Below are 57,671 nucleotides of genomic sequence, written 5' to 3'. Positions count from 1 at the left end.
GTTTTGTACTGGTGGTATTCGCTGTGAAAAGTCTACGGCTTATATGAAGCAGCAGGGCTTTGATGAGGTCTATCATCTTCAAGGCGGCATCTTAAAATACCTCGAAGAAATGCCCAAAGAGAAAACTCTTTGGGAGGGCGAGTGTTTTGTTTTTGATAACCGCGTAGCCGTAGATCACGACCTCAATAAAGGCAGCTACGATCAATGCCACGGCTGCCGCCATCCCATTACAGAAGAAGACAAACAGTCACCTAAGTACTTAAAAGGTGTCACTTGCCCCTTGTGTTTTGATCATCAAACCGAAGAAAAGCGCGCTCGTTTTGCTGAGCGCCAAAAGCAAATTGAACTGGCGAAATTGCGCAACGAAGCTCATATCGGGGCGCTACCGCCTGAACGACAAAAAAATAACCCGAAAACCTAATACCTGCACTTACTGTCACGGCGTTAGCTAGCTGGGTTTTGTGGGGAATCTCGCAGGCCAAGATGCGGTGACACGCCGCGCTTTGGTTTGTTGGTCGCTATTGTTTGTGTGACGCACACACAAAGTGTGGTTTCTGGTAGAATCGCGCCCCTTTTTATAGGCAACCATCTACTGTGTTTTACGGTGTGTGATTGCTTGAATATTTGATTTAAGGGGTATCCTCATGAGCTCAGTTGAGCCAGATCGCATTCGACCGGAATTTGACCGCATACGCATGGTGCTGGTAAATACTTCGCACCCGGGCAACATAGGAGCCGCTGCGCGTGCGATTAAAAATATGGGATTGTCACGCCTTGTGCTTGTGGCTCCTAAAGACTTTCCTGCCGATCAAGCGCAATGGCGTGCCGCTGGCGCCCTTGATGTGCTCGAAAATGCCATTGTGGTCGATACTCTAGACGAAGCTATTGCTGATTGCCAACTAGTCGTTGGTACCAGTGCGCGTGGCCGTCGCATCCCTTGGCCATTAGTGAGTCCGCGCGAATGTGGTGATAAGGTATATGCCGAAGCTAAACACGCCGAGCACGAAGTGGCGATAGTCTTTGGTCGCGAAGACCGTGGCTTAACGAACGAAGAACTACACAAATGCCAATACCACGTACACATTCCCGCGAACCCCGCTTACAGCTCTCTGAATATCGCTGCTGCGCTACAGGTTATTGTGTACGAAATACGCATGAGCGCCTTGGCCTTTGAGGCGGGTCAGCCCATCACTTTTGAAGAGTGGGACATGCCACCGGCGAGCCAAAAAGAGATTGAGCATTACTTTGAGCATCTGCAAACGCTACTGGAGCAACAAGGCTTTTTGGAGGAGGGCAATCCTCGTCAAACTTTGACTCGCTTACGTCGACTCTATGGCCGTGTGCGCCCTGATCAAATGGAGCTCAATATTTTGCGCGGCATGTTAACGGCCAATAAAAATGCCATGTTTCATGCCGATAAACGGTACAGCGCACTCAAAGCTGAGCTCGATGCGCTGAAGGCGAGTAAAGCACCGTAACCCATCAAATACCCGAGTCAATGACTCGGGTATTTGATGGGTAATAGTTGACTGTTTTACTCAGGTATTCGATAATTCGCTTCATTACACAAAAGGCGATGACTCATGCGTTTAACCACTAAAGGCCGTTATGCAGTAACGGCAATGTTGGATTTGGCTCTATACAGCACCAAAGGCCCTGTGAGTTTGGCGGATATTTCTGATCGGCAAGAGATTTCTCTGTCGTACCTTGAACAGCTGTTTTCTAAACTACGCCAAAACGATTTGGTGAAAAGCGTACGCGGCCCTGGCGGCGGCTATTACTTAAAGCACCCCAAAACTGATATTTACGTTGCGCAAATTATTGATGCGGTTAATGAGTCGGTAGATGCGACGCACTGTGCGGGCAAGGGTAACTGCAAAAATGGTGAGGTCTGTTTAACGCATCATCTCTGGGAGTCGCTTAGCCAGCAAATACACCAATTTTTAAGTCAAATTAGCTTGGCTGATTTAATGACTAAAAAAACTAGTGTCAAGCAATGTATTGATGATGAACCGGCCAAGCAAGACTTGGAAGAGATGATTAACGTAGCGGGCTTGTAGCTATTGGCCCCTTATCCCTTTACAAATGAGCTGAGTACCTCGTTGATACAATGCTTTGTTCATTAAATATGCTGTTAATTAAGCACTTTGTTAATTAAGCACTTTGTTAATTAAGTGTTTTGTTGATAAGTACAAATACCTTGCGCTTTTATTGTTAAAGCGTAAAACCACACTGGCTGTAAATAAAGATGGTTTAAAATGTCTGCTGAAAAGCCCAAGACTCCAATATATTTAGATTACGCGGCAACCACCCCTGTTGATGCTGATGTTGCCAAAGCCATGGCTGCCTGTTTAACGCGAGACGGTAACTTTGCTAATCCAGCTTCGCGGTCGCATTTTTTTGGGTGGCAGGCTGAGGCGGCTGTTGAAAAAGCCCGAGGTCAATTGGCCAATTTATTGAATGCTGATCCACGCAGCTTGGTGTGGACAAGTGGTGCGACAGAATCCAATAACTTAGCACTTAAGGGCTTAGCTTTTGCGTACCAGCACAAAGGCAAGCACATTATTACCAGTAGCATTGAGCATAAAGCGGTATTAGACCCTTGCGGGTATTTACAAAACAATGGTTTTGATGTGACTTATTTAGCCCCGCAAAAAGATGGTTGCATTACGCTAGAGCAAGTTAAAGCGGCATTGCGTGAAGATACCATTATAGTGGCGTTAATGCAGGTGAATAATGAAACTGGTGCGATAAACCCTATCGCATCTATTGCTCAGCTGTGCCGCAGCCATGACGTGCTTTTGCATGTTGATGCTGCGCAAAGTGTTGGCAAAATACCCGTGGATGTTGCCGCGCTTGGTGTGCATACACTTGCCTTATCAGCGCATAAATTTTATGGCCCTAAAGGTATGGGTGCACTGTATGTGCAGCGCACCCCAGAGGTGCAGCTTAGTGCGCAAATACACGGTGGCGGACATCAGCGCGGCATGCGCAGTGGCACATTGGCCACACACCAAATTGTAGGTTTAGGTGCAGCAGCAGCGAAGGCGCAACAGCAATTAAAACAAGATCAAGCCCATACCAAAAGCTTGCGCCAAGCCTTTATGCAGGGCTTGAGTGCACTTGAGGGTATTCGCCGAAATGGCGATGAAGACAATAGCTTGGACGCCATCGTTAATATTAGTTTTGAAGGCGTAGAGGGAGAAACGCTACTAACCGCATTGCGTGATTTAGCGGTTTCTACAGGCTCTGCATGTACATCTGCTAGTGTAGAGCCTTCGTATGTTTTAAGCGCTTTAGGCATTACGCCAGCACTGGCACATGCTTCTTTACGTTTTAGTTTTGGTCGTTATACCACCTTGGCAGAGGTGGCCTACGCCGCAGAAAAAATTGTAGCCACAGTTACCACACTGCGCGCTCAACGCTAATTTTTAAGGTACACCGTTATGTCACAAGAAAATGCGCAGTCAGTACTGAATGCCGAGCCGCTCAGCGATGCCGATCAACAAATTGATGATGCAATCAATAAAGAGTATTCGGCCGGTTTTGTCTCTAATATCGAATCAGACACACTTGAGGCTGGGCTTAGCGAAGATGTCATCCGCTTTATATCGGGTAAAAAGAATGAGCCAGAGTGGATGCTTGAGTGGCGCTTAAAGGCGTATCACCAATGGTTAGAAATGGAAGAGCCCGAGTGGGCGCATGTCGACTACCCTAAAATTGATTTTAATGAAATCTCTTATTACTCTGCCCCTAAAAGCATGGCCGATGGCCCTAAAAGTTTAGATGAGGTCGACCCCGATCTTATTGCTACTTATAATAAATTGGGTATCCCGTTGCACGAGCAGCAAATGTTAGCCGGTGTTGCGGTTGACGCTGTTTTTGACTCTGTGTCGGTGGCCACTACTTTTCGAGAGAATTTAAAAGAAGCAGGCGTCATCTTCTGCCCTATTTCTGAAGCAGTCCATGAATACCCTGATCTTGTTAAGAAATATTTAGCATCAGTTGTTCCGGTAAAAGATAACTATTATGCCGCTTTAAATTGTGCCGTATTCAGTGATGGCTCTTTTGTATATATTCCAAAAGGCGTCAAATGCCCTATGGAGCTATCCACGTATTTTCGCATTAATGAAGCCAAAACGGGCCAGTTTGAGCGTACTTTAATTATTGCCGAAGAGGGCAGTGAAGTTAGCTATTTAGAAGGTTGCACAGCCCCAATGCGCGATGAAAATCAATTGCATGCCGCTGTGGTTGAACTTGTATGTCTTGATGGTGCCAAGATCAAATACTCAACGGTACAAAATTGGTACCCAGGTGATGCAGAAGGCAAAGGCGGCATTTATAATTTTGTCACCAAGCGTGGTATTGCGCATACCAATTCACGTATTTCATGGACGCAAGTAGAAACAGGCTCTGCGGTAACGTGGAAGTATCCAAGCTGTGTGTTAAAAGGGGATAACAGTGTTGGTGAATTTTATTCAGTGGCCTTAACCAATAATTATCAGCAAGCCGATACTGGTACTAAGATGATTCATATTGGTAAAAACACACGCTCGACCATTATCAGTAAAGGCATCTCGGCCGGTAAAAGCTCTAACGCTTATCGTGGGTTAGTCAGGTTTAACGCAGGTGCCGATGGCGCTCGTAACTTTACTCAATGCGACTCTTTATTAATTGGCAGTGAATGTGCGGCGCATACCTTTCCTTATATCGAAAGCAAAAATCCTAAAGCCATTATCGAGCATGAAGCGACGACTTCTAAAGTCAGCGAAGATCAGCTGTACTTATGTCAGCAGCGCGGTATAGACGCCGAGAAAGCTGTATCAATGATTGTTAATGGCTTTTGTAAAGATGTGTTTAAAGAGCTCCCCATGGAGTTTGCCGTAGAGGCGGGCAAGCTATTAGAGGTGAGTTTGGAAGGATCAGTGGGTTAAAAACCTCAACACATCATTCAGTTTTTTAATTTTAGAGGCTCTCCAATAGAGCCAAGCTAAGCGCCCAAACGCGAGAAACCATTATGTTAACTATTGAAAATTTACAAGCTAACGTCAGCGATAAGAATATTCTTAAAGGCTTAAACCTAGAGATTAAACCTGGCGAAGTTCACGCGATAATGGGGCCAAATGGCGCCGGTAAAAGCACTTTAGGTCATGTACTTGCTGGCCGCGATGGCTATGAAGTGAGCGGCGGTAGTGTCACACTTGAAGGTAAGGATTTGTTAGCACTGGAGTGCGAAGAGCGCGCGCGCGAGGGGATTTTTTTGGCTTTTCAGTACCCGGTAGAAATCCCTGGGGTGAGCAATATGGAATTTTTAAAAGCCAGTGTTGATGCTGTGCGTAAGCACCGTGAGTTACCTGCGTGGGATGCCGTTAGCTTTATGAAAAAAGCACGCGAGGCGTGTACAGCGGTTAATCTTGATCAGCAATTTTTAAAGCGCGGGGTGAACGAAGGTTTTTCTGGCGGTGAAAAAAAGCGCAATGAAATCATGCAAATGATGTTACTTGAGCCCAAATTAGCCATTTTAGATGAAACCGATTCAGGCCTAGATATCGACGCTTTGCAGGTTGTTGCTAACGGTGTCAACGCTCTGCGCAGCCCCGATCGTTCATTTATCGTAGTCACTCACTATCAGCGCTTATTAGATTTTATTGTGCCAGATTATGTACATGTATTAGCCGATGGTAAAATTGTAAAGTCAGGTGATAAAAATTTGGCCTTAGAGCTAGAAGAAAAAGGCTATGGCTGGTTAGAAGGTGAGAGCGCGTAATGACTAGCACTCCTTTACATGCCGCGATTGCTGCTGGTAGTACGCTAAACAGTCGTACAGCAACTAGCCATGCAACAACTAAAATTGCTGATATGCAAAATGCCGCCGCCCATGCATGGGCGCAAACTCCTTGGCCAACTCGTACAACTGAGGCGTGGAAGTACACGCCATTAAAAGCCTTAGAAAAGGGTGAACACTTTACACCTGCGGCCAAAAATACTCTTACCAGCGATGCACTTAAGCCGTTCGAGATCAATCGTTTAGAGGCGTTGACACTCGTTTTTATTGATGGTCATTTTTGTGCTGAGCAATCTGATGATTTAACGCAATTACCTACCGGTATGACGATTGAGCATTTAAGCGATGCGAGCGATCTAGGGCAATTCAATAAAGCCGCCGGCGAGCATGCAACTTTATTTGGTGAGCTTAATACTGCAAGCATCGATGCGGCGCTGGTTATTAGTGTGGCAAAAAATGCGCAAGTCATTCAACCTGTGCGGGTATTAAATATTGCGAGTGCTAATAAGCCTTGTTTGGCTAATGCACGTATTTTATGGCAGCAGGCGCCGCACAGTAAGGCTACCTTGGTCGAGCATTTTGTGAGTACGCAAGGTAGTCACACTTTTACAAATAGCATTACTGAGCTTTTTGTTGGCGAAAATGCCGAGTGTGAACACTATCGCTTACACCTAGAGGATGAAGCCAATTTGCATATTGGCGGTGTATATAGCCATGTGCATAAGCATGCTCGCTTAAATAGTTTCTATTTAGCGATGGGCGCTAATTTGCAGCGTGTTGATGTAGTCACTCAGTTTGAAGGTGAAGGTGCTGAAGCAGTCAACAACGGCGTATATTTGCCACGCAATAAACAGCTTGTTGATTTTCATACTTGTATTGAGCACAAGGTGCCACACTGTAACAGCCATGAAACCTTTCGCGGCATTATTGGTGATAGTGCACGCGCGGTATTTAATGGCCGTATACATATTCATAAAGACGCCCAAAAAACACTGGCCGAATTAAGCAATAAAAACTTATTAACCAGTAATAAGGCCGAAGTGAACACCAAGCCCGAGCTTGAAATCTACGCTGACGATGTGCGTTGTGCGCATGGCGCTACGATTGCTGAACTCGATGCCTTGGCTATGCATTATTTGCGTACCCGTGGTATTGGCCAAGCCGAAGCGCAAGTGATGTTGAGTTTTGGTTTTATTAATGAGCTGATTGAACAGTTGAATAATGCGGCCATTGTCGAATATTTACGCCCGGTCATTGCACAGCGTTTTGCTAACAAGTCTGAGCTTTTAGACAGCTTAACAAATAACGCGTTGATTTGACTTTTGAAGTCGTTAATTAGGTGAAAAATATGAGTCATGATGGTTTGAACATTGAGGCAATAAGAGCGCAATTTCCGTTGTTGCACCAAGAGGTTAACGGTGCGCCTTTAGTGTACTTGGATAGTGCTGCCACTACCCAAAAGCCGCAATGTGTGATTGATGCTGTGACTGAGTATTACACCGGTTATAACTCTAATGTACATCGTGGCGCACACAGCCTTGCCGATAAGGCGACTATCGCCTTTGAAGGGGCGCGTCAAAAAGTATCGGCATTTATCAATAGCCCAAAGCCCGAGCAAGTATTGTGGACACGCGGTACAACCGAGGCTATTAACTTGGTGGCTCATTCGTGGGGTAATCATAATATTGCAGCAGGCGATATTATTTTGGTGTCAGAGTTAGAGCATCACGCCAACATTGTGCCGTGGCAAATATTGGCCGAGCAAAAAGGCGCTAAAGTTGTACCTATTCCATTAACTGAGCAAGGCGATATTGATCAAAACGCATTTACAGCGTTACTCACCAGCGATGTTAAATTGTTGGCGCTGAGTCATGTTTCTAATGCATTAGGCAGTGTTAATCCCGTTAAGCAAATGGTGGCTGCAGCGAAAGCTAAGGGTATTACCACGTTACTTGACGGTGCCCAAGCAGTGGCACATTTTAAGGTTGATGTGCAGGCGTTAGGTTGTGACTTTTATGTATTTAGTGGTCATAAATTATTTGCTCCCACAGGCGTTGGTGTGCTGTGGGGGAAAGAGGCGTTACTCAATAGTATGCCACCTTACCAAGGTGGCGGTGAAATGATTGACACCGTTAGCTTTGAAGGCACGACATTTAATGGCTTGCCCTTTAAGTTTGAAGCAGGCACACCGCATATAGAGGGTGTTATTGGCTTAGGTGCGGCGATTGACTTTTTGAATTCACTCGATAACGAGGCTGTTGCGCAGCACGAAGCTGACTTAATGGATTACATTATTAAAAAAGCAGCAAATTTTGATGGCTTAAAGCGTATAGGTGAAGCTAAGTATCAAGTCGGCGCCTTTAGCTTTTTATTAGAAGGCACGCACCCGAGTGATGTAGGTATGTTATTGGATCAGCAAGGCATTGCGGTACGTACCGGGCATCATTGTGCGCAGCCGTTAATGAGTCGCTTTAATATTCCGGGCACCGTGCGAGCGAGCCTTTCTATTTATAATACACGCGATGATATTGATCGCTTATTTGCGGGCTTAGAAAAAGCAAAGCTTTTTTTACTATAACCCGTTGGGAGGTTTAACCATGACAGTGCAAAGTTTTACAGTCAGTGATGTATTAACCGTAACCGATACCGCCGCTGAGCATTTTGCTAAGGTGCTGGTTAAATCAGGTAAGCACGCTATTCGCGTCACTTTAAAAGAAGCTGGTTGTACAGGCTTCAAGTATGTGATGGACGAGGTGGATGAGCCCGCTCAAGGCGATATTGAGAAGCCTTTATTGAATGGTGTATTGGTGTATATCGATTCAGATCATGTGGGAGCATTACAAGGTACCGTTATTGACTTTACCACTCAGGGCGTTAATAAAAACCTTGTTATTAATAACCCTAATGTTAAAGATGCTTGTGGTTGCGGTGAAAGCTTTAGCGTTTAATGTGTAGTTATTAGCGATTTTTAATCTTTATTGCACGGCTTTTAATCGTTATATCTAGTAAAAGCCGTGCAATACTTTTGGTAATATTATGTCAGAACAAAGAATGGCCACTACCGTGCGTGATTGCCCAGGGCGTTTGGTGCCTGTTGGTGATGCGGTTACAATTCCTGCACACAATTTTGTGACAATCACGCAGGCGTTAGGAGGCAATTATACGGTGGTATATCAAGGTAATATGATTCGCGTTGATGGTACCGATGCCGATGCCTTAGGTCTTGAAAAATATGAGCTGACATTTGATGATACCGGTAATGGAGAAATCAGCAGTGAGCAAGTATGGCAAGCGCTCGAAACTGTATACGATCCTGAAATTCCGGTTAACTTAAAAAGTTTAGGCTTGATTTATGCTGTTGATATTGCGCAAGATAGCGGCAAAGTCAATATTAAAATGACACTTACAGCACCAGGTTGCGGCATGGGGCCCGTTTTAGTCGGCGATGTGAAATATCGTGTCGCTTTGGTGCCTAATGTTAAAGCGGTAAATGTAGAGCTAGTATTTTATCCGCCTTGGAATCGCGATATGATGAGCGAAGAAGCGCAATTAGAGACAGGATTATTTTTTTAATGACTAGCCAACTCACTGCCGCTAAGCAGTCACCTTTTGGTGTTACGATTACAGCCGAAGATATTTTAGAGACACTTTCTTTTTTTGATAGCTGGGAAGAGCGATATAAATATATCATTGATTTGGGAAAAGAGTTACCTGCTATGGATGCAGGCCTCAAGACTGAAAGGCAATTAATTCGCGGTTGTCAAAGCCAAGTATGGATTCAAGAGTATGGCGAGGCTGGTAAGCTATATTTTTTGGCCGACAGTGATGCTTTTATTGTTAAAGGTTTACTAGCTGTGGTATTGGCTGCGTATTGTAATAAAAGTCCAAGTGCAATTTTGGCGTTTGATGTAGAGAGTTATTTCGATAGTTTAGGGCTAATTAAGCATTTGAGCCCAACACGCGGCAGTGGTATGAAGGCCATGGTTGCCCGCATTCAGGAAGTGGCACGTCAAGCTGGCTAAAGCCTCCGCAATACAAGTAGTTGTGAATCATAAAAAGCGCAACGGCATTTGATTATGCTGTAGCGCTTTTTTTATGGCTTAAAGTGAAATTGAGTGAAAATCGCTATAAAGCTTACTGTTATAAGCAGCTAGCAGTCGATGTGTTTCACCGCATAAATTCAATAGGAATAAGAGTATTTAAAGATGACCCCAGAAATAGCCGAGAAAAAAAAGTACTTATTACACTGGATGTATGACTTTATTCTTGATGATGAAGAGCCTGCTTACCGTAAAAAAGATGTTGATGAATGCGATCAACTTTTAACAGATTTTATTCATTGTGTTGATACGGATGAGAATAAGAAAGATTTTACATGGGTTGCAAGTCAAGTTGAAGCACTAGTTAAAAATCTTAATGAACTTAATGAAAAGTTAGAGTATCAATTAATAGAAACCGACCAGCGCGAAGACTTATGTGCGCTGGTGGCCTTGGTGATGCAGCATGCAGGGCATGATTACGAGGGCGATATTACTGAAATATGGCGCAAGTGGTAGTGTCAATTGATGCATTGAGTCACTGTTTTAGGGGCGCGATATAAACGCTCTCGAGCGCTGCTCCTGTACTGCCTGACCCTTGCTTTCCTTGCAGGGTCTGACACTTGGGTATCCAAAAATCATTCATCATATTTTAGCTACGTGTTGCTCGTAGCATCCAAGCCGTTTTTTCGTGAATGCGCATGCGGTCTGAAACCAGTGCTGCGGTGGACTCGTCATTAGCCTCTTGTGCTATTTTGAGTACGGTACGTGCTGTACGTACAACTTGCTCATGCCCTTGGGTGAGAATATCAACCATGTCAACAGCTTTTGGAATTTCATCGACTTCTTTAATGGCACTTAATTCGGAAAAAGCTTTGTAGGTGCCTGGTGCAATGATACCGAGTGTCCTAATGCGCTCGGCAATATCATCAACGGCGACTGCTAGTTCGGTATAGTGCTCTTCAAACATTAAGTGTAATTCACGAAATTGTGGCCCAGTGACATTCCAGTGAAAATTATGGGTTTGAAGGTACAGGGTGTAAGAGTCTGCTAATAAACGTTTAAGTCCATCGGCGATCGCTGTGCGATTGTCTTCATTAATACCAATATTAATTGTAGTCATTTTACTCTCCTGTTTGGGATGTATTGTGTTGCTGCGTTACAGCCGTAATTAAACAGATTGTTAATCTGTTTAACCAATTATAAAAGACTATTGGGTTGATAGTGATTAATTCAAGTGTTTACTGCCGTATAAATAATTTATAATTTTATTATTGAAGTAGTATTTTCAATATATTATTTAATTTACAAAAAAAATGTAATTTTTACAATTTTAATAGACATCAATATATTTTGAAAATATCAAAATTAATAATAGTTTTAACTTTTTATGGATGTTAAATAATATATTTTTAGTATTTATTTATTGACATTATTTTTTGTAATAATTACAAAAAATAATGTCAATATTACAAATTTTGTGTTGGTGAAATGACTGCCTATAATATGGGGCTGCCTATAATGTATAGCCGCATTAAATTAAGCTGCTTGATTGATGATAGATGGAGATGTTGTTGGGGAGAATTCGGTGCTATGCACTATTGAGTACTGGTGCTTACTCTTGTTATAAATGTCATAAATGCCAGTGTTGACGCTAGCTTTAATCAATTATTGCGAGTGCTATTCGTTATGCAATGTTGTCACTGCATCTTGGCTAATATCATCAATTGGGAATGTTATGCAAAAATCAGAGCCTTCACCAAGTATGCTGTCAACTGCAATGGTACCGCCATGCTGTTCAACAAGTGATTTTACAATAGATAACCCTAGCCCATGACTATCGACAACTTTAATTGTTTTATGATTAATGGTGTTGAAGGGATCGAATAATTTCTGTAGGTCATGCTTAGCAATGCCAATACCGCTATCACAAAAATGGATGCTGATAATTTTTTTGTTATTATTTTGAGTCTCTACAGTTGCGCTAATATTAATTGTGCCTTCATCAGTGTACTTGATAGCATTACTTATTAGATTATCAAAAATTTGCGTTAGTTTGTCAGAATTTGCTGTTAGCCAAACATTATTGATGGTGAAATTTTTATGTATTGTTAGGTTGTGCTCTTGTGCTTTAGGCAGGAAGTTATTGATGCTATCGTTAAGTGATTGTAAGATGTTAACGCGTTTTTTTTCGAAATGTGTCGATTCTGATTCTAATTTGCTTAAAGAAAGTACTTCTTCAACTAAATGTTGTAGAAGTTGGCAATTTTTCTCGATGGTGTCAAAGCATGTCTCTATGCGCTCTGCGTGTTTACCATCTTTAATAAGATTTTTAGCGATTTTGTTATAACTGACAATTGTGGATATTGGGCTTTTAATATCATGAATTAAACTAGCCAGTGATTGTCCCTTTAATAATTGTGTACGCTGATTATTTTTGGAAAGCTGATGGCGATTAAGGGCGAAACGAATAGAGTGTTCCAATTGCCGTGTGCTGAGTGAATTTTTATCCCAAAAATCATATATGCCATATTTTAATAATTGATTTTCCTTTCTTTTTGTTGGTAGGCTAGTCGCCACGATTACAGGTACGTCTCTATTAGACTGCTCTAGGGCTTTTAAAATATCCTCTGCAGTGTGCCCTATGAGGTGATAGTCTAATATGATTAAGTCGATAATGTTATTGCTTTGAGTAAAATATTTTTTAGCGTCATCTAGATTCTTAATGCTAGATACTATGTATTCAGCATCGATACCACGACTGAGGATATATGATAAAGTACTAATATCTGTATCGGAATCGTCAATGATTAATACATGATGATTTTCACGTAAGTGAATAACACTGCTGGTATTCTTCATTGTAACTCCTAGATAATCGCTGATAGATACGGTTTGTATTTATAGTGATAAAAAAATAAGATAAATAATTTTAGTATCTGAATTTATATGCATTAAATATAGTGTTAATTTTATATTTTTTTGAATATAGTCTAGCCCGTTAATGTGTTTTGACTTATTGTGCCATTACTGTATTTTTATGCACTTATTGCTGTGCTTGTGACTACGATTTTGATAGCTTTATGTTACCTAAATAAATTGATACAACCCTTTTGCTTTAGTAAACTAATAGGTTAATTTATTTTACGCAAGTAAAAAATAAAACTTACGGCTATTTGATCTAGTAGTTACTTTTATTTGCGTTTTAAGCTATTAAAATTTCTGCTAACTATTCACCCGAGATACCGAAATTGGGCGCTAATTAATCATATCACTCAAGTCATCCATAGACGCTTAAATTCCCAGAAAAACCCTATTAGAACCCTTATTAGGTGATTTTTTAGTTTGGCTGAATAGCTACGATGTCTTTTTATCTATGATTATGTTGTGATAATCTTCTTTATGTCTTTTTAGGTTTCTCCTATGACAAGTTGTTTACGCTGTTTTGTAAACGGCTATAAGGAAGTTTTATTTTAAAGCAGCTGCCCCCTAATATAGAAGGTTCAACGCTAATGCTCCCGTGAAGATGCTTAATAACTCTGTGCACCAAACTCAACCCTAGGCCGCTACCTTGCGCCTCTAGAGTGTTTTCTAGTCGTTTAAACGGCAAGAAAATATCTTTTGCTTTACTTTTTGGAATACCAATACCGTTATCATCAATATGAATAAAAGCAGAGTTTTTATATTCATCTATTTTATATGAAAACGAAATTTTAGGCGGATTAGTCGAATATTTAATAGAATTTTCGATCATATTTTTAAAGGTCAGCTCTAGTTGCGCTGGGTTGCCCTTAATAATCGGTAGTTGACACTGCACTAGTTCAATTTTGTCTTTGTATTCGATCATTATTTTTTTTATTAAATCAGCGAGATTAACAAAGGGTTCTTCTATGAAGTGGTTTTCTGCATTCATATATTCATAGAGATCATGTGTTAAGCGCTGTACATCGCTCGCACTTGTTTCAATATAGCCAAGCCATTGAGTTTCTTGGGGTGTTAATGTGTAATGATTATTGAGGCTATCGGTTAAAAAGTGCGTGCACTGCTTTATTCTGCGTAATGCGCTATTAAAATCATGAGAGAGGCTGTGGCAAAAAGCTTCGTAGTCAGTTGTTTTATCAACAAGTGCTTGTTCCATGGCTTTGCGCTCAATAGCAAAGCTGCATTGTTTTGATAGATATTCTGTATCAAGCTTATCTTTAGCGATATAATCTTGAATGCCTGCTTTAATAAGATCTATGGCAATCGCATCATTATTTATAGAGGTTAATACAATAATCGGTGCACTAAAGGTGGTTTTACTGAGTGTATCGATAGTGTTTTGCAGTGGGGAATCCGGTAGCTTTAGGTCGCACAGGCAAAGCTCAAAAACATGATTTTCTAGCTTATCTAGACCATCGATAAAGCTGGTGGTGGTAGTGACTGTAATACCTTTAGGGTAAGCTTCATTCAAAATATCGATGATGATTTCGGTGTGGTCAATGTTATCTTCAATGAGGAGTATATTCATAGCGATTAAGGCTCTTTTAAATACGGTTTTAAATCATCAAAGGTTAAAGGTTTGCTGATAAAGCCATTGGCGCCAGCAAAATGTGCGGTATTAATATCTGAGCGAATACTCGATGTTGTGATGATGAGTATAGTGGTATTTTGGTAGGCGGGTATTTGACGAATACGTTTTAATGTATCCAAGCCGTTTAGTTTTGGCATTTTAATGTCGAGTAAAATAATATCGCTATGATTGGGGTGTGTAGGAAGCCCGTCAATAAGCGATAAGCCATTGCTGTAATGACTGAGTTTGTAATCGATATGGCTATCATCTAACATATCGTCTATAAGCTCGGCATGGTCGGGGTTGTCTTCAGCAAGATAAAATTGTCTGGACATAGGTTTACCCCTGCTGGTTGAGTTTGAGCTCACTGATTCTAAGTTCACGTTCTTGCAGCCATTCTTCCAAGACTAAAATCTGCTTATTTAGAGATATATTCTCTTGATTTAATGCAATATTAGCATTTTTACTTTCGCGTAATTCACTGACTAAATTATTATGATGTGTTTTAATTAATTCTTTGTTTTTATTTTTTTGATTGCGGTATTTTAAAAGTACAAAAAATAATAAAAAGTCAATTATTAGGCTGATAGATAGGAGTCCAAAGCTTTCTTTACGCAAGTTTTGGTAAGGCCGAAATAGGGGTTGGGTTGTTTCTAATTGCCAGGTGCGTCCGAGTATATTGAGTTGTGTGCTTTGTTTATCAAGTGCTGTAGATGTATGCCAAGGTGAATAGTTAAATAATGCATTGTCTGATGCCATTTGAGTTGATGGCGAGTGAGTGATATCTGTCAGTTTTACACCTATTGACTCTATCATATGATTGATAATTGGCGTCATAAAATCGTTTATTCTAAAAGGGGCGTATACCCAGCCTTTAATGTGTTCTATATTTTTTTCTGATGAAAATACTTCGTTATGATACTGTCGTATGCTTATATTTTTTTGATATAGTGGTATGTATATTAAAAACCCTTTTTGTAAATCATTATTCGTTTCTTGTACAAGAGTAATACTGCCGCTAGCTGAGGCCTTGCCTGTCTTAATGGCGCGCTTCATTGCCTTTTGTCTCACGGGATTGGACCACATGTCGTAACCAAAAGCTCTTTGGTTACGCCAGTCGAATGGCTCTATATAAATAATACTGCTATATTGCTCTCGCTGACCTTTTGGATAAATATGGTAATTTTTAAAACCTTGGGCTCGAATGAATTTTTCATGCTGGGCCACTTCATCGGGTTGTAATGCGATAGCATAACCAAGCGCTTGAATACCCGGCCAATGTCGCTCAATAGACAGTGTTTGATTGAATGTTTGCCATTCATCTCGACTAACATGCTCACTGCTATTAAAAAGGGCCACACCAGCCCATAATACCTGCTCATAAATTTTAATCTTTTTTGTTATCTCAGTCGCTAGTTCTTGAGTTTGTAGTGCAAAAGCAGATTGGTATTGAGCTCTAGAAATAGCGATGCTAATGAAGTATGCATATATTGTTAAGCTGATGGATAGTATAAAAATAAAGTAAATCATACTATTGAATAACGTAGGCTTAATCCCTCGCATAGACATTATTGCTCTCCAAAATCGACCTGAGATGATGTGAGTGAAGTGCTTTTTGCTCGAGGAATAGATAGCGTAAAAGTCGCTCCATTATTAATTTTTGATTCTAGTGTAATACTGCCCTGATGTTTTTGTATAACAGATTTAACAATTGCTAACCCCACGCCATTACCGCTGATAGTTGTATCCCCGCGTTCAAAAATATCAAAAATACGATCTTGATATTCAGGCGCAATACCTAAGCCATTGTCTTTAATGCTAATGTAGATGTTATTATTGTCTTGTATAGCGGTAATATCTATTTCGGGGCTTTGTTTATCGGAGTACTTAGCCGCATTAATAATGATATTTTGTATGCATTGCATAATTAAGGCTCTATTAGCGAGCAGCTGTATATCTGGTGGGTTGACATGTGTTCTTATGAGGCAATGATTTAGTGATTCTTCGAGTGTTTCTAAGACGTCTCTAATCATTAAATCAATAGAAAAGTGGTTTGTTGCAAGAGGGCGGTTTACAATACGAGATATTTCCAGTAAATCAGTAATTAGCTCTTCCATAATATTTGCATTGGCAATAACACGATCAAGCTTACGCAATATTTTGGGGTTATCACTATTTTGCAGCATTTTTTTTATTGATTGGCTAAAAGCAGAAATGGTGACCAATGGCGCTTTAAGGTCGTGGGATACTGTATAAACAAATTGCTCCATTTCTTTATTTTTTTGAGAGAGTGATTTATTAAATATCTTGAGTTTATTTTGCGCCTCTATCCTTTCGCTAATATCGGTAACGGCACTAATAATAAAATGTTTACCTTCTATTTCTACTGGGGCTAGTCCTACTTCTACATAAATAGTGGTATTGTCTTTTCGTCTCGCTGTTAGTGCTTTGCTTGCTCCTATACGTTTTATTTTGGAGCTATGCAGGCAGTTATCGTGGAGGTTTTTATGATAGAATGTACTCGCTTCAGTAATTAAATCCTCTATTTTTAAACTAAGTAGTTCATATTTCTCATAAAAAAACGTTTTTTCGGCGTAATCATTGGCTTGTATAATATGACCGTTAATATCGCTCATTATAATTGTGTTAGGTGTCGCCTCGATCAAAAGTCTTAGTTGTTCGATCTCTTGTATTTTGCTTGATACATCTCTAATAATGACAGAGTAACCTTCTATTTCTTTTTGATAAAAAAGTCCCGTAATAGAAATATCTAAGTACTGTAATTGATTTTTTTTAGTGCTTATCCATTTTACTGTTTTAGTCGTATGTGGTTTATGAATTGTAATGTCAGTAATGGCATTTTTAATACTATTGCTATCTGATTCATCAAAAAGAATATGAAGAGGCTTGTCTAGCATGGTGGATTCTGGCTTTGAAAATAGCGCTTCGGCTTTAGGGTTCCAGCTGGAAATATTACTATCAGCGTTTAATCCAATGAGGCAATCATCAGAGTATTTGGCAACCAATGCTAGGCGCTGATCATTCACACGAGAAAAGTTTGATCGCTTTCTCTCGTCAGTTAAATCTTCAAGTATACTGCTCATTATTTTGTTTCTTTGAAGTATATTTATTTGTTTTTTTTCTAGTTTTTCATTTGTGCTTGTTATCTCTTTTAATAGTTTTTTATTCCTATTCTTACAAAATATTAAAAGGCTTAATGACCATAATAATATAAAAGCTATGAGTGATATTGTTATGAGTGATAATCGTTTATCATTATTTCTTGTGTCTTTTTTTATGCTTTCTAGAGTCGAATTTATTTTTTCAGTGATATTTATACGGGCTGATATTTTCCATTCTTTAATGGAATTTCCGTCGTCTTGATAGGTTGGCTTTAAGTGATTGAATTTCAAGTAATCGCTTTCTTGACTCCAGTTTTTGTATATACTTTGAAAGTAGTTTGAATCTGAAAATTCAGCTAGAGCATTATTTTTCGTGAAGTTGAAGTTGTCTAGATAGTCTCGCCATTCAATGAGTTTAAGATGCAGAAAGTAGCTTTCTTGTATATTCTTTTTATTGATGTAATAGCTATGGCTTAATGTGATAAGAATGATAGCTGTTAAAAGCGTAAGCAAGCTAGTTGTTGCCAATATTATTTTCATATCGAATACTTTTTTATAATTTTATTTTTAATTAATAGCTATTAATTTTTATCGATATCTATTGGTATTTTTCAGGTAATCCTTTGTCTTTTAATAAGCTATTTATTTCTTTTTTTAATTCGATTATTCGCAATTCCCTAGATTCTGCCGCGTTAAATACTTGCTCAACCTGATGATCTTTTTCTTTGTATTCGGAGTGAAGGGCTTTGAGTTTTTCGTTGGACTCATCAATAGTGATTAAATGCAGGAAATAATGGGTTTTAGCAGCAATGACAACAGCTGTTATGACTGAGATGATTGCTGTTAATCCTTTAATGTATGATTGAAGTTCATAGGCAGGATTCCAGATGATGTAAATATTAAAAAGATGGGTTAGGCCACATAGCACAATGAATGCTGCAAATAATATAGCAATACCAATACTGGGGGCGTGTGAGTGGCGCCAAGCAATAATAGCAATGCTTGTTGGGATTGATATGTATGCAAGTGCAGTTAAGGCGTCGGCCATAACATGAGTCCATAAAATATCGGGACGCCATAAGTAACAATGACCATGAGGCATAAAGCCATTTTGGTTGCCCAATAAAATCTTTAATGATTCGATCATAAGATAGCCTAGATATTATGGGTATGTTTTAGTGTTTTTAATTCTGTAATGTCGTAATTAACGCCTATTATAATGCTAGCGTTTTTTTTGGGATGTTCGTATTCAGCAAAAACTTTGATATAGCGAACGTCTCCATGGTTATTAATAATACGAAATTCAGTATCAAGTGTTTTATGTGTATTAATTGTTTGCTCTAATTTCTTGGTGATTATTTTTAGGTCATCGGGATGAATAGTATTTTTCCAGCATGTGAGTGTTCCTAAAAAGTCATTTTTGCAAAGACCATAAAGTGTATGCATTTGATCATCCCATTTTAGCTCACCATTATTGGTATTAAGCTGCCAAATACCTATTTTAGAAACTCTTGTAGCTAACTCAAGGCGATGTTTACTGTTAATCAAAGCCTGTTGTATGCGGTGAAGCTGTGTAATATCGGAGCGAATAGAAATATATTCAATAATACGATTGCTCTTATCTTTTAGCGCTGTAATCGTTGTATCTACCCAATAGAAGTGACCTGCTTTATGTTTATTGCATATTTCGCCTTTCCAAATACCTTTTTTTGCAACATCGTTAAAGAGTGATTGCCAGAATATTTGAGTATGCTGTCCTGAGCTTACTACACGATGATTTTTGCCTATTAGCTCGTCAATGCAATAGCCGCTAATTTTTGAAAATGCAGCGTTCGCATGTGTAATAACGCCGTTTGCATCTGTCATAGAGACAATAGCATGCTGATCGATAATATAATTTCTGGCTTTTAATTGCTCTAATGCTTTTTGGGTTTGCTCTGTGCTTTTGGTTAGTTCTTGAGTGCGCGCTATGACGAGATTTTCTAGCGTGCTGTGACTTTTTTTTAGAGAAAATAGTATTTTATTGTGAGACTTTATCCATACACTTGTTATTGTAATAACGAATAAGCACAATGTGCTAATGACAAAAATTATGAGATTTCTCAGCCAGTAATAGCTTTTAAGTGCTGTGGATTTTTCTTCTTCGGCAATTATGCCAATACCTAGGTCATCACTCCATTTAGCCACAGCGTAAACTGCTTTATTTAAATGATTAATATAGCTAACAGTACTGTAAAGCGTTATTTTTTGGTTGTTCTCGAGCATGGCATTGGCAATAGGAGTGAGCGACTCGCTTGCGTTATTTTGAGTGAGTGATGGTTTTTTATGAAATGGTGATACTTTTAGTGACAAGATGGCTTGCTCGTCTTTTTTGATGATGCCTAGAGAATAATAGTCGTCAATATTTTGGGGGTTACTGAGTAAATAGCCGTGACGATTTATGGAAAAAACACTGATCGCTGCACTATTAATATCGTGTAATTGTGAATATTGCTTGCCTGGTGCGATACGCTCACTTAATAATGCAATAGTATCGCCCTTGCTATTAATGATTGGTGCGACAAAAAATGCGCTGGGAGGCACTTTTTGATCTTTAATATTACGTTGCTGAGCCAGAGGAATATCAGATGGAATTGGAGCAATAAATTGCGGTGTTCCTTGTACTGCTCGATCAAATTGCTGCGTAAGATGCTTAAAAATAAGATTTTTGCTGCCAATGTTACTGTCTCGCATAGAAGCAATACTGGTGCCATCAAGTGCGATAATAAAAAAGCCAAAATTACCCAATAGCAGTTTTTGCTGATTGATAAAGTCTCTGAGTGCTTGTAGTGTTGGGTTGTGTAAGTTATGACCGTGATTGTAATGTGCTATTTGAATTTGGGCCAAATGCTGAAATTGAGGATGATTGGCAAGGCGTTGTAAGTTAGCTGTTTTTTGGTTTTTCCAAAACGTTAAGCTTTGCAGTGTTTTGTCGACAGTGAGTGTTAGTATGTGTTCAATATTATTGTGTTGAACTTTTTTTACTTTGCCAATAGTGGCGGCGCCAAGAATTAAAGCTAAAGACACCAATGCCGAGGCAAAAATGAGAGCGGCGGTACTGATTTCATGTTGGTTCGAGTGCGCAGCGTGATGGTTCATAGCGTTATTTTTTATCAAAGACATGTGTAGCTTAGTTGATGAGTCACTATTGAGCTAGCTGAGCAATTACGCTTGGCGCAACATGGATATGCGGGCGGTGAGAGGCAAGGCGCAATGACATTGTTTTGAATAGAGACAAAAAAGCCCGCATAGAGCGGGCTTTTTTTGAGTGGGCTTGAGGGTGAATGCACTACATTATTCGCCTTGGCTTATATAGCGCTCCGCCAGTATACTTAAAGAGTGGTATGTACTGATGGACTATTTAAGCGTTGCAAATACTTGACGAGCAATCTCTAAGGTTTCTTCAATATCAGCATCGGTGTGGGCGGTACTCATAAAGGCGGCTTCGTAAGAGGCTGGAGCTAAGTTTACGCCGCCTTCGAGCATGCCGTGGAAGAATTTATTAAAACGGTCATTATCACAGGCCATCACTTGCGCATAGTTAGAGACCTTTTTCTCACTAGTAAAAAAACCGCCCCACATGCTACCGATATAATTAACGGTGAAAGGAATGCCTGCTTCATCAGCTATCGCTTGCATACCTTCAGCAATTTTTTTGGTTTTTGCAAATAATTGCTCATAAAACCCTTCTTGCTGTACTAGCTGCATCATAGCAAGGCCCGCGGCCATCGATACAGGGTTGCCCGATAAGGTACCGGCTTGGTAAACGGGGCCAAGGGGGGCAATGTAATCCATAATTTCGGCTTTACCGCCAAAGGCACCCACAGGCATGCCGCCACCAATGACTTTACCTAAGCAAGTGAGGTCGGGCGTAATGCCGGTAAAGCCCTGCACGCCCCCGGTACCAAATCTAAAGCCTGTCATGACTTCATCAAAAATAAGGACAGCGCCATATTCGGTACACACCTCGCGTAGGGTTTCTAAAAAGCCTGGCTCTGGCGGTATGCAGTTCATATTACCTGCTACCGGCTCGACAATGATGCACGAAATATCGGTGCCGGCTTCTTCGAAGGCTTGGCGCACTTGCTCTGAATTGTTGTAGCTTAACGTTATAGTGTGGTCAGCAATACTGGCAGGCACACCCGGTGAGCTAGGAACGCCAAAAGTAAGCGCGCCAGACCCAGCCTTAACTAGCAGTGAGTCTGAGTGGCCGTGATAGCAGCCTTCAAACTTCACGATTTTATCGCGCCCAGTAAAGCCGCGCGCTAGTCGAATAGCGCTCATGGTGGCTTCGGTACCGGAGCTCACAAAGCGTACTTTTTCTAGGCTAGGAACAAGCTTAATCACCTCTTCGGCTAGGGTGGTTTCTATTTGTGTCGGTGCGCCAAAGCTAAGGCCGAGCTTGGCTTTTTCGATAACGGCATTTAAGACGTCGGGATGATTGTGGCCTGCAATCATGGGGCCCCAGCTTAATACGTAGTCGATATAGCGCTTGCCATCGGCATCAAATAAATAAGCGCCTTGTGCGCGCTCAATAAAAATAGGGTCGCCACCTACGGCTTTAAAGGCACGTACAGGCGAGTTAACGCCGCCAGGTATAACGGCTTTGGCTTGATCGAATAATTGGCTCATAAATACAGACTTATTATTGGGAGTGGAATGAAAAGTTGCGTGAATAGCAGGCTATTATGTGCTGATCGCTCGACAAAAGTCCCGCGCGCGGTTTTTGACATTGTCGCAAGCAAATAAACTGTGACACACAGCAATTGCTGAGGCACCAGCTTGTATAACACGTCGGCTATTGTCGGGCGTGATACCGCCGATGGCAATAACCGGTACGTTAAGATGGCGCGCTTGGTTTAGCAAAGTGAGTGGCGCCGCCTTGGCATCGGGCTTAGTGGCTGAGTTAAAAAAGCGCCCAAAGGCGACGTAGCTTGCACCGTCGCGTATAGCAGTATTAGCTAGGCTTAGCTGGTCGTGGCAAGTCACGCCAATTGTAGCGTGAGCCCCCAAGCACTGACGGGCTTGTTGTACGCTACCATCGCCTTGGCCTAAGTGTAAGCCGTGGGCTTGGCTCGCTATAGCGAGCTGTAGATCATCGTTAATAATGAGTTTGGCATTATATTGTTCGCATAAGCTTTTTAGGGCGCATGCTTGTGTGAGGCGCAGTGGTTGATTAGTGGATTTGTCGCGGTATTGCAGCCACTGACAGCCGCCTTGTAATGCGGCTTGAGCTTTGGTGAGCATAAGCTCACCGGGCATAAGCGTACTATCGGTAATGGCGTAAAGCATGATTGAGCGGTTCGGCAGTAAAAAGTGAGTTAACTCAATTGAGGTGCTTTTGGCTGAAAACAACTCTTGAGGGGGAGTTAAGGCTATTTAAGCATTATTTTTTGCCCAAAATAAACGATTAGGAATTGGGCTGTCAAAGCCAATACGTCTAGCGTTTGTCGCGGCCTGACTTGTGAATTTTAACCCTTCTTGGGTCGCAGTGGCTATTGAGCTGTCGTGTGCAACATAGGTTGTGATAGCGGCACCAAGGATATCCTCAATGGCGGAAGATTGTGGTTGGCAGCCGTCAGCTTGCCATGGATAAGTCATCAATATGGTGTCTTCATTGTACAAGGTGTAGTCAAATCGACGTACAGATGGCGTGCATTGGTAGGTAAGTAAGTTTTCACAATTGTTGGCGAAAAGGCGATGAATATACTCTTCGCTGACAGGTGCATTAGAGGTTAAAGGTGCCGTATCGGCATCATTACAAATGAGGAGCTTACATTGTGGAATAAGCAGTTCTGCGCAGGCGTTAGGGTAATTGCTCTGAACTTGAGAATCGTTGGACCATAAATGCAATAGTGTGTTTAAGACAACAGGAATATCGGGGTAGTCTTGTAGTATAGAGTGTATAGCCTCAAGGTTAGTCACCGAGCCGGCATAGCCTACATAAATGGCGGCAATAGGCATGTCTTCTAATACTGAGCGGGCCTGCTGAATTAATAGGTTGCTCTCTACTGCGATGATAGTTGGCTGAGTGCTGCTATCGGCGCACAATGCGGTTGCTATGCTTGCGCAGTGGCCGCCAAGGCTGGCGACGACTTCGGCAATAGCCTGAATACCGGCGCGGCCGGCAGGATCTAGCGGCGCAAAGCACAATATGACAGGTGGCGTAGCTTCCATCGTGGTTCCTTCAATTGCTTAGGGGGCTAGGTTTTACAATATTGGTACTTCATTATAAACAGTCATTTAAGGGTATTGCTGCCGTGCAGGGTTCAAGGCTTAATGCTGGCAATAAGCTGTCAGCCCAGTTTAGCTATTACTTAGTGAACTATTACCTAGTGAGCTATTACCATAGTGAACTATGGCTATAAAAGTAACAATTATCAATGACCTAGGCTGAGTGCTTAGCTTAGCTGCTTTGTGTGTCATTGGTAGGGTTTTTTGGGCGTTATCTCATGAATTGCGTGAGTAATAGCGCCAGTGGTAAAGTTTTGCAATCCAGTTAGAATCAATGAATATAATAGTGGTGAATGCCCACTCTAATTTTGAATGACGTACGGAGTAGATTATGTTGATAAGTATTAAGCAAATAACGAATAAAACTGTGAAAGCAGTAGCCGCTAAAGTTGCTGTGGTGAGTGTGTTGTTGGTGGGTGCGTGTATTTTAGTAGGGTGCGCGACAGGGCCCAGAATACACGCTGTGTATGAGCAGGGTATTAATTTTAATGATTATAAAACCTATGCATTTGTCGATGAGCTAGCTCCTAAAGGAGAGCAAGGCTATCGCACTTTAACGAATAAATATTTACATAATGCCATTCGTAAAGAACTCAATAGCCGAGGTTTAACAGAGGCTCAAAATGCTGATTTACTGATTAATTTTAATGTCAGTACCAAAGAGAAGGTCACCTCAACCACATCGCCTACTCCGCTTAGTGGTTACTATAACTTTCGTGGCGGCTACAGCTATGGTATGGGATATGGTACCGAAACACGCGTCAGCCAATACACCGAAGGCACGTTGAATATTGATGTGGTTGACGCCGCGCAAAAGCAATTAATTTGGGAGGGTGTGGCCATCGGTAAGCTTAAAGAGCCTAAAGAAAATCAATTGCGCAATGACATTTTTAGTGTGGTTCAGCAAATTTTTATTCAGTACCCCGTGGCAGGTCCCACGCTTGCGAAACCTGCTTTATAGGGAGCCGTGGCTTGTGATTTTTGACTGGCCTTGTTATAGCTAACAACTGTTGCTGTCGTTTTGTTGTTAAGATTAACGGGCGCAACTTTGAAGAGCGATCGATCAAAAAGCACACGGTTGTCAGTGCGCTTTTTGGTTTATTTTAATAGTGGTAGTTTATTCATCGCGCATGACGGTGCTCGATAAAGGTGCAATTAGGCGACCCTCAACGTGCAACGGCTGATGATGTATTGACTGAATATAACTCGCTGCTGTTGGGGGGCATTGGTTATTAGCGCGATGAAATAAAGCGGTTTGTAGCATGGCTTCGTTTTTATCGCCTAGGGCTCGCGTTAAATCATCACCGACCGTGCAGCCATTAATTTTATTATTTAAGGGGTTGTCAGTGCCATCATCAACCGGCGAAAAACCATCGGTATAATCGCCAAAGCCTTGCGCGTTAACAGTTTCAAAAATAACACTAAAATAGCGCCTGCCGCAGTTACTAATGGCATTAAAGCCATGGGGCTTACCACAGGTTGTGCTGCCGATTTGTATGACCTCTATGCCTAAGCCGCGCAGCCCATTAATAAACCCTTCACTGGCTGAGCAGGTATTGCCCGTAGTGAGTACGTAAACACGGTTTAGGTTAACGCTGGTTAACGGTTGTGGGCTGTTTTTGCCATTGCGGGTATTTTTAATAAAGCGATAGGTTTTAGTGCTGTTATTACGTTTATCGTTGTATTGCAAGACGGTAAAAGCTGCTTGGTCATCGCCTTGGTTGCCGGCAACTAAAAACCCGAGTTGTGCGCCAATGTAGACAAACCCCCCTTGGTTATAACGCAAGTCAATCACTAGGTCGTCAATGGTGTTACTAGCAAAAAAATCAAAGGCCTCTTTGAGCTGGTCTTCTGCGGTGTAAGTATTAAACGTATTAAAGGCGAGGTAGCCAACATCACCCGTCGTCGTTGTAATAATACTGCGGCTGTAGACGGCCGATACTGCAACGTTTTGCGCAGTGAGCGTGGCGGGATAATCATCACCTGCCTGTGTAACAAACATAAATGCGGCTGTGGTGCCTAACGGCGGTGTGTCAGCTACTGTTTTAATCACCTCTGCCTGTGCTGCCGAGGCGCTATCAATTGCAACGCCATCCACATGGCTTAACCACATGCCTCGTTGAATGCCTGCTTGACTGGCAGGGGTGTTGGGCTCAACCCAAGCCACGTATCGCGTGCCATTAACGTACTTCCAGCGAACGCCGTACCCGCCCTGCTCACCGGTGTAGGTGAGTTGGTCACCAATGACCTCATCTTCTGAATAGTGAAAGCGGTCTTTGATATTACCGTTAGCGGTTAACGCTTTAGTTTTAAGCTTGTTAAAGTAGTCGCCAGAATTATCGTAGCTATTAGGGTCTAGGTCGGGCAGCTCTTTGTACCAAAGGTATTTAGCATGGCTCCACGAGCGCAAAAAATGATTTTGGTGCGCTGTACTGCCTTGGCGATCTAAAAAGGCTTGGTGAGTATAAGGGTGCACACCTGTGCGCGGGTTTTCGCAGAAGTGACTGTACAGCCCAAAAGCTTCATAATTACCGGCCACCCAATCAACCTCGGGGGGCGTCGCATGACGATCATACCCACCACAGCCGCTCATCAGCAAAGCTATGACAGCCAGAGTCATTACGATGAGTGTGTTATTCCATAAACAAATCGATAAATGCATCCTTAAAAACCTTAGGGTTAAATGTAAGTGTTGATTGTAACGGAAGGCGCTGCTGAGTGAATATGAACCTACGTGAGATGCAGGCCGCTTCACATGCGTTGGGTCAATAGATAGATTGCGCCAATAATACCCAGTAAATAAGCCCCGACTTAAGGGGCTCACTCATATCGTCATTGCTGATCCATGTCGGTATCTTTGAATAATTACTATTGGACTATAATTTATCGCGCTATAACTTATTGGACTATAACTTATTGGGTTGTGGCGCGGCATTGAGATTCAGAGAGCTTTTTGAGGTCAGCCTTGTTGGCATAGTAAAGGTAGCAGTGATCAGCATGCGTTAATAGCTCAAATCGATAGGGCATGACATGCTCGATCATTAGGCCCTGAGGGGCACCTAATGATGGTGGGGTGTGGTGCCCGAGTATCACGCTCGATGTTTGAGTAAAAGCGTCGCTTGGCAGCTGGATATCTTTTTTTGCCATGCGCACCATAATGCGCACTAATTCGCCACGGACTTTTTCGCCTGATGCTATTAGTACTGCGGGTTGATAGCCGCTTGGTCTAGCGGAGTAAGTACCTGATGGCGCTGCATGAGTCGCCTCAAGCGGCTTAGTACTGCTAGGCGCAGTCGCTGTGCTTGGCGCGCTGCAGCCTATCGTAGTGCCTGCGGCACACCCAAAAATTGCCGCGACTACGGCAAGCATGGCGGTGTTTTTTGACGGTACTTTAATATGCAGCATTAGCGGGTTTCCCAGGGGGCTAAGCGCTGAATGCTATGCGACGGTGGTTGAGACAGTAAAGCTCCTCCCGCTGGCGTGCTAACAGGTGATGATAGCTTATAAGGTTGGGCCGCGTTGTTTAAGTTAGAGCCTTGCCTTGGGCAGCTACCGTTTTCGCGTAGGTATAAAGCAGTTTTTAGCATGCCTTCGTTTTTATCGCCTAGTGCTAAGGTGAGGTCATCCTCGACTGTACAGCCATTAATGCGGTTGCTTAAGGGGTCACCGTTGCTCGTGACGGGTGTAAAGCCATCTTCATATCCCCCAAAGCCTTGCCCGTTGACGATTTCAAAGTCGATACTAAAGTAGCGCGTACCGCAATTGGCTTGGCCCTGAAAGCCATGCGGTTTGCCGCAGGTTGTTGTGCCAATTTGAATCACTTCAACACCAATGCCACGTAAGCCATTCATAAAGCTTTCGCTGGCTGAGCAGGTGTCTTTTGTTGTGAGGACATAAACACGATTCAGGTTCAAAGCGTTGAGTGGGCGTATATTATTAGTGTCTGTTAGGGTGACACTAGTAAAATCATAGCTCTTGGTCTCATCGTCGCGTTTGTCATTGTATTGCAATCTACCAAACTCTTCATTTTTGGTTTGGCTGTCGCCTGCGACTAAATAAGCGAGCTGCGAGCTAATAAAAAGGTAGCCGCCGCCGTTGTAGCGCAGGTCTACAACGAGGTCATCGACATTTTGTGTATTTAAAAAGTCGAAGGCTTCTTTTAGCTGATCTTCGGCTGAAAAGATATTAAAAGTATGAAACGAAAGGTAGCCAACCTTACCAGAGCTTGTCTCGATGACCGAGCGGTTATAAACAGCTGATATATCAATGTCTTCGGGCTTAATTTGCTTGTTGGTTGTAACGCCGTTAAGGTCTTTTAATGTGAAGGTATAAGTTTTACCGAGCACAGGCGAAAACAAGGCCTCGTTCACCTCGGAGGTCTGTGCTTCGGTGATGTTTTCAACTTTAATCGTGTTGATGTGCGTGAGCTCCATGCCGCGCGTAACACCTGCGGCGACAGCGGGGGAGTTGGGTTCAATGTAGGTGACATAAATATAATTGCGTTTGAGCTCCTCGTTGGCATCAATTTTCCAATTAATACCATGGCTACCACGCTGACCGGTTTCTGATAGCTTGTCACCAACGAGTTCATCTTGGGCAAAGTGAAAGCGGTCTTTAGGCCTGTTGCCGGGCGTTTTTTCATTGGTTTTTAAAAGCTTAAAATAAGCGCTGGTTTCGGTGTAGTCGTTAGGGTCGAGATCGGGTAATTCTTCGTACCAAAAATAATTTTGGTGGCTCCACGAGCGCAAAAAATGGTTCTCTAGTGCTATCGAGCCTTGCTTGTCGGGATACTTTTCTTGCGTGATCGGGTTGGTACCTGTGCGTGGGTTTTGACAAAGGTTGGCGTAATAAGCTTGAGGCTGGTACACGCCTTTAGACCATGCACTATCGGATGATGACGAACCGGTACTTCCCGAGCCAGAAGGATTTTGCGGTGTGGGTGTGCTGGGGTTGGTTGCGCCGCCGCCTGGGCTCGTTATGTCGCCGCCAAAGCTTTTATCTGAACCGCCGCCGCTGCTACAGGCCTGTAAAAGCGTGCTGAGTGCTGTTATGGCAAGTCCTGCGCCCAGTCTTTTATAGGTATTTAGAATTATCATCTTTATTAGCACTTATATATTTAGTATTAGGTGATTTTAAAGGCCTTTGTTAAGGCATTGCAAGCGGCCTTTACAGCTGGGCCAGCATAATCTGGCGCCGCTTGCACCAAGTACAAAGGTATTGAGCGTATACCGCCGGCTTGCAAATTAAGTTGCACTAGCGAGTTATCGGCCAGTTGTTCGATAATTAAATGCTCGGGCAAAAAAGAAAACCCTAAACCGGCCTGCACGGCGTTAGTGCTGGTGGCAAAGTGGCTAAAAGTCCAGCGCTGCTCAGCCCCGAGCCAACCCACATTTTGCTCGCGCTTTGTGCCGCTATCGCTAATCACAATTTGGCGCTCACCTTTAAGGGCAGTTTCGCTGAGAGGGCCTTTGGCGCTGAGTTGGGCCAGTGTGTGGTTGGCAGCGGCAACAGGAATCATTTTGACGGTGGTTAACTCATCGCCAATAAATCCTGGCGGTACTCTTGCCATGATGCCCATTTGTACCTGCCCTGTAAGTAGTGCTTCATCGGTTCCTGATAAGGTTGCTTCGATAACTTTAACGCGCGTGCGAGGACACTCGTGTGAAAAGGCCCGTAAGCCTTGTAATAATGGGGCGCGAGGCGTGAGAGCATCGGCAACAATGGCAATATGGCTTTCTATGCCTTGCGCTAAATCCTTAGCCAGTACCTCCATGCAGTGTGCTTGTTTTAAAAGGGCGTCAGCATGGCGGTATAAAGTGTGGCCAGCGGGCGTGAGTGAGGCTTTACGACCTTGCTGTTCAAAAACGGGAGTAGGCAGTTGCTCGGCCATTTGCGTCATGGCATAGCTAATCCCCGATTGGCTTTTATTCATAACCTGTGCTGCCGAGGCAAAACTGCCTTCATCAACGATGGTTTTAAAAATGTGCCACTGCTCTAAGGTGATTTTCATGAAAGTGCTCTTTATGCCGGGTGGAGTCTTCGCGTTTTTACGTGCCTAATAATCAGTATTTGGCGCAGTTGTCAGGGCCATAATATCGTATCCATCATAATGCGAGTGCGTTGTAACTCTGGGGTGGTATGATGGGTATTATTGATCTACAGCGATATGCAGTAAAAGGCGCTATGATGTTAAATGTCTGTATCGTATATACCAATGATGTCAATATATCTATCTTTTGGCTTGTTTGATCACATAAATAAGGAAAAATTGAGAGTTTCTGCTAATTTAGGGTATGTAATTTATTTTAAGATCAGGTAGTATCGCGGTGTGGAGTTTGAGGTTGTTTGCGACTCTTTTAGGTACTCGTCTTTTGTGAGTGTTAGTGCGCGTTTCGTGCCCCGTATATTCTTTTTGAATGTTCTTAGTTAATGCAGGTATGAGTTTTCACTCAATACGCCTTCCCGTAATGCTGTATGGCTATCGATCGTATAAACGTAATAAAGACGATCAGCAGCCACATTGATCTTGGGTAGCGTTGATAGGTTTTGGTTTGTTTAAATTTTGAATGACTCTTGTCCTTTTGTGATGAAATATTTAATCGCGGCAGTGCGTTTGGTATGTGTGGCTCACTGGCCATCCGTCATAAAATAATATTGTTAAGCTTTCGTATATGGCTTAACGCGAGCCTTATCTCTTTTATATTGCGCCCCACGGGCGTGTTCACTTTGTTGTTTGTGAAGGTTGAATGATGCAATCTGTTGTAAAAAAATGGTTTAAAGATAAGAACTTTGGCTTTATTGAAAACGGCGCCGGCCCCGATATTCTTGTGCGCAAGCCAGATCTTGTTAACTGTGCTTTTTTGCGCGTAGGGGCTACGGTAGAGTTTGAGTGCCACCCTGATAAAAAAGGCCTAGTTGCAAAACAGGTTAAATTAAAGCGCGAGCAGCAAAATGATCGTCAAGGTGGGCAAGGTGGTTATGGCGGTAATCGTTCAAGTGGCGGCCATTACTTCGGTGTTATGACTTAATTACTTGCCTGTGTTATTGAGTCGAGTTAGTTTTTATGGCGGCATAATGGCATCTGTTATTTATGCTAACAGTTAGCTAATGTTAACTGTCATTGAGTGTTTGCGTTGGGCGTTAATAGCTCGTTGTTTGCCAGTAATACAACTTTAAACTGCTTATTGTTGCACAGTGTTTTCTGGTATTTAAATATCGATAGTGCTTTCTTTTCTATTGCGATAAAGCTGTTAACAACAAACAGTGCACAGCCATTTTTGGCTAGCAATTGACTGGCATTGCGTAAAAATTTATCGGTTAAATCACCGCTCACCTCAAACCCCTGGTGAAAAGGTGGGTTGCATAAAATAATATCAAAGGTGTCGGTGATACCCTTGCCTGCATCGGCTGCGATAACATTTATGTTGATATTGTTTTGCGCGGCGCCAGCCCTAATAGCGCTGAGTGCAGCAGCGTTATTGTCGGTGGCGGTGATATGTTGAAGGCCCCATTGATGCGCTGTCATGGCCAGTAAACCATAGCCGCAACCTAAATCCAGTGTGCGAGCTTGTGTGTGAATGCATGCATGTTGAGATAAAAATACCTGAGCGCTTTCTAGTAGTAATTGGCTGCCGTCGTCTATTTTTTCGTACCCAAAAACGCCTGGTTTACTCACCAGTTGCTTGCCTGCGTATTCACCAATAGTGCGCAATTGCGTGTAGTGGCTGCTATCGAGCAGTTCGGTGTGTGCGGCGGCTTTAGGATGGCTTAGGCTGCAAATATGAGAGTCTTTTTGTTTTTTTAGTTTGCTGCTGTGATTAAATAAAGTAGCCGCTTTTTGCGCATAGGTTTTTATGCCTTCATTTTTATAACCGGCAAGATGTAGCTGACCATGGAGACTTAGCGTGTTAACAGCTTGGTTGATCGCGTGGTGAGTAACGGCTTTTTCTTTACTGATACGCATGAAAACAGCATCGGTAGCGACTGGACATGCAGCAGTAAAATCAACATCATTAAAAACACTTTTTAGCCCTAGCGTCTGTGCTTGTTGGTAGATATCAAAGCGGTTAGTCAAGACAGTAAGATTGTGCATATAGGGAGTGAGTGCGCCGAGTGCGCTGTAGCTATTTTCATCGGCAAACCACAGTGTGTTGGCCTCGGCAGGCGTCATTTGTAATTGCTGCAATAGCTGGCTAATAGCGATGTCTTGCATGGTGCTCTCTAAAGTAAAATGGGCTTTAAGTAGGCGGGATTTAACGACTTGGTGTTAGTTGGGCCAGTATTAAGGGGCCGGTTGATAGGTGCAGACCTGAAAGCGCTAAAAGCCGTTGACTTCTTCGGCGGTGAGGGTGCGGTATTCGCAGGGAGCCAGATTATCATCGAGTGTAATATCTGCGATGCGGACGCGATGCAGCTCGACGACTTTATTGCCCACAGCAGCAAACATGCGCTTTACCTGATGGTATCGGCCTTCAGTAATTTCGAGTTCGGCGCAGTGGCTGCCGGTAATGATCAGTTTAGCCGGTTTGGTGGGTTTGCTGTCGCCACGGAGCTCTAGGCCCTGTTCAAATAAGGCCACACTATCACTGGCAATAGGATTGGCGGTTGTTACGAGGTAGCGCTTGCCTAGTTTTTTGTTGGGTGAGGTAACGGTATGATTCCAGAGGCCATCGCTGGTTATCAGTACCAAGCCGGTTGTATCTATATCGAGCCGGCCTGCAACTTGTAGTTGGCCTTGTAGGTTGGGGTGAAAGTCGCGCTCGTTGAGTAAATCAAATACGGTTGGGTGGTCGGCGTCAGTATTGGCGCACACGTAGCCCTTGGGTTTATGTAGCATTAAATACAGTGGCTTTGCGGTAAATAGTGCGGTGCTGTTCAAGGTGACGCCGCCATTTTGCTGAGCATCACTGAGTTGAGTGGCTGTGCGCTTGCACTGGATGCCATCTATTTGCACATTGCCGCGTCTCACTTCTAGGGTGGCTTGTTTACGCGAAAGGCCACTACTAGCGGCCACAAACTTATCTAGCCTCAAAAGCTAATACCTTTTTGTTATTCGTTATAACGAGGGGTTGCATATTAAAGGGGCGCGGTGTGTTGCGCAGCCCCTTTAGTGTAGGGTGTGGGGTGTGTTTAGCCGAGTGCCTTTTCACCGGCATCGACAGTTTGGTAAATGAGTGTATTGATGGTCATCGGGCCTACGCCGCCAGGCACGGGCGTGTAAGCGGCTACGCGCTCGGTCAATGGCGCCAGCTCAATATCGCCAACGCCGCCAGGGTGGTAGCCGGCATCAACAACAACCGCACCGTCTTTAATCCATTCGGCTTTAATAAATTCAGGTTTGCCTACGGCGCCTACGATAATATCGGCCTGCTTAATATGGGCTTCTAGGTTTTGTGTGCGTGAATGGCAAATGGTAACGGTAGCATTGGCGTTCAATAGCATAAGGGCCATTGGTTTGCCCAAAATAGGGCTGCGACCTACAACAACAGCATGCTTGCCCGCAAGTGGAATATCAAAACCTTCGAGTAGGCGCATAATGCCTTTGGGTGTTGCAGAGCCATAAGCCTCTTCTCCCATACTCATGCGGCCAAAGCCTAAGCAGGTAACGCCGTCGACATCTTTTTTGAGGCTGATGGCATCAAAACAAGCGCGCTCGTCAATTTGCGCAGGTACTGGGTGTTGCAGCAAAATGCCGTGTACATCAGCGTTGTTATTTAACTCATCAATTTTAGCGAGTAGCTCTTCGGTGGTCGTGGTGTCAGGCATTTCAACACGAATAGAGCCCATGCCAATACGCTCGCACGCATTCCCTTTCATTTTTACATACGTCGCAGAGGCGGGATCATCGCCCACTAAAATCGTGGCTAATATAGGTGTACTGCCGCCTTTTTCTTTGAGCGCCTGTACGCGCTGGCTGAGTTCGAGTTCGGTTTTTTTTGCGAGGGCTTTGCCGTCTAATACAAGCGCTGTCATTACAAGGTCCTTGAGTCTAAAAGTGAAATTGAATATACGGGCTATTGTCACACATGCGCTGCCCTTCGCCAATCTATAGGGCCTTATCCAGTGCAATACAAAGCGTTCAATCAATGATCCGTTGAGGTGGCGCATAAATAATTATTAAAAAAATGAAAAATATCGTTGACGAGTATGAGGTGCATGAGTATGATGCGCACCTCTTTGAGACGAAGCACATTTAAAGCTTGTTTCAAATGTCGGAGTGTAGCGCAGCCTGGTAGCGCGTCTGCTTTGGGAGCAGAATGTCGGGGGTTCGAATCCCTCCACTCCGACCATCTTTTTCACCTGCCTTAGTGCTTGTACTTGTTTAGCTTGTATATGTAATAAGCGCCCGTAGCTCAGCCGGATAGAGCAACGGCCTTCTAAGCCGTGGGTCGCAGGTTCGAATCCTGCCGGGCGCGCCATATGCCGCCAGCAGAACAGTGGTGACTGTAGCTCAGTTGGTAGAGCCCTGGATTGTGATTCCGGTGGTCGCGGGTTCGAGCCCCGTCAGTCACCCCAATTTTTCTTATATCATCTAATTACTTTTAAAAATATAAAAGCAGCTATTACAGCGGCTGTTTTTTTGCGTCCATATTTTGACTGCACCTTACAATAAAAAAAAGCCCGCTATGTCTAGCGGGCTTTTTTTTGGGGCTGTAAATTTTTGACTGGTTAATTTGAGCGTGTAGTCGCTTATTTTGTAAGGTTAGAGAGGTGCGCCGCTTTTAATGGGCGTTATCCGGTGGCGGAAACATTGCGAAGTCATGGTAGGCAAAAACTCCGACGGTTATCAGGAGCAGCAAGGTACCGGTATACAGCATTTTCCCTGCATGCGAGGCCTTGCCCCAATGTAGCGCGCAGTATATGTGCGCCGGTATAACCGCCAGTATAGCGATACCAAAAATATAGCTTTTGTTGCCCAGTGCGGTGAGCAAGCTAAATAGCCAACCAATAAAAAACAAACTAGCGCCAATAGCGCCCAAAATAATGACAATAACTAAAACTTCACTGCTCATAAATATCACTTATTCGTTGAAAAGGTGTGGTGTGTTTTGGCGTGTGTATTATTGTGCGTATTGTCGCATGGTTAGCTCACCATTTTTATGAATCAGCTCAACATCTTTGAGTGCGCTCATGCCAAGTAATACTTCATCGCCTTGCATACCCATCGTAATGCTTGCGCGAACATTGTTAAATTGAATGTCGCCAAGGCTGAGTGTTGCGAGGGTAGTTGCGTAGGTGGTTGTGGTGCCGTTAGCGGTGTAGGCGGTACCTTGATAGCCGCGCTTAAGGCCAAGTTTTTCCGCAAGATTTGCACCGATCGAGACATTCGTTGCGCCGGTATCGACTAAAAAAGTGACTGACTTACCATTGATCAACCCATTAGCGACATAATGGTGCTGACTGTTACGGCGCAAAATAACCTCGGTTACTCCATTTTGGGTTTGGCTATCTGGGTTTTGGTTGGGGTTAGTTTTTCGGCTAATCAGTTGATTAAACAGCATGATTAAGCCCGCCAGTACTAGCACCCAGCTTAAATGGAGAAATATTTTGCCAATAGAATGACTGTTCACGGTACCGCCTTTGAGAATTTAAGGGTGATTATAAATCAAACGACTGTACTTGCTGCTTGATTTTTGCCTATTAGGGCGCATTAAATGGTGCATCTAACTCGTGCAACTTAGCCCGTGTAACTAAACTAGTGCAAAACTCTTGGAGACCCTTGTGGACTTACCGACCGATATAGCTGGCGATGCTGGCAGTGTAAATAGTATTGATATTACCTATGAAAACGCCAAGCCATACTTAATTGATGAGTCTGCGGTGCGCCCTGTGCTAGTGAGTTTTTGGGCTAGCTGGGACGAGCCAAGTCAGTTAATGCTGCCCATTTTAGAGCGTTTAGCTGTCGAGTATGATGGCGCTTTTTTATTGGCTAAAGTGAACGTCGAGCAGTTACAGCAGCTGGCCGAGCAATTTGGCGTGCAAAGTTTACCAACGATTATGGTGATGAACCAAGGGCAGCCTGTTGATGGTTTACAAGGCCCGCAAACCGAGCAAGCCATTACCGAGCTACTCAACAAGTGCTTACCGGCGCCCTGGCTGGCGGTAGTGGAGCAAGGGCTCGCGAATATAGAAGCCGAAAACTTTGCCGAAGGTATTGCTCAGCTACGCAGCGCCCATACCGATTCTAATCAAGATATACAAGTGACTTTTGCCTTGATTGGTGGCCTTATTAAGGCGCGCCGCCTAGAAGACGCTAGCGCATTATTGGCGGGTGTAAAAATGGTGGATCAAGGGCAAGAATATCATCATTTAACCGCACAGTTGGAGCTGGCACAAAATGCCGCTAAAGCCCCCGAAATTGAAGAGCTTGAAGCCAAGTATCAGGCCAGCCCCAACGATTTAGATGTTGTACAGGCACTGGCTGCGCAATATTCCCAGCACCATCATTACAAAGAAGCATTAGAGCTTTTATGGACTGTGCTCAATAAAGATTTAAACGCGAAAGAGGGTGAAATTAAGCGTATTTACATGGATGTGCTTTCGGTGGTGGGTAAAGGTGACCCACTGGCGATTACTTATTTGCAAAAGCTTTACGCAAAATTGTACTAACTGTTGTTAAGGGCTGGTGGCTGACAAGGCCACTGCCCCTTATTCGTATTGAGCCGCTATTGCGCCAATGGCTTACATTGGCGGTGATCTGCTCCCATTGACGCGCTGTTCTATCTATTGTCTTATCTGTTAAAGTTTTACCTGTTCCAAGTTTTACCTGCTCCAAGTTGTATTTGCAAAAAAGCTGTATTTGCAAAAAAATGTATTTGCAAAAAATTGCCTTTTGTTAAGTTTGCCAACCCACTTCGGCGCATTGTTGTGGCCGACCTTATTAATATTAATGAAGTAGAGGATGCGCATGCAGCCCCAAGCTAAACCATTAAACCCTAATTTTTCTTCTGGCCCTTGTAGTCGTCATCCCGGTTACGATATTGCCCATTTAGATCTAAGCACAATTGGCCGCTCGCATCGCTCGAGTGTGGGTAAAGCGGCGCTCAGTAAAGCGTGTCGTCAAACCGCTGAGCTTTTAGGTTTACCAGAAGGTTACCGCGTTGGCATTGTGCCGGGCTCTGATACGGGTGCTGTAGAAATGGCCATGTGGTCACTGCTAGGCCAGCGGCCTGTCGATGTATGCGGTTGGGAGTCTTTTGGGTTGGGCTGGGTGACGGATATTATTAAGCAGCTAAAGCTTGAAAGCACCCGTATCTTTAAAGCCGATTATGGCGAGCTGCCTCAACTAAGTGAGGTTGATTTTAAGCATGATGTTGTATTTACCTGGAACGGTACTACCTCGGGTGTCAAAGTTCAAAATGGTGATTGGATTGCTGATGACCGTGAAGGCTTAACGATTTGCGATGCAACATCCGCTGTTTTTGCAATGGAAATGCCTTGGGAAAAGCTTGATGTTGTGACCTACTCTTGGCAAAAAGTGCTAGGCAGCGAAGGCGGTCATGGCATGCTTATTTTAAGCCCGCGCGCGGTGGCACGATTGGAGTCGTACACCCCAGCTTGGCCGATGCCTAAACTCTTTCGTATGACGAAAGGTGGTAAATTAATTGAGGGTATTTTTAAGGGTGAAACTATTAATACACCCTCGATGTTAGCCGTTGCTGATTACCTTGAGGCGTTAGCGTGGGTGGAATCTATTGGCGGTGTTAGCCAAACAATCGCGCGCTGCAATGAAAATTATAAGGCCGTTGCCGCCTTTGTTGATGCAACACCGTGGATCGACTTTTTAGCCAAAGACCCAGCAACCCACTCCACTACCAGCGTATGTTTAACGCTTGATGCAAGCCCTGAGCAGGTTAAGCAAATTGTTAAATTGTTGGATGCCGAAGGTGTGGCTTATGATATTGGCGGCTACCGCGATGCGCCACCGAGTATTCGCATTTGGTGCGGTGCAACGGTAGAGACCAGTGATGTGGCTTTATTAATGCCCTGGATTGAATGGGCCTATAAAAAAATTGTAGGCTGATGTGATGATCAAAATACCGCAATAATTTGCGGTATTTTTTTGTCTTTTTATCGGTGTCTTTATTAACGTTTTATAGCTGTTTTTATTGATCTTGTTAATGGATAGCTGTCCAGTCAAGCTGAAAAAATTCACCTGATAGGATACTGATGATTATTTTCTTGTAATTTAAGCGCCCATAGATGGCTTGAGCGGCCTAGGTCATCATTCATGAGAGCCCAATTTCGGTACCTCTGAAGAGTGACGTTAATTGAGCTATTGATTCAATTGTTAGCAATATTCAAAATCATGGTATAAAAAGGCCCCTACCCAAAAGGTAGAGGCAAATCAAAAAAACACTATTACCCGCTCAACTGCAGCTGTTAACCGGGTAAGTTTTATACTGCACAAGTTTTGCCAATAATAAAAAGGCAATAAAAATCAAAGTTTTACGTTAATTGGCGTTATGGTATTTTTTTGTTTTGTAAAATAATCCGACAGCCGTTGTCATGCATCAAAAGCGCTAGCCAGCGCAAAACATTCACTGCCAGTCGTTTGACCCGATGTATCGGTTTGCGTTTGGCTCGTTTACGAACTCATCGCGCGTGCCCGCTAGCAATAGCCAAGGTGCGTACATTGGAGGCAGCATGTTTCAGGTTAAAACGTACAATAAAATTTCAGTAAAAGGTTTGAGTTTGTTGGGTCAGGGCCCTTACCGAGTGGGACCAGAACTGGCGCAACCCGATGCGTATATTTTGCGTAGCCATAAATTGCATGATGAGGCTATTCCGGCAAGTTTGTTGGCGGTTGCGCGAGCGGGGGCCGGTACGAATAATTTGCCCGTTGAGCGCTATACCGAGCAAGGTATTGTAGTTTTTAATACGCCAGGGGCTAATGCTAATGCGGTAAAAGAGTTGGTGCTGGCGGGCTTGTCGTTAGCGGCGCGTGATATTTTAGGCGGGCGTGATTTTGCGAATAGTCAAACTCACATTACCAGTGCTGCGCAAATGGCCCAGTTAATGGAAGCCGAAAAAAAACGCTTTGCCGGTAGTGAGCTAACTGGCAAAACATTGGGCATTGTGGGGTTGGGCGCAATTGGCTCGATGGTCGCCGATATGGCGCTGGCGCTGGGCATGAAAGTAGCGGGCTTTGACCCTGCGCTATCGGTCGAGGCCGCATGGCGCTTACCAGCACAGGTAGAGCGCAAAGAAAACCTCGCCAGTTTATTAGCGGTGAGTGACTATGTCACATTACATGTCCCCGCAATAGCGCCCACCCAGCACTTGATCAATAGCGATAGCTTAGGTGCAGCCAAGCCGGGTTTGGTTTTGCTCAATTTTGCGCGAGAGGCCATTGTGGATACGGCAGCAGTTTTAGCCGCACTCGATACCGGTAAGTTGCGCAAATATGTGTGTGACTTTCCCGAGCCATCAGTACTTAACCGTAGTGATGTGATTGCGTTGCCGCATATTGGCGCTAGCACTGCTGAAGCCGAAGAAAATTGCGCCATTATGGCAGCAAGCCAACTGCGCGATTTTTTAGAAAACGGCAATATTCTAAATTCGGTCAACTTTCCAGCAACTAATATGGGCACTGCCGCCGGCCATCGCATGACTTTTAGTAACCGCAATGTATCGGGTGTATTGGGTAATGTGTTATCAGTATTTAAAGCCTTTGAAGTCAACGTGGTGGATATGGTCAACAAAAGCCGCGGTGACTTAGCCTATAACATTATTGATGTGGCGACGCAGCCGAGCGCGCAATTGGCCGAGGCCATTAAAGCGGTTGAGTATGTAGTGAATGTGCGCATTATACCGCCAGCGCTGTAATACGGCTCAAGTACGCAAGTGCTGTTAAGCGGTAGTCTTAGGCGCCGCTTTTTTTATGCCTGTAACATTACTGTGCAAAAATAGAATATTAAGTGTGATAAACGTCGACTACTAGCAGCTTTTTATGCTTTTTTTTAGTACAGTAGCAATAGCTTAAAGTCTTAAAAACTATTTAGTGTTAAGTGTTTAATATCATGGCTACTCGCTCTAACAAATAACGTATAAAGTATTGCGTAGCGCACTGTGCAAAAATATCCAACCCCCCCCTTATATCAGGTATGAAAATGTACAACAAACTTACGAATGGAATGCGATTAGTGGGAGCGGTTAAGCCCGCACTACTTTTTAGTTCGGCATTAATCCTGTCGGCCTGTGTGTCGGACGATAAAGGCGAACAGCCTCAAGTGTCGTCATCTTCGGTGGTGAGCTCTACGGCGACGAGTAGCAGTGCCGCGATAAGCTCTATGCCCGTGTCGAGCACGGCAGACTCTAGCGCACCCAGCAGCGTGCCGCCAGCAAGCTCTAGTGTTGTGAGTAGTTCAAGCGTTGCTAGCAGCTCAAGTGTTGCCGTAAGCTCTAGCTCGGTTATGCAAAGCTCTTCAATCAGTTCTTCAGTAAGTTCAGAAGCCTCTTCGCAAATGAGCAGCTCTGTGCCATCAAATGAGCTAGGCGCTATTATTCCGCGTACATCGTGCCCTAAAGGTCCGGTAGCACTTGAGGTGCCCGGCGGCGCTTGGCCTCCGGCCTATGCCCACGCAACTAACCACGACAATGATGTGGTCCCCGATTTTAAAGAATATATGAAAGAGCAGCCTCGCTTTGAAACCGCTGAGGTATCTATGGCTTGGGCGCTACACGAGCCTTTCCAAGCAGAAGGTAATCCGGAGGGCTTGTATCCGTTAGTGGTTTATTTACACGGTGGCTCTGAGGCCATGGATACCCCTTTTATGGATAACCGTCATGCTAAATCATTTTTTGCTTCTTCCCAGTCATTGTTAACACCAGAAAATCGTGAGAACAAACCGGCTTATATCTTTGCGCCTTTTTGTGATGCTAAGGCGCCTAGTGGTAAAAAATGCGCGTTTGGTAGTGCCGAGTGGGCTTCAAATGGTTACGGTGCTTTTGCTGCTGAGCTTAACGGTAAGGGCTCACCTTATGGTGCAGCCGTCGAAGCTGTTATTGAACGCTTAATTGCTACTAAGCAAGTTGATCCTGCGCGTATTTATGTTACAGGCCCATCTATGGGTGGTGGTGGCAGCTGGGATATTGCCGGTCGCCGTCCAGATCTCATTGCCGCGGCTATTCCGTTGGCCGGCCATCCTTTAAGCGATACATCACTACAAACATTGGCCGACTATAAAGTGCCTGTTTGGTCTCATCACGGTAAAGAAGATGCAACCAATAGCTACAGTGTAGCTAAAGCTGCAATAGCCTCGCTCGCGAATAAAGGCGGCTGCGCATGGCAAACAACCTATATCCCTTCGCAAAACTTAGCAGACGATGACCCTGCCGATAGCAACCCCAGTGATGCTATTCACAATATTTGGGCCCGTGCTTATACCAACCCAGAGCTATGGGATTGGGTTTTTGCACAGCGTCAGCCGCGATCAGGTGATGTGATCGAAGAGTCGTCTTCTAGTCAGGGTGCAAGCTCAAGCGTAGGGGTAAGCTCGAGTGCTGCTTCGAGTACCGGCACCGTTGGCAACCCCGATGCTGTTTTATTCCAAGATGATTTTGAAGGCGATAGCATTGGTAGTTTGCCTAAAAATTGGAGCTTTTATCATCGCTACAGTCAGCAAAACCCCAACACCAATGATGTCTCGGTTGTGGCAGGTAATGGCGGCAAAGCGGTTATGGTGAAAGATATTGGCGGTCAAGCGCCCAGCTTTATTGCTTATGAACCCGCTAACCCTGAGTCTATTACCCAGCTTTATATTCGCGCTATGGTTAAGCCTTCGCGTGCGCTAGGCAATGATAGTGGTATTAACCACTCACATTTTATAGCAACTCAAAAAACACCTTATAGCTCTAACGATGCTGAGTTCCGCTTTGGTGAAGTGAAAAAAGGTTTGGGTATTGGTACCAGTCAACCAGACGATTTAGCGCCTTCTGGTCAAGCCACTGCCAATCATAGTGCAACGTTGATTCCTGCCGATAAGTGGAGCTGTATCGAGGTTGGCATTCACACCGAAGGCGACGATAAAGTCACCGCTTGGATGAATGATGAATTGCTTATCGAGATCGGTGGCGATACTCCTTGGCAAAATGGTGCAGGCAGCGAGTTTATGCAGGGCGCCTTTAATTTGGTGTTATTAGGCTGGCACGGCTTTAGCGCCTCGACAAGCCATATGATGTTTGATGATATTGTCATCTCAACCGAGCGCATTGGTTGTGGCGGCGGTACAGCACCGGCGAGCTCTAGCGGTATGGCCTCAAGCTCAAGCGAAGGTTCGGCGTCGCCTTTCCCTGCTGATGATGGCACTGTTTTAGATGCAAACAACCACTATGACGCGCCTAAAGCCGCGGTGGCTCCTGTGATTGACGGCGACGTTGATGGCGTTTGGGCTAGCGCAACGTGGATGGCCATGGATGTTGCATGGAAATTTGAAGGCTTAAGCGAGCCCAGCAGCGATGCTGACTTTAACGGTAAGTACAAAGCATTATGGGATGAAGACTACCTGTATTTATTGTTCGATATTACCGATGACATTATCAACACATCTGGTCAATATTATCAGCAAGATACCGTTGAGCTCTTTATTGATGAAGACCAAAGTGGTGGTCCCCACAATCAAAGCTATAACGCTTTTGCTTATCATATTAGTCATAACTTAGTGGTTGAAGATAATGGCGGTAGTAATTATAAAACCCATATCACGGCGGCAATCAATACCGAAGGCACTCGTCATATGTGGGAGGTTCGTGTAAAAATATTTGCCGATCACAATGGTTATGTAGCAAGCGAAGAGGTAGCCGCTCGCGTTAAATTGACCGCCGGTAAAGTGATGGGCTTTTCACCGAGCTACATTGATAACGACGGCAATGGCGGTCGCGAGCATTTTATGAGCTCGGTCGATACGCCAGGGCATCAGAATAACCAAGGTTATTTAAATGCCGATGTCTTTGGCTCGATCATGCTGGTGGACTAAGCGCTACACTCAAACGCGCGCTACACTTAAACGCAAGCCATCGCGTTAACCCCAAAACCCAGCTACGGCTGGGTTTTTTTGTATTTAGGGTGTTGCTATTGAGCAATAATCTTTCAAATTTGCTACTATTCTCGTCGTTTTTACATTATATTGGCTTTGCGTTAGTTATTTATTGCTTAAAGGCTTATCGCAGGCTGTGCCACTACCGAGGTTCTCATGCCAACATATCGCTCTAAAACATCCACTGCTGGCCGTAATATGGCTGGTGCCCGCGCCCTTTGGCGTGCCACAGGCATGAAAGACGACGATTTTCAAAAGCCGATTATTGCCGTGGTTAACTCTTTTACTCAGTTTGTGCCTGGCCATGTGCATCTTAAAGACATGGGCCAGTTGGTGGCCCGCGAAATTGAAGCCGCCGGCGGTGTGGCCAAAGAATTTAACACTATCGCCGTAGATGACGGCATTGCCATGGGCCACGACGGTATGCTGTATAGTTTGCCAAGCCGCGATATTATTGCCGATAGCGTAGAGTATATGGTCAATGCCCATTGCGCCGATGCCATGGTGTGCATTTCTAACTGTGACAAAATTACCCCGGGTATGTTGATGGCGGCTATGCGCTTAAATATTCCTGTTGTGTTTGTATCCGGCGGGCCAATGGAAGCTGGTAAAACCAAGCTCAGTGATAAAAAGCTCGATTTGGTCGATGCTATGGTCATCGCCGTAGATGATAGCGCCAGTGATGAAAAAGTCGCCGAATACGAGCGCAGCGCTTGCCCAACCTGCGGCAGCTGCTCGGGTATGTTTACCGCTAATTCAATGAATTGTTTAACCGAAGCTATGGGCTTAAGTTTGCCCGGCAATGGCAGTATGCTCGCCACCCATGCCGACCGCGAGCAATTATTTAAGCGCGCAGGCCACTTAATTGTCGATATTACCAAGCGTTATTACGAAAACGACGAACACAGCGTATTACCTCGTAATGTGGGTAGCTTTGAGGCGTACGAAAACGCAATCGCCCTCGATATTGCTATGGGTGGTTCAACCAATACGATTTTGCATTTGTTGGCGATTGCCCAAGAGGCCGAGATCGACTTTACTCTTAAAGACATTAACCGCATGAGCCACAAGGTGCCGCAGCTCAGCAAAGTGGCCCCCAACTCGCCCGATTACCATATGGAAGATGTTCACCGCGCCGGTGGTGTTATGGGTATTTTGGGCGAGCTAGATCGCGCGGGTTTAATTCATAACCAATGCCCAACTATTCACAGCCCCACCATGAAAGACGCGCTCGATAAGTGGGATATTATGCGCAGCCCATCACCCGAGGTGATGAATTTTTATAAAGCAGGCCCAGCCGGTATTCCCACGCAAACGGCGTTTAGCCAAAGCACTCGCTGGCCCACACTCGATGCTGATCGCGCTAACGGGTGTATTCACAGTTATGAGCATGCCTTTAGCACCGAAGGTGGCCTAGCCGTATTGTATGGCAATATTGCCTTAGATGGCTGTGTGGTAAAAACCGCGGGTGTGGATGAGAGTATTCATGTGTTTGAAGGTACGGCACACGTTACCGAAAGCCAAGACGAGGCCGTGGCCAATGTGCTCGATGGCAAAGTGAAAGCCGGCGATGTGGTCATTGTGCGCTACGAAGGCCCCAAAGGTGGCCCGGGTATGCAAGAGATGCTTTACCCTACGTCTTATATTAAATCGAAAGGTTTGGGTAAGGTGTGTGCGCTATTAACTGATGGTCGCTTTAGTGGCGGTACCAGTGGTTTATCGATTGGCCATGCCTCACCCGAGGCTGCAGCTGGTGGTGCCATTGGTTTGGTGCAAAATGGCGATAAAATAAAAATTGACATTCCTAATCGCACCATTAACGTGTTACTTAGCGATGACGAGCTTGCTGCGCGCCGTGTAGAGCAAGACAAAAAAGGCTGGAAACCCGCCCAACCCCGCCCACGCAAAGTAAGCGCCGCGCTTAAAGCCTACGCCTATTTTGCCACCAGCGCCGATAAAGGCGCGGTTAGGGATTTATCTAAGTTAGAGGATTAATGTTTCTAATTCGGTAATTTTCGTGTTGCTGCACAGGGGATTGATTGTTCAGGCACGCTCAAGCCATCCTTGGGCACTCTTCACGCGCTCCCGGCGCGTCAATCAATCCCCTGTGCTTTTGGATCACCATATGCGCTAAACTAGGGCTTAGGTGTGAGTAACAACAGGAGATTGATATGCCGAAAGAACACATCAAGATAGCCCTAAAAGAGAATGATATACCTCATGCTGCCGCGCACGCTTTTCGCGCAGCACTTAAGCCGATGCCTGTTTTGGATCAATGCGGATAAAGGGGCGGTTAGGGTTTTGAGTAAGTTGGATTAGAGTGTGGCCGCTAAGCAGCTACGCTCTTGTTAGATTCTATGAGAGCAAAAAATGAACCAAAAAATTACCAAGTACGGCGTAACGCCAGTGAAGCGCCCCAAAGTTAAGGCAACTAAGCAGCTTGATTTGCGTGGTGAAGGGGGTAAACAAATCATTATATCGGAGACCAAGTTAACACTCAGGACACACCCAAAAACATTTACTAAGCTCGCTACAATGTAATGGATATTATTTGTTTTCCATTTGAGAGGGTTATTCAGATTAATACTTTTATTTTGACCACCGAGCCAGGTATGAAAGGCGCTATTCACGCGCCCCGACGCGTGGATGCCCTGAAAGGATTTATTTGAAGGCACGGCACACGTTACCGAAAGCCAAGATGAGGCCGTGGCCAATGTGTTCGATGGCAAAGTGAAAGCCGGCGATGTGGTCATTGTGCGCTACGAAGGCCCCAAAGGTGGCCTGGGTATGCAAGAGATGCTTTACCCTACGTCTTATATTAAATCGAAAGGTTTGGGTAAGGTGTGTGCGCTATTAACTGATGGTCGCTTTAGTGGCGGTACCAGTGGTTTATCGATTGGCCATGCCTCACCCGAGGCCGCAGCCGGTGGCGCCATTGGTTTGGTGCAAAATGGCGATAAAATAAAAATCGACATTCCTAATCGCACCATTAACGTGTTATTTAGCGATGACGAGCTTGCTGCGCGCCGCGTAGAGCAAGACAAAAAAAGGCTGGAAACCCGCCCAACCCCGCCCGCGTAAAGTGAGCGCTGCGCTTAAGGGGCGAGGCAATAATAGTTTGTCCAATTAGACGTAGAGTTCTGTTTTCTCGGCAAGGCGCTCGAAGGGGCGCATGCCGGGGCATGTAACGCTTTGAGCAACGCAGCAGAGGAAGTAGAAAACAAGTATTATTGGATAATGTATTTTTTCCTCGTCCCTAAGGCCTACGCCTACTTTGCCACCAGTGCCGATAAAGGCGCCGTACGAGATTTATCAAAACTTGAAAATTAACGTTGCGTTGTCTTTAATGCAGGGGCCTTTGGCCCCTTTTTTTTGGTTTGTTTTGGATTGTGGGGTTTGATATATGGGGCTGGGCTGGGCTGGGGCTTGGGTTGAGGGTGTGCCATACGTCGCCGCCCAATCACCCATCTCAGACACGCGCAAGTACTTCCCTGTAGGCTCTAGTCGGCATCCTGCCTTCTAAGGTCTGAGGTGGGTGGTTGGACGGCTTTTTTTGGTGTGGGGTTATTATCTCGTTTCTACGCAGGAGCAAAAATCATGGGAGTAGCGCATGGATTGGATATTTTATAAATATAGTGATTTTGAAGGTGCAAAATGTATACTCACAAAAGGAACCTTAAAGTTTGATAAGCCCAGTGCTTTTAATGACCCTTTTGATTGTTTGCCTGCGAATAGTAAAGTTACCTTTGATAACCCTGAACTTGCTAATAAGCTTCGTAACCAGTATGGCCGAGAGCCTACACTCAGTGAGACAATGGCTAACGCAAATAATTTTAGTCGCCCTGAATACCATAAAATTAATGCCGAAGATCTACGGGTTTTATGTTTAACGAAAAATCCAGATAATTTATTGATGTGGTCCCATTATGCTGGGCAGCACAAGGGTTGCTGTTTTGAATTCGATTTGCGCTATGATTTTGAAAAATCTGGCCTAAATAGTGGTGATAATTGGGTGCCTATGGCGGTGTGTTATAAAGCAGATCGCCCTCAGCTAAGTCCGTTTGCTAAAGGGCGTATGAAAGATGCCATTCTCACCAAGAGTATTGAGTGGAAGTATGAAAAAGAGTGGCGAATACTGAGGCTTAATAACGTTGATTCGCCTGATAATAATACTGTTGAGTACCCCAAGCAGTTTTTAAAGTGTGTGATAATTGGCTGTAATATGTCACCTGAACATAAAAAGATTATTATTGCTGCGGTGAATAAAATTAATCATGATTTTGGAGTTGGGGTTAAAGTAACCCAAGCGACTATATCGGAACAATGTTATTCGCTGAATATGAAAGATATTGATTTAGCTGCACACTCATGATATTTAATTACTGCACTCATTGTGAGATTTTATACCTGTGTTTATGCATATAATATGATCTTATGCTTAGTTTTTACGGCCTTCCAGCTATATTTATAGGCTCTGAGTGGGTGCTGCAAGCTATTACACTTGAAGTCGATCAATTCCCCTTACCTCGGGCTACTATATGCGTTAAACTAACACCTATATGCACGTGATAATTGGAGGTTCAAATGCCTAAAGAACACATCAAAATAGCATTGAAAGAGAATGAAATACCGCGTGCTGCAAGGCAGGCTTTTCGTGCTGCACAGCTAGAGGCTTTAAAGAGCAAGGCGGGCGTTATCGTAGTGAGTAATGGAAAGCTAGAACACCGCAAGCTAAAAGATGGGGTTGTGGTGACTGAAACAGTTGGAGATGTTCCAGCGCCATTATTTGTGGGTATTGGTGCGCGAAAGAAGCGCAATCAAAAAAGATGAAGATCAAGCAACCCAGATTACGAATGCTTGCCGGACCCAATGGTTCGGGTAAAAGTACGCTGAAAAATGTGATAGGTCCGAGGTTGTTGGGTGCATTTATTAATGCCGATGAATTCGAGGCTAGTGCAAATACTACAGGCCTCGTTAACTTTAATGACTACAATATTACTATTGACCATTCGGCGCTAGCACAATACTGCAAAAACCATAGTATTTTAAAAAAACATGGTTTAGCCGATGATATTACTAAGCTTAATTATGACAATAACAGTTTGCTGCTGAATGGATTCGCATTGAATTCTTATCATGCCTCTGCAATATGTAATTATATTCGTGAAGAGTTACTTAAGCTTAGAGAATCCTTTTCCTTTGAAACGGTTATGTCCCATGAGAGTAAAATAAAATTCTTAGAGGATGCTCAAAATCAAGGCTATAAAACCTACTTATATTTTATTGCCCCTGAATCTGCAGATATTAATGTTGTACGCGTACAAGAACGTGTTGAAAAAGGTGGGCATTCAGTTCCTGAAGATAAAATTCGTAGTCGCTATAAAAGATCAATTAATCTTTTATCAGAGGCTATGGAGTATGTTAATAGGGCTTATATTTTTGATAATTCGCATGATCAAAGTGAGCCAGTATTAATTGCTGAATATAATGGCGAGGAATTAATTGCTAAAGTGAACGCTATACCTAATTGGTTTATTGAGACATGGAATAAGTTTTAATTTATTCATGTCCTCTGTCCTTATATTGTGTGTTGAAGCGAAAAGTGCAGTGTTTCAGCATACAATACCTAAATTCAGTACATGATCGCTCTATTTGCCATCTCTGACTCTTGCATCGTAAGGTTTATGTGCGTGAGGTTGTGTTTGGCTATAGATGGGCGGTGCTTGGGTAATGTCTTATCGATACGCTTGTGAGTCTTACAGCGCGAGCGGGGTGTTGCTTGGGTATTATCATGCATATGTGAGGGGCCTTTTGGCTCCTTTTTTGTTATTCTAGGCGGTAAATACCTTAATTGTACGCTTTGCGTCGCATGTTATTCGCCATTACGCCTATATAACCCTTTAGTGGAACCACTTCATGAATATTACTGCCGATACTGCCCTTCAAATAGATAAATGTTATCAAACCTATTTATCGTTGACTGAGTATGAGCAAACCGTGCTTAAAGTATTGGCGATGGTTGATCGGTCTATTGGTGTGACTAAGCTTAATACCTTATTAGTGAGTGTTGTGGAGGCTGATTGTTTTTCTTTGGGTGGCCGTATTCGAGGCTTAAAGGTAGAGCATAGGGAGCAGTTGACTCGCTTGTGTATTAAAGAGGACAGCTACCAAAGCGTTAACCGTCAACAATTATTGGATGAGCTGGAACCGTTTGATTGCGTGATTATTAGTTATGGTTTATTGCAGCGTGAAAGCCAATTGTTATCAAAAGTGCAGTGGCGCACGATTGTAGCCGATCAAGCTCAGGCCTTAAAAAATCCGATGGCTAAGCGTACTCAAGCGGCGTGTGCGTTCAAAGAGTATTTTAAAATAATCACCACAGGTACCCCAATAGAAAATAACCTCACAGAGCTTTGGAGTTTATTCCGCTTTAGTACGCCTGGATGGCTCGGTAGCCTTAAGGGCTTTATTGAGCGTCATGGGCTTCCTATCGGAAATGTCAACGAAGATAAGCTCGCGGCCCGTAAAGCCAGTTTGTTGGGCATTGACAGTTGATTAAGCAACATCTCGATCCGGGGTATTCGCTATCAATATTTAGATGGCTCAACCGCGCAAAAAGCCCGACAAACACGGATTAATGCTTTTAAAGTGGTGATGGCGATGTATTTTTGATTAGCTTAAAAGCGGGGGGCTCGGGCCTTAATTTAACCGTAGCCGATTATGTGATTCATATGGATCCTTGGTGGAACCCAGCAGTCGAAGAACAAGCCTCTGACCGCGCTCATCATATGGATCAAAAACGCCCGGTCACCATTTACTGGCTCATTGCTAAAAACACCATTGAAGAGCGCATTGTTGCCTTGCATCAACACAAACGTGACTTAGCTGATAAGTTGCTGGCCGGTAATGAGCAAGCCACTAAAATGTCGGTTGATGGTGTACTGAATATGCAGAAAGAAAACTTCTAACAGACTAAAAACTAAAAGAAGTCGAGCCGAGATAAATTTCGCGATGCAATACGCTCGCGTAATGCAGAAATGCTGCTTATTTCTTGGATTTCTTCTTGAATGGCTTTGGCTTGCTCTTCTAAGTGTTTTATATGTTTGTTGATTTTAATGTTTTCTTTTTTTATGTTTTTATCATAAAACATTGTATAAACGTTTTCTGAAAAAGGTATTTCATTAAAAACATCTTGCCTTTGCTTTTTGATTTTTTCGATCATGTGCTCTATTAAAGGGAGAAGCTGCGTATAATCTTCTTCAGGGAATGATTCGGGTAATTGGCCAAAAATCTCTTTGTAGGCCTGTAATATATAGGCAATATCTTTTTGATCACGAGCATCAATAAGTGCCACCATTTTATGATGCTTTTCTTCTTTTTTTGTGGAGTCTTGTTCTAAGTCGGGGTGAAGTGCTCGACTCATACGGCGAAAAAGTTTATTGATTGCTGATTGACTAAATAACTTAGTTAATTTTTTATGCTCCAGCTCTTCATTGGTATGGTTGTTAGACGTATCATGGGTCGAATCATCCTCTGTAAATGTTTGTTCATCACCAAATAATCTTTCAAAGAAATCATCTTCATCGCTCATATCATTTTGGTCATTTTCAGTATTCAAGTTACCAAATGCTTCTTCAAATAAGGCATCATGCTCTTCTTTTGTAGAGGCGTTGTTCATTTTTTCGGTAAATGATCGAACCTCATTAATTTCTTCTTCGCTAACGCCATTATTAGCCATTTTTTTAAACAGTTTTTCATTAGCATTATCAATATGCAAACTGGTGTGATACTCATAGTTTTGCATGAGTGGCGCTAGGTCTATTGCGCCACTAAAAGGCGTTGAGCCAAGATTGTCAAAATTGTCAAATATCCATAATCGGAGTTCTTCACGAGCATAGTCGGGCAGCGTTTTTTTACTCATGTAAGGAATAATTTTTTCTGTTAGCTGATATTTAGCCTGTAAAAACTGTATTTCATAAGGCTCTATTTGAGGTAGGATTCGAGCCATCATGCTTTGCATGTCATCGGCAAATTGAGTGTTTTGATGTTTGAGCCGCTGATAGCGCTCTAAGGCCTCGTTAAAAAGTGATTGAGGCGTGGCTGGCACGTTCTTTTTTAGGGGCTTCTTCTTGCTGATCTTTCCCATCTTCAAACCTATCAAATTGATCTATATCGAGCCCATCATTTTATGGGTCTAGGGCCAAAAGCTCAACAATCATGCTTTGCGCTCACAATAAAATTATTAGACGGTGTGTAAATTAAATCGTTAGAAAGATTTGATGGTCAAGTGCTAAGTGGCTAGTTACACTGTTTGGCTATTTTTGTTTGAATTTACAGCGTGCATGAAATTTACACCCCTTGACTGGCTATTAATGGGCATCATTAGATTAACTATGGAGGAATTAAAATGAAATACTACGTGGGCGCTTATGCGTCATCACCTTGTAGCAATGGTTGGAATGCCGCTTTAGAAAGTGAGTTTTATACCGCATTAAAAAATGATAAACGTATTAAAGGTTTAGAGCACCCTTTTTTAGGACAGTTACATGCACAAGATGATGATTGGTTTTTAGCCAATATTGACCCTAGTTGGCAGTATGTATTGACCTGTGTGCCGGGTATTATGGCAGCCTTAGAGCACAACCGAGCTTTTGGTTTAGCCTCACAAGATGAGGCTGGACGCGAGCAGGCGTTAGTGTTTATGCAAAAGGCCCGCGAGGCAGTTGTTAAATTAAATACTCATTGCGCTAAACCGGTTGTTACGGCTATTCAAATACAAACGGCGCCTAACCAATCTCAAGCGACGGCATCGGTGGCTGCGCTAAAGCGTTCGCTAACGACCTTGCAAAGTTGGGACTGGCAGGGCACGCAAATTATTATTGAGCACTGCGATACATTGATCAAAGGGCAGGCACCCTCTAAAGGTTTTTTGACGCTAACACAAGAAATTGAAGCGATCACAGAAGTTAACGCAGCCTTACAATGCAATATGGGCATTACCATTAATTGGGGACGCTCGGTCATTGAAACACGTAACCCCGATGGCGCACTAGCGCATATTGAACAGGCGCGTAAAGCGGGTGTGTTGAGTGGCGTAATGTTTTCAGGAGCATCGGGTGCCGACACGCAATACGGTAGCTGGAAAGACAGCCACCAACCCAACGCCAAACAATCGGTGAATAGTGTGGGTGCCGAGGGCTCGTTAATGACAGCCGCCCGCATGCATCAATGTTTGCATGCTGCCGACTATAAGCACTTACCTGTTGTGGGCATTAAATTGGGTATCAGGCCTAAAGAGGCCTCTTTGAATGAGCGTTTAGCGTATATCGATGAGGCTTTAAATATTTTGGCGAGTAAGCCCGCCTAAAATTTGGACTAACCTTAGCGTAGGCTAAGGTTAGTCCATCGATTTAAAAGTATTGCTATTTTAAGTATCTGTATTAAAAGTGCCGCGTATAGGGTAGTTATTTTTAGGGTCTTTTATCCATTGAATACCCGCAACCAGTGTGGCTAAATTGGGTCTTGCAAAGGGACCATTGGCAATATCAATAACTTGTAGCTGACCCGTTTCATTAATAATAAAAAGGCCGGGCTCGGCAAAAACATGATCGGTTTCTTGGGCTGATCGAGGGGTTGAAATATATAGCCCCAATGTTTTCATGTGCTCTACACTCAAACCATACGCTAAAGGAAAGCTAACGTGTAGTTGTGGTGTGTGACTGGTCAGCTGCTCTTGGGTATCGGCCGAGACTGCAATAATTTCAACGCCGGTATCGCGTAATACATTAACGTGTTGCTCTAATTCATTAAGATATTGAGTGCATAAGGGGCAGTGCTGACCGCGGTAAACGACTACCAGCTTCCAGTGAGCGGTATTGTCTCGTTGAGATAAATTCACACTTTCGCCTGATAATAGCGTGACGTCAATACTGGGGAATACACTGCCGGCACTGAGTTTTTGACTAAGCATAATGACTCTCTGTATTTGAGTGTTAAAAATATTGTAATTATTCAATCAAGTTGAAAAATTGCACTTGATAGGGTGTTGATGGATTATTTTCTGAGCATTTAAGCGGCATCACCCCATTCATCATATTCTTTAAACCTTGCGACTAAGTCTGCAAAGCCACCAATATGTGTATCGCCAGCAAAAATTTGGGGTACGGTATGGCGCTGGCTTCGCTTGATCATTTCTTTTTGTTTTGCGTGGCTGCGCTCTATGTCAATTTCTGTAAAAACAAAACCACGGCTGCGTAAAAGTGTTTTAGCATTTTTACAATAAGGGCAATAGGCTTTGGTGTAGATAGTTAAATTATTCAATGTCGTATTAGGTGTTATTGAATTATTCATTACGGCCTCGTGCAGGTTGAATTTTACTCACTCTGCGGGCATTCACTCGCAGAGTGACTGTGTACTATTTTACTTAATACCGTCTACATCGTACCAAGGTGTTGGATTAATAGGGCAGCGGTAACGTACGCCATCGGTACCAATGGTGACGGCCGAAATACGTTTTTCACCTGGCTCTAGCGGGAATTTATCGAGAGTGGTTTTAGTAGCTAGATCTTGAATTTGAAAACCCACTAATTTAGTTGATTTGTTGGTCACTACAAATTCGTATTTACCGGCTTTAAGCCCAGCAAGCGTTTCTTTTGCCGCAAAATAACCATTGTATTCATCTAAATGAATAACGGTAACACCGTCTTTACGCGTTGTGGGGGTTTCAGCTAGCGCTGCGTTGGCCATACCGATAAATACAGCTAGGGCAATAAAGGCTTTGATGGAAATTTGGCTAATACGAGACATAGAAATTCCTCATTAAGAGTATTGGTTAATCAATAATAGTATTGGGCTGGCCGGTGTGCTGCACCAGTGGATGTACTATAGAGCCAATACGGCAGATGTTATGAGTCAAAAAGTCCGTTATTTATGTCAGATCGTCCGTTTTTGGTGTATGCGATGCGCTATCTAAGCTTTCTCTTCTTGTAAGGCCCGAGGTTTAAATATTCAGGAAATAGTTGATAAGCACTCTGTTGGGTGGTTTTGATTGACTTGGTTAAAGAATGAAAAAATAATCGCTCGATTCAGTGTGATATCGAGCGGCTGATTGGCTATGGCTGGTTGACTGTGACAGGTTGTCATGAGAGGTAATTATAGTAGGTAATATCCAAGTAACTGTCATAGGTAACTGCCATAGGTAACTGTCATGGGCCTCTCCTAGGTGGTTATGACGGATTTAAAAGGTGCTCTATGGTCTCGACAATAGCGTTTGATTTTTGGCTGTCTAGTGCGTCAGGGTGCGGTGGGGCGAAGCACTTAGCATCGTTATCAAAGTATTTGCCGGTAGCGTCTAAAAACTCATCGGCTAAAGCTGCACGACACAAAATATCGGCCCCTATGTTGAGGTCGCCGCCTTGAACACCAAACCCTTCTTGTACCATTTTACTGCCCAGCATAGACCCTGGATTGACCGCAATAATAATGGGGCCGGCACTGGCGAGTGTAGTTGCCAGCTGGCGTGACCATGCGGTGATGGCCAGTTTGCTCTGTGCGTAAGCGGTAAAATCATCGGCTATTTTGACTGTACCGACTAAGGCCTCTAAATTGACAGGCGCTTGCGCCGCTGATGAAAGATTTATCACGCGGCCTTGTCTAGGGATAATAGGCAGTAGCTGCTGTGTTAGCAGATAGGGTGCTAGCGTATTCACGGCAAAACGCACATCGAAGCCATCAGGAGTGATTGGCTGAGTCGTTTTAAAAATACCGGCGTTGTTAATAAGCACATCTAGATGAATATGTTTGGCCAAAACTGCTGTTACCAATGCGCGCACGGCATCCATTGTACTTAAATCGGCTAAAAAAACTTCGATTGCGCTGTCACTTTTGTTGGCTGCTTGTGCGACGGCCTTTTGTGCTTGAGCTAATTTTGTCGCGCTGCGGCCATGTAATAGTACTCTGTGGCCAAGTTTAGTGAGAGTCTTAGCCGTAGCTAAACCTATGCCATCGGTTGCGCCTGTAATCAAAATAGTTTTATGCATGGTATTGCCTTTGAGTAATGGAGTGATAAAGGGTAAACCGACTCCAGTGGTTGCACAGCCTACAGTATTCGCTATAACGATTCAGAGGTGCTGAAATTGGGCACGAATGAATGGTTATTTGGGCCGCTCAAGCCATCCATCAGCACCCTTCTCAGGTGAATGATTTCAGCTTGGCCGCTGCATATTATGCTAGCGAATCATCAATATTACACAGAGTGTTATTCGGGGTCTTTATTATAGCCTTTGGGCGGCGGTGTCCAGCCGCGTTCGGTTTTGCTGTGTTGATTAAGATTATCTTTTTGCATAATACTGAGCAGCTTTTTTTCTATATCCATAAATAACTGTAAATAATGATCAGAAAATGCATGGCTTTCACCCTCGTTACGCCAGCTATTAAATAAATCGTCAAAGTGATGTTTTTCGGCGGTGCTAAAACTATTTTTTAATTGCTCGACACGAAAAGCATGTAAGCCTAAGCGTTTTAACGCTTCGCCGCCCATATCCAATGCTGAATTATAGGTTTCGCTAATAATAAAGTCGGCACCGGCTTCTTGTAGTTCATAGTGATGGCTGCGATCATAGGCGCGGGCTAATACCTCTATGTGGGCATAGCGATGCTTAATATGGCGCACAATATCAATCGCACGTGCGCGATCATCAATGGCCACCACAAATAAACGGGCTTTTTCTATACCTGCGGTGTGCAAAAGATCGGGTCGGCTAGCATCGCCATAAAAGCTCTTAATATTAATGCTACGCATGCGGTCAACTTGACCGGCTTGGTGATCTAATACAATGGTGGGTACGCCATTAGAGACGAGTAGACGGTTGATGATTTGGCCAAAGCGACCAATGCCTGCAATAATTACGGTGCCGGTTTCTTCAATGGTGTCGCTTGGGCGTTCGGTATTGTTACGTTGATAGCGCGGCTTAATTACTTTATCAAAAAAGATAAATAAAGCTGGTGTTAAGAACATAGAAATAGCCACTACCATCGATAACGTTTGGGCTACAGCGATTGGTAATACATGATGCGATAATGCATAGCTGAGTAATACAAAACCAAATTCACCTGCTTGTGCAAGGCTTAAGGTGAAAAGCCAGCGGTCACTCGAATGTACTTTAAATAATTTAGCCAGCCCCAGTAGTATTAACGCCTTTAAGGCCATAAGCCCTAGCGTTAATGCCAGAATAATAGCGAAGTTTTGGCTGAGCAGCGCAAAATTAATGCCGGCTCCAACCGTAATAAAAAATAGCCCCAGCAATAAGCCTTTGAAGGGTTCGATGTTGGCTTCTAGCTCGTGGCGAAACTCACTATTAGCCATGACAACACCCGCCAAAAAAGCCCCCAGCGCAGGCGATAGTCCAATTAAGCTCATAAGCGCGGCAATGCCCACGACCAGCATTAAGGCGGCGGCGGTAAATACTTCTTGTAAGCCAGTGTTGGCAATATAGCGAAATAATGGCCGGCTTAAAAAATGCCCTGCACAGACCAGCCCTACAATAGTGGTTAACACAACAAGGGCGTTGGCCCATCTGGGTAAATGTGCGACTAAGCTAAGCTGTTCATGCTGCTGCGCTGTAGCGGCGAGTTGTGCCGAGGCTTCTTTGAGCTCTGGCAATGCCAGTAATGGCATGAGTGCGAGCATGGGAATAACAGCGATATCTTGAAAAAGCAAAACCGAAAACGCACTGCGCCCACCTTCTGTTTTACTTAAGCCTTTTTCGTTGAGTGTTTGCAACACAATGGCAGTTGATGACAGTGAAAAAATGAGACCAATAGTCAACGCTGTGGTCCAGCTTTGGCCGAGCAGTATGGCAATACCGGTAATAATACCGGCGGTTAAGCCGACTTGTAGCCCGCCCAAACCGATTAGCCTGTGGCGCATTTGCCAAAGTGCTGAGGGCTCTAATTCTAAGCCGACTAAAAAAAGCATCATGACTACACCAAATTCAGCAAAGTGCTGGATGGTGTTGGTTTCTTGACCCACTAAACCTGTGAGTGGGCCAATAATTACACCGGCAATTAAATAGCCCAGTACCGAGCCGAGCCCTAAGCGCTTGGCTAAGGGCACCATAACAACAGCGGCACATAAATAAATAAACGCTTGTACAAAATAGACTGTCATTGCTGCCCCTCTTTTAATTCACAGATAAAACCATTAATGGTGTTGTGCTTAGCCAGTGCTTTTTGGTTAACGTCATTATTAACTAGCGCCTGCAGTAATACTCGCCAGCAGCGAATATGCTCGCTAAGGCGGTTTTCTTCTACGGCGGTGCGCGCACTAAATACGGTAAAAGGCGGTAAATACTGCATGCCAGTGAGCGAGGCCATTTGCTCTAGCGGTTGCAGAAGTTCGCGAATCGTAAAGTGATTAAACCCTTCTGCGCGGTAAGCTTGCTCAGCTCCGCCTGCGGTGAGTGCGCATATAAAGCGTTTATCCTTAAGGGCTGTACCCCCGCTGCCATAGGCAAAACCATATTCGAGTACAAGATCTTGCCACTCTTTTAAAATAGAGGGCGTGGAATACCAATACAACGGGAACATAAACATCACCACATCGTGATCGCGTAAACGCTGCTGCTCTTTTTCGATATTGATATTGTAGGTGGGATACTCTTGGTATAAATCAACAAGCGTGACGTTTTTTTGATGGCTGGCAGCCTCAAAAAGTGGTTTGTTGACCTCTGATGTGTGAATAGAAGGGTGCGCAAAAAGAATTAATACGCGCTGTATTTTACTCATTAAGACTGTCTCCGTGGCATTTTCGAGATTAATAATGCCACTTATTTTATTGTTAATGATCAAATGTCTTTTTTGTGGGTT

Annotated in this window: 52 protein-coding genes, 3 tRNA genes and 2 pseudogenes (1 of these 57 running past the window's edge); 30 read left to right on the top strand and 27 right to left on the bottom strand. The window is 43.7% G+C overall.

What is annotated here, in order from left to right:
* The 12 genes from trhO to AC438_RS04230 form a co-directional block, all read left to right on the top strand.
* Nucleotides 1-421, top strand: partial view of an oxygen-dependent tRNA uridine(34) hydroxylase TrhO gene (gene trhO, locus AC438_RS04285; RefSeq protein WP_053980036.1) — the 3' portion only. The gene continues 554 nt to the left of window position 1, outside the view; the window shows 421 of its 975 coding nt (coding positions 555-975); the start codon falls outside the window, past its left edge; its stop codon occupies nucleotides 419-421.
* A gap of 223 nt (nucleotides 422-644) precedes the next feature.
* Entirely contained in the window at nucleotides 645-1,478 is an 834-nt protein-coding gene (trmJ, locus tag AC438_RS04280; RefSeq protein WP_053980035.1) for a tRNA (cytosine(32)/uridine(32)-2'-O)-methyltransferase TrmJ, read from the top strand.
* A 105-nt stretch (nucleotides 1,479-1,583) separates the two neighbouring features.
* On the top strand, nucleotides 1,584-2,060 hold the full coding sequence (gene iscR / locus AC438_RS04275; RefSeq protein ID WP_053980034.1) for a Fe-S cluster assembly transcriptional regulator IscR: 477 nt from the start codon (nucleotides 1,584-1,586) through the stop codon (nucleotides 2,058-2,060).
* Between the two features lie 198 nt (nucleotides 2,061-2,258).
* Complete coding sequence (locus AC438_RS04270; protein ID WP_053980033.1) at nucleotides 2,259-3,428, top strand: IscS subfamily cysteine desulfurase; 1,170 nt, start codon at nucleotides 2,259-2,261, stop codon at nucleotides 3,426-3,428.
* Nucleotides 3,429-3,446: 18 nt separating this feature from the next.
* Nucleotides 3,447-4,934, top strand: a complete 1,488-nt coding sequence (gene sufB / locus AC438_RS04265) for a Fe-S cluster assembly protein SufB (RefSeq protein ID WP_053980032.1) — start codon at nucleotides 3,447-3,449, stop codon at nucleotides 4,932-4,934.
* A gap of 80 nt (nucleotides 4,935-5,014) precedes the next feature.
* Nucleotides 5,015-5,767 carry a Fe-S cluster assembly ATPase SufC gene (gene sufC, locus AC438_RS04260; RefSeq protein ID WP_420798146.1) on the top strand — a complete coding sequence of 251 codons (753 nt, stop codon included), beginning with the start codon at nucleotides 5,015-5,017 and terminating at the stop codon, nucleotides 5,765-5,767.
* Nucleotides 5,767-7,104 carry a Fe-S cluster assembly protein SufD gene (gene sufD, locus AC438_RS04255; RefSeq protein WP_053980030.1) on the top strand — a complete coding sequence of 446 codons (1,338 nt, stop codon included), beginning with the start codon at nucleotides 5,767-5,769 and terminating at the stop codon, nucleotides 7,102-7,104. The genes sufC and sufD overlap by 1 nt, the downstream gene beginning before the upstream one ends.
* A gap of 29 nt (nucleotides 7,105-7,133) precedes the next feature.
* Complete coding sequence (locus AC438_RS04250; RefSeq protein ID WP_053980029.1) at nucleotides 7,134-8,363, top strand: aminotransferase class V-fold PLP-dependent enzyme; 1,230 nt, start codon at nucleotides 7,134-7,136, stop codon at nucleotides 8,361-8,363.
* A gap of 19 nt (nucleotides 8,364-8,382) precedes the next feature.
* Nucleotides 8,383-8,733 (top strand): HesB/IscA family protein, encoded by a 351-nt coding sequence (locus tag AC438_RS04245; protein ID WP_053980028.1) that lies wholly within the window; start codon nucleotides 8,383-8,385, stop codon nucleotides 8,731-8,733.
* 88 nt (nucleotides 8,734-8,821) lie between these two features.
* Nucleotides 8,822-9,358, top strand: coding sequence for a putative Fe-S cluster assembly protein SufT (gene sufT, locus AC438_RS04240; RefSeq protein WP_053980027.1), 537 nt, complete (start codon nucleotides 8,822-8,824; stop codon nucleotides 9,356-9,358).
* Nucleotides 9,358-9,807, top strand: coding sequence for a SufE family protein (locus AC438_RS04235; protein ID WP_053980026.1), 450 nt, complete (start codon nucleotides 9,358-9,360; stop codon nucleotides 9,805-9,807). The genes sufT and AC438_RS04235 overlap by 1 nt, the downstream gene beginning before the upstream one ends.
* Before the next feature lie 183 nt (nucleotides 9,808-9,990).
* Nucleotides 9,991-10,341 carry a ParB N-terminal domain-containing protein gene (locus AC438_RS04230; RefSeq protein WP_053980025.1) on the top strand — a complete coding sequence of 117 codons (351 nt, stop codon included), beginning with the start codon at nucleotides 9,991-9,993 and terminating at the stop codon, nucleotides 10,339-10,341.
* 133 nt (nucleotides 10,342-10,474) lie between these two features.
* On the opposite strand, the gene AC438_RS04225 is transcribed toward AC438_RS04230, so the two are convergent.
* From AC438_RS04225 to AC438_RS04175, 11 genes are all read right to left on the bottom strand, one after another.
* Nucleotides 10,475-10,945, bottom strand: a complete 471-nt coding sequence (locus AC438_RS04225) for a Dps family protein (RefSeq protein WP_053980024.1) — start codon at nucleotides 10,943-10,945, stop codon at nucleotides 10,475-10,477.
* Nucleotides 10,946-11,502: 557 nt separating this feature from the next.
* The gene (locus AC438_RS04220) at nucleotides 11,503-12,684 is read right to left on the bottom strand and encodes an ATP-binding response regulator (protein ID WP_053980023.1); all 1,182 of its coding nucleotides are present in this window, start codon (nucleotides 12,682-12,684) and stop codon (nucleotides 11,503-11,505) included.
* A 559-nt stretch (nucleotides 12,685-13,243) separates the two neighbouring features.
* The gene (locus AC438_RS04215) at nucleotides 13,244-14,332 is read right to left on the bottom strand and encodes an ATP-binding response regulator (RefSeq protein ID WP_053980022.1); all 1,089 of its coding nucleotides are present in this window, start codon (nucleotides 14,330-14,332) and stop codon (nucleotides 13,244-13,246) included.
* 5 nt (nucleotides 14,333-14,337) lie between these two features.
* On the bottom strand, nucleotides 14,338-14,709 hold the full coding sequence (locus AC438_RS04210; protein WP_053980021.1) for a response regulator: 372 nt from the start codon (nucleotides 14,707-14,709) through the stop codon (nucleotides 14,338-14,340).
* Nucleotides 14,710-14,713: 4 nt separating this feature from the next.
* On the bottom strand, nucleotides 14,714-15,943 hold the full coding sequence (locus AC438_RS04205) for a CHASE domain-containing protein (RefSeq protein ID WP_053980020.1): 1,230 nt from the start codon (nucleotides 15,941-15,943) through the stop codon (nucleotides 14,714-14,716).
* Nucleotides 15,943-18,036, bottom strand: a complete 2,094-nt coding sequence (locus AC438_RS04200) for a PAS domain-containing sensor histidine kinase (RefSeq protein ID WP_053980019.1) — start codon at nucleotides 18,034-18,036, stop codon at nucleotides 15,943-15,945. Before AC438_RS04200 ends, AC438_RS04205 begins: the two co-directional genes overlap by 1 nt.
* 58 nt (nucleotides 18,037-18,094) lie before the next feature.
* Complete coding sequence (locus tag AC438_RS04195; protein ID WP_053980018.1) at nucleotides 18,095-18,643, bottom strand: hypothetical protein; 549 nt, start codon at nucleotides 18,641-18,643, stop codon at nucleotides 18,095-18,097.
* An 8-nt stretch (nucleotides 18,644-18,651) separates the two neighbouring features.
* Nucleotides 18,652-20,658 carry a PAS domain-containing protein gene (locus tag AC438_RS04190; protein WP_053980017.1) on the bottom strand — a complete coding sequence of 669 codons (2,007 nt, stop codon included), beginning with the start codon at nucleotides 20,656-20,658 and terminating at the stop codon, nucleotides 18,652-18,654.
* A 234-nt stretch (nucleotides 20,659-20,892) separates the two neighbouring features.
* Nucleotides 20,893-22,167, bottom strand: a complete 1,275-nt coding sequence (gene hemL / locus AC438_RS04185; RefSeq protein ID WP_053980016.1) for a glutamate-1-semialdehyde 2,1-aminomutase — start codon at nucleotides 22,165-22,167, stop codon at nucleotides 20,893-20,895.
* A gap of 54 nt (nucleotides 22,168-22,221) precedes the next feature.
* Complete coding sequence (thiE, locus tag AC438_RS04180; protein ID WP_053980122.1) at nucleotides 22,222-22,827, bottom strand: thiamine phosphate synthase; 606 nt, start codon at nucleotides 22,825-22,827, stop codon at nucleotides 22,222-22,224.
* Nucleotides 22,828-22,914: 87 nt separating this feature from the next.
* On the bottom strand, nucleotides 22,915-23,712 hold the full coding sequence (locus AC438_RS04175; protein WP_053980015.1) for a bifunctional hydroxymethylpyrimidine kinase/phosphomethylpyrimidine kinase: 798 nt from the start codon (nucleotides 23,710-23,712) through the stop codon (nucleotides 22,915-22,917).
* Nucleotides 23,713-24,100: 388 nt separating this feature from the next.
* Between AC438_RS04175 and AC438_RS04170 the strand changes: the two genes are divergently transcribed.
* Complete coding sequence (locus AC438_RS04170) at nucleotides 24,101-24,730, top strand: DUF4136 domain-containing protein (protein ID WP_053980014.1); 630 nt, start codon at nucleotides 24,101-24,103, stop codon at nucleotides 24,728-24,730.
* A 156-nt stretch (nucleotides 24,731-24,886) separates the two neighbouring features.
* Here the strand turns inward: AC438_RS04170 and AC438_RS04165 are convergent, their stop codons facing one another.
* The 4 genes from AC438_RS04165 to AC438_RS04150 form a co-directional block, all read right to left on the bottom strand.
* Nucleotides 24,887-26,431: a S41 family peptidase gene (locus tag AC438_RS04165; protein WP_053980013.1), complete on the bottom strand. Its 1,545-nt coding sequence runs from the start codon at nucleotides 26,429-26,431 to the stop codon at nucleotides 24,887-24,889.
* 251 nt (nucleotides 26,432-26,682) lie between these two features.
* On the bottom strand, nucleotides 26,683-27,174 hold the full coding sequence (locus AC438_RS04160) for a hypothetical protein (protein ID WP_053980012.1): 492 nt from the start codon (nucleotides 27,172-27,174) through the stop codon (nucleotides 26,683-26,685).
* On the bottom strand, nucleotides 27,174-28,865 hold the full coding sequence (locus AC438_RS04155; RefSeq protein ID WP_053980011.1) for a S41 family peptidase: 1,692 nt from the start codon (nucleotides 28,863-28,865) through the stop codon (nucleotides 27,174-27,176). The genes AC438_RS04160 and AC438_RS04155 overlap by 1 nt, the downstream gene beginning before the upstream one ends.
* Before the next feature lie 26 nt (nucleotides 28,866-28,891).
* Nucleotides 28,892-29,779: a LysR family transcriptional regulator gene (locus AC438_RS04150; protein WP_053980010.1), complete on the bottom strand. Its 888-nt coding sequence runs from the start codon at nucleotides 29,777-29,779 to the stop codon at nucleotides 28,892-28,894.
* A 736-nt stretch (nucleotides 29,780-30,515) separates the two neighbouring features.
* Between AC438_RS04150 and AC438_RS04145 the strand changes: the two genes are divergently transcribed.
* The gene (locus AC438_RS04145) at nucleotides 30,516-30,797 is read left to right on the top strand and encodes a cold-shock protein (protein WP_238376317.1); all 282 of its coding nucleotides are present in this window, start codon (nucleotides 30,516-30,518) and stop codon (nucleotides 30,795-30,797) included.
* Nucleotides 30,798-30,886: 89 nt separating this feature from the next.
* On the opposite strand, the gene AC438_RS04140 is transcribed toward AC438_RS04145, so the two are convergent.
* The 3 genes from AC438_RS04140 to folD form a co-directional block, all read right to left on the bottom strand.
* Nucleotides 30,887-31,981, bottom strand: a complete 1,095-nt coding sequence (locus tag AC438_RS04140; protein ID WP_053980009.1) for a class I SAM-dependent methyltransferase — start codon at nucleotides 31,979-31,981, stop codon at nucleotides 30,887-30,889.
* A 105-nt stretch (nucleotides 31,982-32,086) separates the two neighbouring features.
* Nucleotides 32,087-32,782 (bottom strand): 16S rRNA pseudouridine(516) synthase, encoded by a 696-nt coding sequence (locus tag AC438_RS04135; RefSeq protein ID WP_238376316.1) that lies wholly within the window; start codon nucleotides 32,780-32,782, stop codon nucleotides 32,087-32,089.
* Between the two features lie 116 nt (nucleotides 32,783-32,898).
* The gene (gene folD, locus AC438_RS04130; RefSeq protein ID WP_053980007.1) at nucleotides 32,899-33,741 is read right to left on the bottom strand and encodes a bifunctional methylenetetrahydrofolate dehydrogenase/methenyltetrahydrofolate cyclohydrolase FolD; all 843 of its coding nucleotides are present in this window, start codon (nucleotides 33,739-33,741) and stop codon (nucleotides 32,899-32,901) included.
* A gap of 240 nt (nucleotides 33,742-33,981) precedes the next feature.
* Between folD and AC438_RS04125 the strand changes: the two genes are divergently transcribed.
* The 3 genes from AC438_RS04125 to AC438_RS04115 all read left to right on the top strand — a co-directional run bounded on the left by AC438_RS04125 (nucleotide 33,982) and on the right by AC438_RS04115 (nucleotide 34,284).
* Nucleotides 33,982-34,058, top strand: a tRNA-Pro gene (locus AC438_RS04125).
* A gap of 52 nt (nucleotides 34,059-34,110) precedes the next feature.
* Nucleotides 34,111-34,187: transfer RNA gene (locus tag AC438_RS04120), tRNA-Arg, on the top strand.
* Nucleotides 34,188-34,208: 21 nt separating this feature from the next.
* Nucleotides 34,209-34,284, top strand: a tRNA-His gene (locus AC438_RS04115).
* Between the two features lie 206 nt (nucleotides 34,285-34,490).
* Here the strand turns inward: AC438_RS04115 and AC438_RS04110 are convergent.
* Nucleotides 34,491-34,781: a hypothetical protein gene (locus AC438_RS04110; protein ID WP_053980006.1), complete on the bottom strand. Its 291-nt coding sequence runs from the start codon at nucleotides 34,779-34,781 to the stop codon at nucleotides 34,491-34,493.
* A 48-nt stretch (nucleotides 34,782-34,829) separates the two neighbouring features.
* On the bottom strand, nucleotides 34,830-35,339 hold the full coding sequence (locus AC438_RS04105; RefSeq protein ID WP_238376315.1) for a retropepsin-like aspartic protease family protein: 510 nt from the start codon (nucleotides 35,337-35,339) through the stop codon (nucleotides 34,830-34,832).
* Between the two features lie 151 nt (nucleotides 35,340-35,490).
* Here AC438_RS04105 and AC438_RS04100 point away from each other — a divergent pair, with 151 nt between their 5' ends.
* The 12 genes and pseudogenes from AC438_RS04100 to AC438_RS17065 all read left to right on the top strand — a co-directional run.
* A complete protein-coding gene (locus tag AC438_RS04100) occupies nucleotides 35,491-36,378 on the top strand; it encodes a tetratricopeptide repeat protein (RefSeq protein ID WP_238376314.1) in 888 nt (295 codons plus the stop codon).
* A 298-nt stretch (nucleotides 36,379-36,676) separates the two neighbouring features.
* Nucleotides 36,677-37,792 carry a phosphoserine transaminase gene (locus tag AC438_RS04090; protein ID WP_053980003.1) on the top strand — a complete coding sequence of 372 codons (1,116 nt, stop codon included), beginning with the start codon at nucleotides 36,677-36,679 and terminating at the stop codon, nucleotides 37,790-37,792.
* Between the two features lie 623 nt (nucleotides 37,793-38,415).
* Nucleotides 38,416-39,597, top strand: a complete 1,182-nt coding sequence (locus AC438_RS04085) for a phosphoglycerate dehydrogenase (protein WP_053980120.1) — start codon at nucleotides 38,416-38,418, stop codon at nucleotides 39,595-39,597.
* A 284-nt stretch (nucleotides 39,598-39,881) separates the two neighbouring features.
* On the top strand, nucleotides 39,882-42,746 hold the full coding sequence (locus AC438_RS04080) for a sugar-binding protein (protein WP_162230694.1): 2,865 nt from the start codon (nucleotides 39,882-39,884) through the stop codon (nucleotides 42,744-42,746).
* A gap of 216 nt (nucleotides 42,747-42,962) precedes the next feature.
* Nucleotides 42,963-44,801 (top strand): dihydroxy-acid dehydratase, encoded by a 1,839-nt coding sequence (gene ilvD, locus AC438_RS04075; protein WP_053980001.1) that lies wholly within the window; start codon nucleotides 42,963-42,965, stop codon nucleotides 44,799-44,801.
* 375 nt (nucleotides 44,802-45,176) lie between these two features.
* Nucleotides 45,177-45,347: a hypothetical protein gene (locus tag AC438_RS04070; RefSeq protein ID WP_053980000.1), complete on the top strand. Its 171-nt coding sequence runs from the start codon at nucleotides 45,177-45,179 to the stop codon at nucleotides 45,345-45,347.
* Between the two features lie 120 nt (nucleotides 45,348-45,467).
* Nucleotides 45,468-45,936, top strand: a pseudogene (locus AC438_RS04065) (dihydroxy-acid dehydratase); the annotation flags it as partial.
* A 480-nt stretch (nucleotides 45,937-46,416) separates the two neighbouring features.
* Nucleotides 46,417-47,178 carry a DUF2971 domain-containing protein gene (locus tag AC438_RS04060; protein WP_053979998.1) on the top strand — a complete coding sequence of 254 codons (762 nt, stop codon included), beginning with the start codon at nucleotides 46,417-46,419 and terminating at the stop codon, nucleotides 47,176-47,178.
* Between the two features lie 212 nt (nucleotides 47,179-47,390).
* Nucleotides 47,391-47,636, top strand: a complete 246-nt coding sequence (locus AC438_RS04055; RefSeq protein ID WP_053979997.1) for a hypothetical protein — start codon at nucleotides 47,391-47,393, stop codon at nucleotides 47,634-47,636.
* Between the two features lie 23 nt (nucleotides 47,637-47,659).
* The gene (locus tag AC438_RS04050; RefSeq protein ID WP_156316993.1) at nucleotides 47,660-48,364 is read left to right on the top strand and encodes an ATPase; all 705 of its coding nucleotides are present in this window, start codon (nucleotides 47,660-47,662) and stop codon (nucleotides 48,362-48,364) included.
* Between the two features lie 358 nt (nucleotides 48,365-48,722).
* Nucleotides 48,723-49,361 carry an SNF2-related protein gene (locus tag AC438_RS17070; protein WP_053979995.1) on the top strand — a complete coding sequence of 213 codons (639 nt, stop codon included), beginning with the start codon at nucleotides 48,723-48,725 and terminating at the stop codon, nucleotides 49,359-49,361.
* Nucleotides 49,362-49,468: 107 nt separating this feature from the next.
* Nucleotides 49,469-49,774 (top strand): annotated as a pseudogene (locus AC438_RS17065) (helicase-related protein); the annotation flags it as partial.
* 11 nt (nucleotides 49,775-49,785) lie between these two features.
* Here AC438_RS17065 and AC438_RS04035 read toward each other — a convergent pair.
* Nucleotides 49,786-50,952: a hypothetical protein gene (locus tag AC438_RS04035; protein ID WP_156316992.1), complete on the bottom strand. Its 1,167-nt coding sequence runs from the start codon at nucleotides 50,950-50,952 to the stop codon at nucleotides 49,786-49,788.
* A gap of 261 nt (nucleotides 50,953-51,213) precedes the next feature.
* On the opposite strand from AC438_RS04035, the gene AC438_RS04030 reads away from it, so the two are divergent.
* Complete coding sequence (locus tag AC438_RS04030; RefSeq protein WP_053979992.1) at nucleotides 51,214-52,173, top strand: DUF4862 family protein; 960 nt, start codon at nucleotides 51,214-51,216, stop codon at nucleotides 52,171-52,173.
* 60 nt (nucleotides 52,174-52,233) lie between these two features.
* Here AC438_RS04030 and AC438_RS04025 read toward each other — a convergent pair whose 3' ends face one another.
* The 6 genes from AC438_RS04025 to AC438_RS04000 all read right to left on the bottom strand — a co-directional run.
* Nucleotides 52,234-52,776 (bottom strand): redoxin domain-containing protein, encoded by a 543-nt coding sequence (locus tag AC438_RS04025; protein ID WP_053979991.1) that lies wholly within the window; start codon nucleotides 52,774-52,776, stop codon nucleotides 52,234-52,236.
* A 98-nt stretch (nucleotides 52,777-52,874) separates the two neighbouring features.
* Entirely contained in the window at nucleotides 52,875-53,156 is a 282-nt protein-coding gene (grxC, locus tag AC438_RS04020) for a glutaredoxin 3 (RefSeq protein WP_053979990.1), read from the bottom strand.
* Nucleotides 53,157-53,225: 69 nt separating this feature from the next.
* Entirely contained in the window at nucleotides 53,226-53,612 is a 387-nt protein-coding gene (locus tag AC438_RS04015; RefSeq protein ID WP_053979989.1) for a hypothetical protein, read from the bottom strand.
* 419 nt (nucleotides 53,613-54,031) lie between these two features.
* Nucleotides 54,032-54,844 (bottom strand): SDR family NAD(P)-dependent oxidoreductase, encoded by an 813-nt coding sequence (locus AC438_RS04010; RefSeq protein WP_053979988.1) that lies wholly within the window; start codon nucleotides 54,842-54,844, stop codon nucleotides 54,032-54,034.
* A gap of 218 nt (nucleotides 54,845-55,062) precedes the next feature.
* The gene (locus tag AC438_RS04005; protein WP_053979987.1) at nucleotides 55,063-56,973 is read right to left on the bottom strand and encodes a monovalent cation:proton antiporter-2 (CPA2) family protein; all 1,911 of its coding nucleotides are present in this window, start codon (nucleotides 56,971-56,973) and stop codon (nucleotides 55,063-55,065) included.
* Nucleotides 56,970-57,671: NAD(P)H-dependent oxidoreductase (locus AC438_RS04000; protein ID WP_238376313.1), on the bottom strand; the 702-nt coding region annotated here is incomplete at its 5' end. The genes AC438_RS04000 and AC438_RS04005, both read right to left, overlap by 4 nt.

It is taken from the genome of Marinagarivorans algicola, from assembly GCF_001292705.1.
Lineage (GTDB): Bacteria > Pseudomonadota > Gammaproteobacteria > Pseudomonadales > Cellvibrionaceae > Marinagarivorans > Marinagarivorans algicola.
The sequence above is the reverse complement of the archived record's forward strand: the minus strand, read 5'-3'. Positions and strand labels throughout refer to the sequence as shown.

What these genes read in the sequence shown, in the direction of transcription:
- sufB (WP_053980032.1), top strand. Translation starts at nt 3,447, where the DNA reads ATGTCACAAGAAAATGCGCAGTCAGTACTGAATGCCGAGCCGCTCAGC.
- AC438_RS04235 (WP_053980026.1), top strand. Translation starts at nt 9,358, where the DNA reads ATGACTAGCCAACTCACTGCCGCTAAGCAGTCACCTTTTGGTGTTACG.
- AC438_RS04205 (WP_053980020.1), bottom strand. Translation starts at nt 15,943, where the DNA reads ATGTCTATGCGAGGGATTAAGCCTACGTTATTCAATAGTATGATTTAC.
- AC438_RS04090 (WP_053980003.1), top strand. Translation starts at nt 36,677, where the DNA reads ATGCAGCCCCAAGCTAAACCATTAAACCCTAATTTTTCTTCTGGCCCT.
- AC438_RS04060 (WP_053979998.1), top strand. Translation starts at nt 46,417, where the DNA reads ATGGATTGGATATTTTATAAATATAGTGATTTTGAAGGTGCAAAATGT.
- AC438_RS04270 (WP_053980033.1), top strand. Translation starts at nt 2,259, where the DNA reads ATGTCTGCTGAAAAGCCCAAGACTCCAATATATTTAGATTACGCGGCA.
- AC438_RS17070 (WP_053979995.1), top strand. Translation starts at nt 48,723, where the DNA reads ATGAATATTACTGCCGATACTGCCCTTCAAATAGATAAATGTTATCAA.
- AC438_RS04030 (WP_053979992.1), top strand. Translation starts at nt 51,214, where the DNA reads ATGAAATACTACGTGGGCGCTTATGCGTCATCACCTTGTAGCAATGGT.
- AC438_RS04055 (WP_053979997.1), top strand. Translation starts at nt 47,391, where the DNA reads ATGCCTAAAGAACACATCAAAATAGCATTGAAAGAGAATGAAATACCG.
- ilvD (WP_053980001.1), top strand. Translation starts at nt 42,963, where the DNA reads ATGCCAACATATCGCTCTAAAACATCCACTGCTGGCCGTAATATGGCT.
- sufD (WP_053980030.1), top strand. Translation starts at nt 5,767, where the DNA reads ATGACTAGCACTCCTTTACATGCCGCGATTGCTGCTGGTAGTACGCTA.
- AC438_RS04110 (WP_053980006.1), bottom strand. Translation starts at nt 34,781, where the DNA reads ATGAGCAGTGAAGTTTTAGTTATTGTCATTATTTTGGGCGCTATTGGC.
- hemL (WP_053980016.1), bottom strand. Translation starts at nt 22,167, where the DNA reads ATGAGCCAATTATTCGATCAAGCCAAAGCCGTTATACCTGGCGGCGTT.
- AC438_RS04025 (WP_053979991.1), bottom strand. Translation starts at nt 52,776, where the DNA reads ATGCTTAGTCAAAAACTCAGTGCCGGCAGTGTATTCCCCAGTATTGAC.
- AC438_RS04160 (WP_053980012.1), bottom strand. Translation starts at nt 27,174, where the DNA reads ATGCTGCATATTAAAGTACCGTCAAAAAACACCGCCATGCTTGCCGTA.
- AC438_RS04010 (WP_053979988.1), bottom strand. Translation starts at nt 54,844, where the DNA reads ATGCATAAAACTATTTTGATTACAGGCGCAACCGATGGCATAGGTTTA.
- AC438_RS04145 (WP_238376317.1), top strand. Translation starts at nt 30,516, where the DNA reads ATGATGCAATCTGTTGTAAAAAAATGGTTTAAAGATAAGAACTTTGGC.
- AC438_RS04190 (WP_053980017.1), bottom strand. Translation starts at nt 20,658, where the DNA reads ATGTCTTTGATAAAAAATAACGCTATGAACCATCACGCTGCGCACTCG.
- AC438_RS04080 (WP_162230694.1), top strand. Translation starts at nt 39,882, where the DNA reads ATGTACAACAAACTTACGAATGGAATGCGATTAGTGGGAGCGGTTAAG.
- iscR (WP_053980034.1), top strand. Translation starts at nt 1,584, where the DNA reads ATGCGTTTAACCACTAAAGGCCGTTATGCAGTAACGGCAATGTTGGAT.
- AC438_RS04050 (WP_156316993.1), top strand. Translation starts at nt 47,660, where the DNA reads ATGCTTGCCGGACCCAATGGTTCGGGTAAAAGTACGCTGAAAAATGTG.
- AC438_RS04165 (WP_053980013.1), bottom strand. Translation starts at nt 26,431, where the DNA reads ATGCATTTATCGATTTGTTTATGGAATAACACACTCATCGTAATGACT.
- AC438_RS04070 (WP_053980000.1), top strand. Translation starts at nt 45,177, where the DNA reads ATGAACCAAAAAATTACCAAGTACGGCGTAACGCCAGTGAAGCGCCCC.
- AC438_RS04150 (WP_053980010.1), bottom strand. Translation starts at nt 29,779, where the DNA reads ATGAAAATCACCTTAGAGCAGTGGCACATTTTTAAAACCATCGTTGAT.
- thiE (WP_053980122.1), bottom strand. Translation starts at nt 22,827, where the DNA reads ATGCTTTACGCCATTACCGATAGTACGCTTATGCCCGGTGAGCTTATG.
- AC438_RS04250 (WP_053980029.1), top strand. Translation starts at nt 7,134, where the DNA reads ATGAGTCATGATGGTTTGAACATTGAGGCAATAAGAGCGCAATTTCCG.
- AC438_RS04195 (WP_053980018.1), bottom strand. Translation starts at nt 18,643, where the DNA reads ATGATCGAATCATTAAAGATTTTATTGGGCAACCAAAATGGCTTTATG.
- AC438_RS04170 (WP_053980014.1), top strand. Translation starts at nt 24,101, where the DNA reads ATGTTGATAAGTATTAAGCAAATAACGAATAAAACTGTGAAAGCAGTA.
- AC438_RS04035 (WP_156316992.1), bottom strand. Translation starts at nt 50,952, where the DNA reads ATGGGAAAGATCAGCAAGAAGAAGCCCCTAAAAAAGAACGTGCCAGCC.
- sufT (WP_053980027.1), top strand. Translation starts at nt 8,822, where the DNA reads ATGTCAGAACAAAGAATGGCCACTACCGTGCGTGATTGCCCAGGGCGT.
- AC438_RS04140 (WP_053980009.1), bottom strand. Translation starts at nt 31,981, where the DNA reads ATGCAAGACATCGCTATTAGCCAGCTATTGCAGCAATTACAAATGACG.
- trmJ (WP_053980035.1), top strand. Translation starts at nt 645, where the DNA reads ATGAGCTCAGTTGAGCCAGATCGCATTCGACCGGAATTTGACCGCATA.
- AC438_RS04175 (WP_053980015.1), bottom strand. Translation starts at nt 23,712, where the DNA reads ATGGAAGCTACGCCACCTGTCATATTGTGCTTTGCGCCGCTAGATCCT.
- AC438_RS04215 (WP_053980022.1), bottom strand. Translation starts at nt 14,332, where the DNA reads ATGAATATACTCCTCATTGAAGATAACATTGACCACACCGAAATCATC.
- AC438_RS04210 (WP_053980021.1), bottom strand. Translation starts at nt 14,709, where the DNA reads ATGTCCAGACAATTTTATCTTGCTGAAGACAACCCCGACCATGCCGAG.
- AC438_RS04085 (WP_053980120.1), top strand. Translation starts at nt 38,416, where the DNA reads ATGTTTCAGGTTAAAACGTACAATAAAATTTCAGTAAAAGGTTTGAGT.
- AC438_RS04015 (WP_053979989.1), bottom strand. Translation starts at nt 53,612, where the DNA reads ATGTCTCGTATTAGCCAAATTTCCATCAAAGCCTTTATTGCCCTAGCT.
- grxC (WP_053979990.1), bottom strand. Translation starts at nt 53,156, where the DNA reads ATGAATAATTCAATAACACCTAATACGACATTGAATAATTTAACTATC.
- AC438_RS04155 (WP_053980011.1), bottom strand. Translation starts at nt 28,865, where the DNA reads ATGATAATTCTAAATACCTATAAAAGACTGGGCGCAGGACTTGCCATA.
- folD (WP_053980007.1), bottom strand. Translation starts at nt 33,741, where the DNA reads ATGACAGCGCTTGTATTAGACGGCAAAGCCCTCGCAAAAAAAACCGAA.
- AC438_RS04200 (WP_053980019.1), bottom strand. Translation starts at nt 18,036, where the DNA reads ATGAAAATAATATTGGCAACAACTAGCTTGCTTACGCTTTTAACAGCT.
- AC438_RS04230 (WP_053980025.1), top strand. Translation starts at nt 9,991, where the DNA reads ATGACCCCAGAAATAGCCGAGAAAAAAAAGTACTTATTACACTGGATG.
- AC438_RS04220 (WP_053980023.1), bottom strand. Translation starts at nt 12,684, where the DNA reads ATGAAGAATACCAGCAGTGTTATTCACTTACGTGAAAATCATCATGTA.
- AC438_RS04245 (WP_053980028.1), top strand. Translation starts at nt 8,383, where the DNA reads ATGACAGTGCAAAGTTTTACAGTCAGTGATGTATTAACCGTAACCGAT.
- AC438_RS04005 (WP_053979987.1), bottom strand. Translation starts at nt 56,973, where the DNA reads ATGACAGTCTATTTTGTACAAGCGTTTATTTATTTATGTGCCGCTGTT.
- AC438_RS04225 (WP_053980024.1), bottom strand. Translation starts at nt 10,945, where the DNA reads ATGACTACAATTAATATTGGTATTAATGAAGACAATCGCACAGCGATC.